The sequence below is a fragment of the Marinomonas piezotolerans genome (assembly GCF_003362755.1).
GTDB lineage: Bacteria > Pseudomonadota > Gammaproteobacteria > Pseudomonadales > Marinomonadaceae > Marinomonas > Marinomonas piezotolerans.
On the sequence record NZ_QKRA01000002.1, the window covers coordinates 115,344 to 173,014 of the forward strand.

Annotated in this window: 52 protein-coding genes (2 of these 52 cut by a window edge); 19 read left to right on the plus strand and 33 right to left on the minus strand. The window is 46.4% G+C overall.

Annotation, left to right across the window (positions count from 1 at the left end):
* The 3 genes from pstA to DN730_RS04520 all read right to left on the minus strand — a co-directional run.
* On the minus strand, positions 1 to 1,691 hold the 5' portion of the coding sequence (gene pstA / locus DN730_RS04510) for a phosphate ABC transporter permease PstA (protein WP_115466922.1). Its footprint begins 10 nt before the window's first position; the window shows 1,691 of its 1,701 coding nt (coding positions 1-1,691); it begins with the start codon at positions 1,689 to 1,691; its stop codon lies beyond the left edge, outside the window.
* 11 nt (positions 1,692 to 1,702) lie between these two features.
* A complete protein-coding gene (locus DN730_RS04515; RefSeq protein ID WP_115466923.1) occupies positions 1,703 to 3,955 on the minus strand; it encodes an ABC transporter permease subunit in 2,253 nt (750 codons plus the stop codon).
* A gap of 112 nt (positions 3,956 to 4,067) precedes the next feature.
* Positions 4,068 to 5,036 (minus strand): PstS family phosphate ABC transporter substrate-binding protein, encoded by a 969-nt coding sequence (locus tag DN730_RS04520; protein WP_115466924.1) that lies wholly within the window; start codon positions 5,034 to 5,036, stop codon positions 4,068 to 4,070.
* Between the two features lie 347 nt (positions 5,037 to 5,383).
* Between DN730_RS04520 and DN730_RS04525 the strand changes: the two genes are divergently transcribed.
* The 6 genes from DN730_RS04525 (at position 5,384) to DN730_RS04550 (ending at position 13,240) form a co-directional block, all read left to right on the plus strand.
* Entirely contained in the window at positions 5,384 to 5,848 is a 465-nt protein-coding gene (locus DN730_RS04525) for a TRAP transporter small permease subunit (protein WP_245957888.1), read from the plus strand.
* A 1-nt stretch (position 5,849) separates the two neighbouring features.
* Entirely contained in the window at positions 5,850 to 7,241 is a 1,392-nt protein-coding gene (locus DN730_RS04530; protein WP_115466926.1) for a TRAP transporter large permease, read from the plus strand.
* 14 nt (positions 7,242 to 7,255) lie between these two features.
* Positions 7,256 to 8,215 carry an NADPH:quinone reductase gene (locus DN730_RS04535; RefSeq protein ID WP_115466927.1) on the plus strand — a complete coding sequence of 320 codons (960 nt, stop codon included), beginning with the start codon at positions 7,256 to 7,258 and terminating at the stop codon, positions 8,213 to 8,215.
* 112 nt (positions 8,216 to 8,327) lie between these two features.
* Positions 8,328 to 9,101, plus strand: a complete 774-nt coding sequence (locus DN730_RS04540; protein WP_115466928.1) for an AraC family transcriptional regulator — start codon at positions 8,328 to 8,330, stop codon at positions 9,099 to 9,101.
* A 302-nt stretch (positions 9,102 to 9,403) separates the two neighbouring features.
* Positions 9,404 to 12,526: a bifunctional proline dehydrogenase/L-glutamate gamma-semialdehyde dehydrogenase PutA gene (putA, locus tag DN730_RS04545; protein WP_115466929.1), complete on the plus strand. Its 3,123-nt coding sequence runs from the start codon at positions 9,404 to 9,406 to the stop codon at positions 12,524 to 12,526.
* A gap of 24 nt (positions 12,527 to 12,550) precedes the next feature.
* Positions 12,551 to 13,240, plus strand: a complete 690-nt coding sequence (locus DN730_RS04550) for a 1-pyrroline-5-carboxylate dehydrogenase (protein ID WP_115466930.1) — start codon at positions 12,551 to 12,553, stop codon at positions 13,238 to 13,240.
* Positions 13,241 to 13,358: 118 nt separating this feature from the next.
* On the opposite strand, the gene DN730_RS04555 is transcribed toward DN730_RS04550, so the two are convergent.
* From DN730_RS04555 to DN730_RS04570, 5 genes are all read right to left on the minus strand, one after another.
* The gene (locus DN730_RS04555; RefSeq protein ID WP_115466931.1) at positions 13,359 to 14,387 is read right to left on the minus strand and encodes a GGDEF domain-containing protein; all 1,029 of its coding nucleotides are present in this window, start codon (positions 14,385 to 14,387) and stop codon (positions 13,359 to 13,361) included.
* Positions 14,388 to 14,393: 6 nt separating this feature from the next.
* On the minus strand, positions 14,394 to 14,591 hold the full coding sequence (locus DN730_RS19030) for a hypothetical protein (RefSeq protein ID WP_147290559.1): 198 nt from the start codon (positions 14,589 to 14,591) through the stop codon (positions 14,394 to 14,396).
* A 188-nt stretch (positions 14,592 to 14,779) separates the two neighbouring features.
* Entirely contained in the window at positions 14,780 to 15,898 is a 1,119-nt protein-coding gene (locus tag DN730_RS04560; protein WP_115466932.1) for a TRAP transporter substrate-binding protein, read from the minus strand.
* 273 nt (positions 15,899 to 16,171) lie between these two features.
* The gene (locus tag DN730_RS04565) at positions 16,172 to 17,224 is read right to left on the minus strand and encodes a Gfo/Idh/MocA family oxidoreductase (RefSeq protein WP_115466933.1); all 1,053 of its coding nucleotides are present in this window, start codon (positions 17,222 to 17,224) and stop codon (positions 16,172 to 16,174) included.
* Between the two features lie 28 nt (positions 17,225 to 17,252).
* A complete protein-coding gene (locus DN730_RS04570) occupies positions 17,253 to 17,732 on the minus strand; it encodes a 2TM domain-containing protein (RefSeq protein ID WP_115466934.1) in 480 nt (159 codons plus the stop codon).
* Between the two features lie 231 nt (positions 17,733 to 17,963).
* Here DN730_RS04570 and DN730_RS04575 point away from each other — a divergent pair, with 231 nt between their 5' ends.
* The gene (locus DN730_RS04575) at positions 17,964 to 18,866 is read left to right on the plus strand and encodes a DUF808 domain-containing protein (RefSeq protein ID WP_115466935.1); all 903 of its coding nucleotides are present in this window, start codon (positions 17,964 to 17,966) and stop codon (positions 18,864 to 18,866) included.
* A 500-nt stretch (positions 18,867 to 19,366) separates the two neighbouring features.
* Here the strand turns inward: DN730_RS04575 and uvrD are convergent, their stop codons facing one another.
* Positions 19,367 to 21,577, minus strand: a complete 2,211-nt coding sequence (uvrD, locus tag DN730_RS04580) for a DNA helicase II (RefSeq protein WP_115466936.1) — start codon at positions 21,575 to 21,577, stop codon at positions 19,367 to 19,369.
* A 165-nt stretch (positions 21,578 to 21,742) separates the two neighbouring features.
* Between uvrD and DN730_RS04585 the strand changes: the two genes are divergently transcribed.
* The 3 genes from DN730_RS04585 (at position 21,743) to DN730_RS04595 (ending at position 24,170) form a co-directional block, all read left to right on the plus strand.
* Positions 21,743 to 21,937, plus strand: a complete 195-nt coding sequence (locus DN730_RS04585; protein WP_115466937.1) for a PA3496 family putative envelope integrity protein — start codon at positions 21,743 to 21,745, stop codon at positions 21,935 to 21,937.
* Between the two features lie 262 nt (positions 21,938 to 22,199).
* Entirely contained in the window at positions 22,200 to 23,396 is a 1,197-nt protein-coding gene (locus DN730_RS04590; protein ID WP_115466938.1) for an amino acid aminotransferase, read from the plus strand.
* A gap of 141 nt (positions 23,397 to 23,537) precedes the next feature.
* Positions 23,538 to 24,170, plus strand: a complete 633-nt coding sequence (locus DN730_RS04595; RefSeq protein ID WP_115466939.1) for a DsbA family protein — start codon at positions 23,538 to 23,540, stop codon at positions 24,168 to 24,170.
* Positions 24,171 to 24,178: 8 nt separating this feature from the next.
* Here DN730_RS04595 and DN730_RS04600 read toward each other — a convergent pair whose 3' ends face one another.
* Positions 24,179 to 25,408 (minus strand): aminotransferase class V-fold PLP-dependent enzyme, encoded by a 1,230-nt coding sequence (locus tag DN730_RS04600; RefSeq protein WP_115466940.1) that lies wholly within the window; start codon positions 25,406 to 25,408, stop codon positions 24,179 to 24,181.
* 84 nt (positions 25,409 to 25,492) lie between these two features.
* Positions 25,493 to 27,061 carry an aminotransferase-like domain-containing protein gene (locus DN730_RS04605; RefSeq protein WP_115466941.1) on the minus strand — a complete coding sequence of 523 codons (1,569 nt, stop codon included), beginning with the start codon at positions 27,059 to 27,061 and terminating at the stop codon, positions 25,493 to 25,495.
* A gap of 179 nt (positions 27,062 to 27,240) precedes the next feature.
* Here DN730_RS04605 and DN730_RS04610 point away from each other — a divergent pair, with 179 nt between their 5' ends.
* Together DN730_RS04610 and DN730_RS04615 are read left to right on the plus strand one after the other, a co-directional pair.
* The gene (locus DN730_RS04610) at positions 27,241 to 28,458 is read left to right on the plus strand and encodes an aminotransferase class V-fold PLP-dependent enzyme (RefSeq protein ID WP_115466942.1); all 1,218 of its coding nucleotides are present in this window, start codon (positions 27,241 to 27,243) and stop codon (positions 28,456 to 28,458) included.
* Positions 28,451 to 28,843 (plus strand): SufE family protein, encoded by a 393-nt coding sequence (locus tag DN730_RS04615; protein WP_115466943.1) that lies wholly within the window; start codon positions 28,451 to 28,453, stop codon positions 28,841 to 28,843. Before DN730_RS04610 ends, DN730_RS04615 begins: the two co-directional genes overlap by 8 nt.
* Before the next feature lie 15 nt (positions 28,844 to 28,858).
* Here the strand turns inward: DN730_RS04615 and DN730_RS04620 are convergent, their stop codons facing one another.
* The 3 genes from DN730_RS04620 to tcdA all read right to left on the minus strand — a co-directional run bounded on the left by DN730_RS04620 (position 28,859) and on the right by tcdA (position 31,178).
* Positions 28,859 to 29,443, minus strand: coding sequence for a LysE family translocator (locus DN730_RS04620; protein ID WP_115466944.1), 585 nt, complete (start codon positions 29,441 to 29,443; stop codon positions 28,859 to 28,861).
* Between the two features lie 51 nt (positions 29,444 to 29,494).
* A complete protein-coding gene (locus DN730_RS04625; protein WP_115466945.1) occupies positions 29,495 to 30,319 on the minus strand; it encodes an AraC family transcriptional regulator in 825 nt (274 codons plus the stop codon).
* 73 nt (positions 30,320 to 30,392) lie between these two features.
* Entirely contained in the window at positions 30,393 to 31,178 is a 786-nt protein-coding gene (gene tcdA / locus DN730_RS04630) for a tRNA cyclic N6-threonylcarbamoyladenosine(37) synthase TcdA (protein WP_115466946.1), read from the minus strand.
* A 198-nt stretch (positions 31,179 to 31,376) separates the two neighbouring features.
* On the opposite strand from tcdA, the gene DN730_RS04635 reads away from it, so the two are divergent.
* Positions 31,377 to 32,117 carry a TrmB family transcriptional regulator gene (locus DN730_RS04635; protein WP_115466947.1) on the plus strand — a complete coding sequence of 247 codons (741 nt, stop codon included), beginning with the start codon at positions 31,377 to 31,379 and terminating at the stop codon, positions 32,115 to 32,117.
* Between the two features lie 9 nt (positions 32,118 to 32,126).
* Here the strand turns inward: DN730_RS04635 and atpC are convergent, their stop codons facing one another.
* The 14 genes from atpC to mnmG all read right to left on the minus strand — a co-directional run bounded on the left by atpC (position 32,127) and on the right by mnmG (position 44,255).
* A complete protein-coding gene (gene atpC, locus DN730_RS04640; RefSeq protein ID WP_115466948.1) occupies positions 32,127 to 32,579 on the minus strand; it encodes an ATP synthase F1 subunit epsilon in 453 nt (150 codons plus the stop codon).
* A 163-nt stretch (positions 32,580 to 32,742) separates the two neighbouring features.
* Positions 32,743 to 33,162: a F0F1 ATP synthase subunit epsilon gene (locus tag DN730_RS04645; RefSeq protein ID WP_115466949.1), complete on the minus strand. Its 420-nt coding sequence runs from the start codon at positions 33,160 to 33,162 to the stop codon at positions 32,743 to 32,745.
* Positions 33,163 to 33,222: 60 nt separating this feature from the next.
* Entirely contained in the window at positions 33,223 to 34,599 is a 1,377-nt protein-coding gene (gene atpD, locus DN730_RS04650; RefSeq protein ID WP_115466950.1) for a F0F1 ATP synthase subunit beta, read from the minus strand.
* A gap of 28 nt (positions 34,600 to 34,627) precedes the next feature.
* On the minus strand, positions 34,628 to 35,488 hold the full coding sequence (atpG, locus tag DN730_RS04655; RefSeq protein WP_115466951.1) for a F0F1 ATP synthase subunit gamma: 861 nt from the start codon (positions 35,486 to 35,488) through the stop codon (positions 34,628 to 34,630).
* 78 nt (positions 35,489 to 35,566) lie between these two features.
* The gene (gene atpA, locus DN730_RS04660; protein WP_115466952.1) at positions 35,567 to 37,111 is read right to left on the minus strand and encodes a F0F1 ATP synthase subunit alpha; all 1,545 of its coding nucleotides are present in this window, start codon (positions 37,109 to 37,111) and stop codon (positions 35,567 to 35,569) included.
* 36 nt (positions 37,112 to 37,147) lie between these two features.
* Positions 37,148 to 37,684, minus strand: a complete 537-nt coding sequence (locus tag DN730_RS04665) for a F0F1 ATP synthase subunit delta (protein ID WP_115466953.1) — start codon at positions 37,682 to 37,684, stop codon at positions 37,148 to 37,150.
* 11 nt (positions 37,685 to 37,695) lie between these two features.
* Positions 37,696 to 38,166: a F0F1 ATP synthase subunit B gene (locus tag DN730_RS04670; protein WP_115466954.1), complete on the minus strand. Its 471-nt coding sequence runs from the start codon at positions 38,164 to 38,166 to the stop codon at positions 37,696 to 37,698.
* A 60-nt stretch (positions 38,167 to 38,226) separates the two neighbouring features.
* Positions 38,227 to 38,484 (minus strand): F0F1 ATP synthase subunit C, encoded by a 258-nt coding sequence (gene atpE / locus DN730_RS04675; protein ID WP_067035513.1) that lies wholly within the window; start codon positions 38,482 to 38,484, stop codon positions 38,227 to 38,229.
* 68 nt (positions 38,485 to 38,552) lie between these two features.
* The gene (atpB, locus tag DN730_RS04680; protein ID WP_115466955.1) at positions 38,553 to 39,374 is read right to left on the minus strand and encodes a F0F1 ATP synthase subunit A; all 822 of its coding nucleotides are present in this window, start codon (positions 39,372 to 39,374) and stop codon (positions 38,553 to 38,555) included.
* A 48-nt stretch (positions 39,375 to 39,422) separates the two neighbouring features.
* Complete coding sequence (locus DN730_RS04685; protein ID WP_115466956.1) at positions 39,423 to 39,827, minus strand: ATP synthase subunit I; 405 nt, start codon at positions 39,825 to 39,827, stop codon at positions 39,423 to 39,425.
* 175 nt (positions 39,828 to 40,002) lie between these two features.
* The gene (locus DN730_RS04690; protein ID WP_115466957.1) at positions 40,003 to 40,893 is read right to left on the minus strand and encodes a ParB/RepB/Spo0J family partition protein; all 891 of its coding nucleotides are present in this window, start codon (positions 40,891 to 40,893) and stop codon (positions 40,003 to 40,005) included.
* A gap of 33 nt (positions 40,894 to 40,926) precedes the next feature.
* Entirely contained in the window at positions 40,927 to 41,697 is a 771-nt protein-coding gene (locus DN730_RS04695) for a ParA family protein (RefSeq protein WP_115466958.1), read from the minus strand.
* Between the two features lie 4 nt (positions 41,698 to 41,701).
* On the minus strand, positions 41,702 to 42,328 hold the full coding sequence (rsmG, locus tag DN730_RS04700) for a 16S rRNA (guanine(527)-N(7))-methyltransferase RsmG (RefSeq protein ID WP_115466959.1): 627 nt from the start codon (positions 42,326 to 42,328) through the stop codon (positions 41,702 to 41,704).
* Positions 42,329 to 42,365: 37 nt separating this feature from the next.
* On the minus strand, positions 42,366 to 44,255 hold the full coding sequence (gene mnmG / locus DN730_RS04705; RefSeq protein ID WP_115466960.1) for a tRNA uridine-5-carboxymethylaminomethyl(34) synthesis enzyme MnmG: 1,890 nt from the start codon (positions 44,253 to 44,255) through the stop codon (positions 42,366 to 42,368).
* Between the two features lie 777 nt (positions 44,256 to 45,032).
* Here mnmG and acuI point away from each other — a divergent pair.
* Positions 45,033 to 46,010, plus strand: a complete 978-nt coding sequence (acuI, locus tag DN730_RS04710; RefSeq protein ID WP_115466961.1) for an acrylyl-CoA reductase (NADPH) — start codon at positions 45,033 to 45,035, stop codon at positions 46,008 to 46,010.
* Positions 46,011 to 46,071: 61 nt separating this feature from the next.
* Here the strand turns inward: acuI and mnmE are convergent, their stop codons facing one another.
* The 4 genes from mnmE to rpmH form a co-directional block, all read right to left on the minus strand.
* A complete protein-coding gene (gene mnmE / locus DN730_RS04715) occupies positions 46,072 to 47,451 on the minus strand; it encodes a tRNA uridine-5-carboxymethylaminomethyl(34) synthesis GTPase MnmE (RefSeq protein ID WP_115466962.1) in 1,380 nt (459 codons plus the stop codon).
* Positions 47,452 to 47,560: 109 nt separating this feature from the next.
* Complete coding sequence (yidC, locus tag DN730_RS04720) at positions 47,561 to 49,210, minus strand: membrane protein insertase YidC (protein WP_115466963.1); 1,650 nt, start codon at positions 49,208 to 49,210, stop codon at positions 47,561 to 47,563.
* 94 nt (positions 49,211 to 49,304) lie between these two features.
* Positions 49,305 to 49,700, minus strand: a complete 396-nt coding sequence (gene rnpA / locus DN730_RS04725; protein WP_115466964.1) for a ribonuclease P protein component — start codon at positions 49,698 to 49,700, stop codon at positions 49,305 to 49,307.
* Between the two features lie 7 nt (positions 49,701 to 49,707).
* Positions 49,708 to 49,842, minus strand: a complete 135-nt coding sequence (rpmH, locus tag DN730_RS04730) for a 50S ribosomal protein L34 (RefSeq protein ID WP_115466965.1) — start codon at positions 49,840 to 49,842, stop codon at positions 49,708 to 49,710.
* Between the two features lie 528 nt (positions 49,843 to 50,370).
* On the opposite strand from rpmH, the gene dnaA reads away from it, so the two are divergent.
* Genes dnaA through gyrB form a run of 4 tightly spaced genes read left to right on the plus strand, consistent with a single transcriptional unit; the run spans position 50,371 to position 56,634 of the window.
* The gene (dnaA, locus tag DN730_RS04735; RefSeq protein WP_115466966.1) at positions 50,371 to 51,918 is read left to right on the plus strand and encodes a chromosomal replication initiator protein DnaA; all 1,548 of its coding nucleotides are present in this window, start codon (positions 50,371 to 50,373) and stop codon (positions 51,916 to 51,918) included.
* Positions 51,919 to 51,951: 33 nt separating this feature from the next.
* Entirely contained in the window at positions 51,952 to 53,049 is a 1,098-nt protein-coding gene (gene dnaN / locus DN730_RS04740) for a DNA polymerase III subunit beta (protein WP_115466967.1), read from the plus strand.
* A gap of 54 nt (positions 53,050 to 53,103) precedes the next feature.
* The gene (recF, locus tag DN730_RS04745) at positions 53,104 to 54,210 is read left to right on the plus strand and encodes a DNA replication/repair protein RecF (protein WP_115466968.1); all 1,107 of its coding nucleotides are present in this window, start codon (positions 53,104 to 53,106) and stop codon (positions 54,208 to 54,210) included.
* Entirely contained in the window at positions 54,211 to 56,634 is a 2,424-nt protein-coding gene (gene gyrB / locus DN730_RS04750) for a DNA topoisomerase (ATP-hydrolyzing) subunit B (protein WP_115466969.1), read from the plus strand.
* Between the two features lie 82 nt (positions 56,635 to 56,716).
* Here the strand turns inward: gyrB and DN730_RS04755 are convergent, their stop codons facing one another.
* Positions 56,717 to 57,568 carry an SDR family oxidoreductase gene (locus tag DN730_RS04755; RefSeq protein WP_115466970.1) on the minus strand — a complete coding sequence of 284 codons (852 nt, stop codon included), beginning with the start codon at positions 57,566 to 57,568 and terminating at the stop codon, positions 56,717 to 56,719.
* 85 nt (positions 57,569 to 57,653) lie between these two features.
* On the opposite strand from DN730_RS04755, the gene DN730_RS04760 reads away from it, so the two are divergent.
* Positions 57,654 to 57,671 carry the beginning of a winged helix-turn-helix transcriptional regulator gene (locus DN730_RS04760; RefSeq protein WP_115466971.1) on the plus strand. It continues 372 nt past the right edge of the window, so only the first 18 of its 390 coding nucleotides appear in the window; it begins with the start codon at positions 57,654 to 57,656; its stop codon lies off the right edge, out of view.

Genomic DNA, 57,671 nt, shown 5'->3' on the forward strand with positions numbered 1-57,671 from the left:
AGCGATTTGTATTTTTCACGTAGGTGGTTACGAATAGTGACGGCTGACAAATTAAGCAGCGCAATCACGATCACCAATAACAAGGCTGTGGCATAGACCAGAGGGCGCGCCGCCTCTACGTTCGGGCTTTGGAAACCAACGTCGTAGATATGGAAGCCCAAATGCATGAATTTCTGATCTAAATGAATGTATGGGTAATTGCCATCCAGTGGTAATGATGGTGCAAGTTTTACGACACCCACCAACATCAACGGCGCCACTTCCCCCGCAGCACGTGCCACGGCTAAGATCACCCCAGTCATAATCGCTGGGCTCGCCATCGGCAACACCACACGCCATAACGTCTCAGCTTTGGTCGCGCCGAGCGCTAAGCTACCTTCACGAACATTACGCGGAATGCGTGATAAGCCTTCTTCAGTTGCCACAATCACCACAGGAACAGTCAATAGAGCTAGTGTGACCGAGGCCCACATCAAACCACCTGTGCCAAATGTTGGCGATGGCAGTGCTTCTGGGAAGAACGCTTGGTCAATCCCTGAGCCCATGAAGTAAATAAAGAAGCCTAGACCAAACACACCATATACGATGGATGGTACGCCCGCTAAGTTATTCACCGCGATGCGGATCGTGCGTGTCACCACGCCTTGCTTCGCGTATTCACGTAAGTAAACCGCAGCAACAACTCCAAACGGCGTCACTAATACCGTCATTAGCAGCACCATCATCACCGTACCAAAGATTGCTGGGAACACCCCACCTTCGGTATTCGCTTCACGCGGCTCAGCACTTAGGAATTCCCACACTTTAGCGCCATAAAAACCGATTTTCTGCGGAATGCCCATGGCATTAGGTCGGTAAGCGCGTACCACTTTCGCAACTTGCAGCTCGTGAATACTGCCGTCCATAACTTGAACAACAAACGTATCACGGTTGATTTGCGCATATAGGTCAATGAGACGTTGCTGTAAACCTTGGTACAGGGCATCTTGCTCCGCACGTTTTGCATCAAGGTCTGCTTGCTTTTGAGGTGTTAGTGCATCGTTCAATTCCAAACGGCGCTGTTCAAGACGAAGACGCTCCAACTTATGGTTGATTGCACCAATCTCATCTTTTTCTACCTCATGAATCGCGTCGTAGATCTTTGTCGCACGTTCAATGCTCTTTTCGAACACCGCCCATGTCGCCAGCGCAGAAGCTGTCGGAGTAAGATCTTCGGTCGATTCGACCACCTGACCGTCTTCTTTCACCGCTTTGAGGTAGCCATACAAGTTACCCCATTCATGACGCTCCGCCGCAAACAGCATCTCCGGCTTAGTCACATCAGTGAAATACTCATCAAGAATCCAACGAAAGTCAGAACCGTAAACATCTCGGTTACCGGTTTTCATCAGTGTACGTTGCATCAAATCATGATGGTCAGCGACATTGATACCCGCTTCACGCAACTGAGCCGCAGGAACCTCGGTAGTCTCAACACGTTCAGCCACTAAGGTATAGGGCGCAGAACCAGGCAGGCTGTAAGTCCCTTGAGCGATGTCCGCAGGCCAGAAATGACCGAGGCCACGTACCGCAATCAAGGTTAACAAACCCAATACCATGATGACGGAAATCGCCACCGCACCGGCGTTTAACCATACCCATGGATCACCAGACTTGACCCACTGGGATACGGTTTGTTTCTTCATTTTCATTTCAGTACTCATTACAACGACCCGTATTTCTTACGTAGGTGCTGACGCACGGTTTCTGCGATGGTGTTCACCACAAAGGTAAAGATGAACAACACAAACGCCGCCAAGAACAAGATACGGTAATGGGAGCTGCCGACTTCGGACTCCGGCACTTCCACAGCAAGGTTTGCCGCCAAGGTGCGCATCCCTTCAAAGATATTAAAGTCCATAATCGGTGTGTTACCTGTCGCCATTAACACGATCATGGTTTCACCCACCGCACGACCCATACCGATCATGACCGCAGAGAAGATACCTGGGCTAGCCGTTGGCAACACGACACGTGTCATGGTTTGCCAATACGTTGCACCCAAGGCAAGCGAGCCCTGAGTCAATGCTTTAGGAACCGAGAAAATCGCATCTTCGGTAATCGAAAAGATCGTTGGAATGACCGCAAAGCCCATTGCGAAACCGACAACTAAAGCGTTGCGCTGGTCGAATGTAATGCCAAGATCATTCGTGATGTAGCCACGGATATTACCGTCAAAGAAGCTCAGCTCGATCACTGGGCTCATAGCCACACAGAACCAGCCCAATAAGACCACAACCGGAATCAATAACAGTGGCTGCCAGCCCTCCGGCACCATCCATCGAATCGACGCTGGCAAACGAGACCATAAGAAGGCAAACAGAAGGATACCAACTGGAAGCACCACTAAAATACTAAATGCTGCCGCAAGGTTTTCTTCTAAGAAAGGAGCAAAGAACAAACCTGCTAAGAAACCCAAGATAACCGTCGGCAGAGCTTCCATCAGCTCAATGACAGGCTTCACTTTACGACGCAACGCCGGTGCCATGAAGTAAGCGGTGTAAATCGCGCCACAAATGGCCAATGGAACCGCCATCAACATCGCGTAGAAAGCCGCTTTTATCGTACCGAATGCAAGAGGCATCAAGCTGTATTTCGGTTCGAAGTCATTATTGGCCGCCGATGACTGCCAAGTGTATGTCGGCTCTTGATACCCTTCGTACCACACTTTGCCCCAAATAGAGGACCAAGAAACCTCTGGGTGTTCGTTATCGACATCGAAGAAGTGCAAACCGCTGCCGTCTTCTAACAACAAACCATTTGCACGTGGTGAGAAGCTAATCAAACGGCCTGTTTCATCCGTTAACTTTTCGTCAATGACCTGACGGCTAGACGTCGCGTTAAAAATCGCCACAACACCGCGCTCATCTAATGTCGCAAAGCCTTTTCGACGGTGTTCCATCGCCATCGTGACAAGGCCTACTGGTTGCTGAACGTCGCGAATAAATGTCAGATGCTCGACGTTATTGTCATCACGCACGTTAAACCACTGGCTAACGCGGCCACTGCTGTCCGCCACCATGACTGACGATTTGCCCACTAAGTAGCGCATGGAGACGAGTTGCGCGTCATCCTTAACAAGGTCAATCTGGTCTTTCAACGTCACGTTGTCGATATCACGAAGATCAAATTCATTCATCGCACCAGAACGGTCTGCGACGTACAAGTAGCGCTGATCACCCGAAATCAGTAGTGCGTAAGTATCGTCAACAAAAGGAATCGACGCTTTCGTTTCGGATAACTCAACTTCTTCAGTAATGAAGTTCACGTCTTTGTCCAAACGCACCACTTGCGCAGATGAATCTCCGACTACTGCGACCGTCATTCGGCTGTCGCTGTTGCGCACACTCATCATACGAATTGGAAAGTCTGCAGCCTGCACACCTTCATCGCCATACGGATAGACAATGCTGGGCGTAATTAAGCGCGTCCCATCAGGGTACGTGATCTTGTATTCTTGCTTAACCACCAAGGTGCGGCCGTCTGCATAACCAAATGCCATCAAATCACTGGTATCAGACTCCACCGCGAACGCTGTTGGATTACCTAATGGATTCTGGACCTTTTTAATAACGCTGCCATCTGCCACGTTAAAAAAGATCATGTCACCATTCTCAGCGACGCGAAAGCCTACTTCCATTTGCTCTTCTGTCGTCAGATATAAACTTTTACCAGACTCTTCAGAGGGCAATGTGTAGGCTTCTTTTGGCTCTATGCTCGCACCTGAAAATAGAGGTGCCACCTCATAAAGCAGGTAGAAACATATCAGCAAGACTGCAAGGATAACGCTGCTGCCACCGATAGCTATGCCTACCGTTGCGCTGCGATCCTTCAGAGCTCGAACTTTACGATGACGCTTTAACGCCGGCGTATTAAAGTCCAACTCAGGTATTTTTTGATCCGCTTGTGTACTCATCGAATTCAACTTTTTGTGACAATTTTGTGACAGATGCCAAGCTAACAAAAGCAGGAGAGACCTTCGCCTCTCCTGCTTCGTGCATCCCGCAAACTTTCCCTGTAACCCAGTATTACTGGATACCTAGGTCTTTCATGTACTTCGCAGAAACTTTCGCTGGAAGCGGTACGTAACCGTCTTTCACGACAACTTCTTGACCCATTTTAGAAAGGACCATTTTCACAAACTCACGCTCTAGTGGAGCAAGTGGTTTGTTAGGTGCTTTGTTTACGTAAACGTATAGGAAACGAGATAGTGGGTATTTGCCAGTCGCAGCGTTCTCTGGAGTCGCGTCGATTAGCTGACCACCTTCTTTCTTAGAAAGAGGTAATGCGCGGACAGAAGACGTTTTGTAACCGATACCAGAGTAACCAATACCGTTAAGTGACGTAGAAACAGACTGTACAACAGACGCAGAACCAGGCTGCTCGTTTACAGAGTTTTTGTAGTCGCCTTTGTATAGAGCGTTAGATTTGAAGTAACCGTAAGTACCAGATACTGAGTTACGGCCGAACAATTGAATGTCACGGTTTGCCCAAGCACCTGTTAGACCTGCCGCACCCCATTTAGTGATGTCTTCGCTGTGACCACCTTTACGAGTAGAAGAGAAGATCGCATCGATTTCAGGAAGAGATAGACCTTTGATTGGGTTATCTTTGTGTACGAATACTGCTAGAGCGTCGATAGCAACTGGCACTGCAGTTGGCTTGTAGCCGTATTTTTTCTCAAACGCTGCTACTTCTTTGTCTTTCATCATGCGAGACATTGGACCGAAGTTAGACGTACCTTCTGTTAGCGCTGGTGGCGCAGTAGAAGAGCCAGCTGCTTGGATCTGGATGTTCACGTTAGGGTAAAGACGTTTGAAGTCTTCTGCCCAAAGTGTCATAAGGTTCGCTAGAGTGTCAGAACCCACGCTTGAAATGTTACCAGAAACGCCACTTGCTTTAGAGTAAGCTGGTAGTTTTGGATCAACATCTGCCATTGCGTTAACAGATACGCCTGCTAGGGTAGAAACCGCTAGTGTTGCAACTAGTTTTTTCATCACTTCAACCTCAATGGTTAACTTTAAAATTTAAGAATCGGAACACGTTTTGTTCTGCGATGTTTAAGACTATAAAGCGGCTTTGTGACACTAATGTTAAAGAACGAAATATTTATAGTTTTTCGGTAGCGCCCAGTTTTTGGCCTAATTAAGAGAAACAAAGAACCGTTAGGCAATCAGGTTCGTTGTAATAACTAGGCAAAATATTCCCAATAGCTTTGAGATCCAATAGACTGACGCAGCGGAAATGTCCGCCAACGATAACAATACAGTCAGTGGGTAAAATAATAATGTTCAACAAAATCATCTGTGGCGCCGAGAGCATATCCACTGTGGTGGGGAAATGCGTGGCTTGGTTCACCTTACTTATGATGCTGCTAACATGCTACATCGTCGTTGCGCGTTACGGCTTTGGCGTCGGCTCCATTGCATTGCAGGAATCCGTTCTCTATCTGCATGCCATGGTCTTTATGCTGGGGGCCGCGTATACCTTTAAAGATGACGAGCACGTACGCGTAGACGTCTTCTACCGCGAATTTTCAGCGCGCAAGAAAGCTTGGGTGAACATTGTGGGTGGATTGATTTTCTTGCTGCCATTTAGTGGCTACACCGCCTATATGAGTTACGACTATGTTGCGGCGTCATGGCGTGTGATGGAAACCTCCCAAGAACCAGGTGGGCTGCCCTTCATTTATCTACTTAAAACTCTCATACCACTCATGATGGCGATGCTAATCATTCAGGGCATCGCCGACATTTTGAAAAACCTAGGCGTTGTCCTTCAAACTAACACGTCAAAGGAGGCACTCTAAGGTGGCTGAATTTTTACCTTTATGGCTGTTTGCAGGGGTCTGTGTCTTTTTGCTGTTTGGCTATCCTGTTGCGTTTTCTCTTGGCGGTACCGCACTTCTTTTTGCTGCGGGCGGCGCCATGTTCGGCACATTCGATGCAGTCTTCTTAGAAGCATTACCAAACCGCCTATTCGGTATTGTCCGAAACGAAACGTTAATTGCTGTGCCCTTGTTTGTACTGATGGGCGTACTACTGGAAAAGTCTAAGCTGGCTGAGCGGTTATTGGACTCCATGGCCATGCTGTTCGGTACTTTGCGCGGTGGTTTGGGCATTTCAGTCATTTTAGTCGGTATGTTAATGGCCGCCAGTACGGGAATTGTTGGCGCGACCGTGGTGACGATGGGCATGATCTCGTTGCCCACTATGCTACGCCGAGGTTATGACCCAGCGCTCGCCACGGGCACGATTTGTGCGACGGGCACACTGGGTCAGATCATTCCACCATCGATCGCTCTTGTTTTGCTGGGTGATGTGATGTCAAACGCCTTTCAAAAAGCACAATTGCAGATGGGCGTGTTTTCACCTAAAACCGTGTCAGTTGGCGACTTATTCGTTGGTGCTCTGATTCCTGGCCTAATTTTAGTCGCCCTTTACATTTTATACGTCGTTATTGTGGCGTGGCTTCAACCAGAGAAAGCGCCCGCCATCCCGAAAGAAGAGTTACGCCGAGGCGTGGACGACACTTATTTATTTGTCGATGTGGTAAAAGGCTTAGTGCCTCCTTTAGCACTTATCCTTGCCGTGCTCGGTTCTATTCTCGGTGGTTTTGCTACACCAACAGAAGCAGCAGGCGTCGGGGCTTTCGGTGCGGCCATCTTAGCGGCGTTGTCGGGTAAACTAAACTTACAAACACTCAAAGACAGCGTATTCGCGACGACAAAGGTCACGGGTATGGTGTTTATGATTCTAATCGGCGCGTCGCTGTTCTCACTGGTTTTCCGAGGCTTCGGTGGGGAAGAGCTAATCCACGAATTCTTTAATCAGCTTCCTGGTGGCGTCGTCAGCGCAGTCATTATCGTCATGCTGGTAATGTTCTTACTGGGCTTCATCTTAGACTTTATTGAAATTACCTTTGTGGTCGTGCCGATTGTGGCGCCCGTATTACTGGCCATGGGTCTCGACCCAATCTGGTTAGGTATTATGATGGCGATCAACCTACAAACGTCATTTTTAACACCACCGTTTGGCTTTGCGCTGTTTTATTTACGTGGTGTAGCCCCCCTTGAGGTGAAGACACAGCAAATCTACAAAGGGGTAATCCCATTTATTTTGATTCAACTGTTCGTACTTCTGTTGTTAGCCATTTGGCCTAGCTTGGCTACTTGGTTACCAGAAGCGGTGTACGCCAACTAATTGGAGAAGATGTTATGAAAGCGATGCAAATAAACGATTATGGCCCTGCTAGTGACCTTACCTTAGTCGACGTGGCCAAACCGACTATTAATGACGATCAAATTTTAGTTCAAATTGGTGCATCAGGGGTTAACCCGGTCGATACTTACATTCGTTCAGGCGTTAACAATTACACTGCGTCGTTTCCCCACACCCCGGGTAACGATGGTGCGGGAACAGTAGTAGAAGTGGGTCGCAATGTTGCCGGATTTCAGGTGGGTCAACGGGTTTACTTCTCGCGCAACTTAACAGGATCTGCCGCGGAATACGCCGTGGCGTTACCCACGCATACATTCCCTTTAGCTGACGCATTAAGCTTTGCAGAGGGTGCGTGTTTAGGAGTGCCCTACACCACCGCACACCGCGCTCTATTCGGTCGAGCACATGCTCAAGCTGGTGATCGAGTTTTAATTCATGGCGCAACAGGCGCTGTTGGGATTGCTGCGGTACAATTAGCGCTATCAGCGGGTATGGATGTGGTGGCCTCTGCGGGAACCCAAGAAGGAGCCGATTTACTACGCGCTCAAGGTGTAGAAACCGTCATCATGCATACAGAGGAAGGTTACTTAAAACCCTTTCAATCTTTGGATACGGGCTTTGACGTGATCATAGAAATGTTGGCGAATCACAATTTGGATCAAGATCTGAAAGCCTTGGCATTTGGTGGTTGCGTGGCCATCATCGGTAATCGCGGTACAGTCGAGATCAACCCGCGAGACTTGATGGCACGCGATGCCGCGGTCATGGGCGTAGCGCTCGCCAACTGCAAGCCAGCGGAGTTACAGCGTATTGCTAAAGCGATGTTGCCCCTATTTGAAAAAGGTGTCTTAAAGCCGGTCATTCGTCGTGAGTACAGCTTAACTGAGCTCCCTCAAGCTCACGAAGATGTCATGAAAAGTGGCGCTCAGGGTAACTTAGTCGTCAGCGTTCAATAACAGCAATGCCTCAGAGCGCCAAGATTGGCGCTCTCTCTTCGCCCCCCCTACTCAACACCCCGAAAGACCGCTATACTCCTTACGTTACACTGAACAAAAAGTAGGCAATCTTTTGACTCCCTCTCAATCTGACGTATTCAGTCTGCCAGACGTTGCAGACACCCATGACCACGACTACCATCAGCTTGTCGTCGTACTCGATGGGAATACTGACTTCGACATCGAAGGTAAAGGTGGCCAGAAAATGCAATCTGGTGCAGGCTGCATTGTGCCTTCTGCCAACGGACACCAATTTGTTGGTCTCGGTGAAAACCGTATTATGGTCGTCAATTTACCCACACCTCCTTTAAAAGCCATCACCGACGAAGAGTACGAGATTGTTTCACGATTGTTCGACCAAGCCGCCTACTTTCAGCTCAATCCACGCTTACAAGTGCTTGCATCAGCACTGTCTGGCGAGCTACAGCAGTACCCTGATGATCCAATCTTAGCAAGAGCCTGTGGTAATACCCTGTTAAGTGCCATCCGCCATCAAATAGCCAATAATAAAGACGTACGTTTACGTGGTAATCAACTCGATATCGAAAAGCTTGACCAATTTATCGAGCTTAACTTATCGCGCCGAGTGCACATTAATCAGCTGGCAAACTTTTGCTTTTTAAGTGTTAGTCAATTCCATGAGCGCTTTAAAGAGCGTACAGGGATGACGCCACACCAATACTTGATACGTAAACGCCTCGAACGCGCTCAGTTGCTATTGCGAGAAGGTCACCCGCCTATTCAAGTCGCAGAAATGTGTGGTTTTTCAAGCCAAAGTGCCATGACCAATGCATTTTCACAAACTTTAGGCATTACGCCTTTAAAGTATCAAAAGCAGTTTCGTTAACCGCGATACCTATTAAACCTGAGTTACCCGTTGCAAGTAGTTAGCAGCTTTTATACCCAGCTTTGCAAACGTTAGAGACCATTTGTAAACGTCTAGAAAATTAATCGGATTTTCTTATAAAAAAAACCGATGATTTAGAAAGACCGTTTCCCCCTCCTGTCACTATAGTGCTCCCATGATGTGGAAATGCACGCCTTGAGTTTTGACAAGTCTTTGCAACACTTAAGGTCACATTTTCGAAAACTATTCAAACGGTTTAATACGGAAGCAGTGTCTTTCGGTTGTCGTGGGAGAATCCGACTATGTTTAACGCACTAGAGGTTTTAGAACCAACCATTCTTGAGCGTCCTCTGAATGAATTATGGCAACGCATTTCGCCACTTTACAGTGTGAATGAGGAACAGTGGTTGTCTGAACTACTGAAGCTTGCAGAACCAACAGACGCACAACTTAAAGCGAGTACGGATGCCGCGACAACACTGATCCAAGAAGTACGTAAAGACGATACATCCATGTCGATGATTGACTCTCTACTGCTGGAATACAGCCTAGATACCAAAGAAGGTATTTTGCTAATGTGCTTGGCCGAAGCACTGATGCGTGTTCCCGATAAAGAAACAGCAGATGCGTTTATCAAAGACCGCTTGAGCGTTGCCGATTGGGCATCACACGCGAAAAACTCCGATTCGTTTTTCGTGAACGCGTCCACTTGGGGACTTTTGCTAACTGGTAAAATCGTCACTATGGACGAAACCAAAGATGGCAAACCAGCCAACCTTGTGAACCGTATGGTCAATCGAGTCTCTGAGCCTGTGATTCGCAAAGCGATGAACCAAGCCATGAAAATCATGGGGCATCAATTTGTCCTTGGACGCTCCATCAGCGAAGCACTTTCACGCGGTAAGAGCTACCGTGACAAAGGCTACACTTACTCATTCGATATGCTTGGTGAAGCCGCTCTAACCGCTTCCGACGCCGACAAATACTTAAAATCCTATGAGCAAGCCATTGAATCTGTTGGCAAAGACACCTACAGCAAAGGCCACCGTCCGACCATCTCGATCAAATTGTCTGCTCTGCACCCACGTTACGAAGTGGGCTGTGAAGAACGTGTGATGACAGAGCTGTTCGAAAGCGTAAAAGGTCTTATCGCAAAAGCGCGTGAGCTGAATGTCGGTATCACCATTGACGCCGAAGAAGCCGATCGCTTGGAGTTGTCACTACACTTATTCGAAAAACTGTTCCGTGATGACGTCACCAAAGGCTGGGGCTTATTTGGTCTTGTTGTACAAGCGTACTCCAAACGCTGTCTACCCGTATTAAACTGGCTTGCTGCGTTAGCAAAGGATGTCGGGGATCGCATCCCGCTACGTCTCGTAAAAGGCGCATACTGGGATTCTGAGATTAAACTGTGTCAGCAACGCGGCTTAAGCGGCTACCCTGTGTACACACGCAAAGAAGCCACTGACGTGTCTTACCTTGCGTGCGCGCAATTCCTTTTGAGCTCACACACACGTGAATGGATTTTCCCACAGTTCGCAAGCCACAACGCCCACACAATCGCGACCATAGCGACCATTGCGGAAAACCTTGGCGCAACCACGAACGAATACGAATTCCAACGCTTGCACGGTATGGGCGATGCCCTGTACAACCGCCTAATCAAAGACAAAGACGTCTGTGTACGTATTTACGCACCTGTCGGTAGCCATAAGGATCTACTTCCTTACCTCGTTCGCCGATTGCTTGAAAATGGTGCCAACAGTTCCTTCGTACACCGTTTGGTCGATGCCAGCCACCCAGTGGAAGAGCTAACGCATCACCCAGTGACGACTCTAAAGAGCCGTAAAACGCTCGGCAATCCATTTATTAATTTACCGAAAGACATGTTTGCTGACCGTAAGAACTCTTATGGACCAAACATTGAAATCGAATCCGAGTGGAAACCGTTCAAAGCGTCGGTAGATGCCTTCATGGGCCAAGACACCCAGTGGACAGCATATCCTATCGTCGGTGGTAAAAATCTAGAAACAGATAGCATTCGTGACGTAAACAGCCCATATGATCACAGCCTAGCAGTGGGTAAAGTTCACTGGGGGACAAAAGACATCGTCGATCAAGCGATCGAAATCGCTGATGCAGCCTACCCAACTTGGTCTAACACACCCGCCACAGAACGCGCCGCTTGTCTTGAGCGTATGGCGGAGTTGATGGAAGAGAACTACGCGGAATTAGTCGCTATTTGTCACCGAGAAGCGGGTAAAACCATTCAAGACAGCATTGATGAAGTCCGTGAAGCGGTGGATTTCTGTAACTATTACGCACAGCAAGTTCGTCAAAACTTTGCTGCGCCTATTACCTACAAAAACTACCTTGGCAAAGAGCAAAGCGTGCAGCTAACTGGGCGCGGTGTCTTTGCTTGTATTAGTCCTTGGAACTTCCCTCTAGCAATCTTTACTGGTCAAGTTGTGGCGGCATTAGCGGCAGGTAACACCGTCGTCTGTAAGGCAGCCGAGCAAACGTCTTTGATCGCTTACCGTGCAGTACAAATGCTGCATCAAGCAGGCGTTCCTGGCGAAGCCCTCCATTTCTTACCAGGTAATGGTTCTACCATCGGTGCGCCAATGACCCAGAATAAGCGCATTGCAGGTCTTGCTTTCACTGGCTCAACAGGGACAGCACAATTGATCAACCGCACCCTCGCAAGTCGTGGCGTCGCACCTGTACCTGTGATTGCTGAAACAGGTGGCCAAAACGCCATGCTGATTGACTCAACTTCTCTACCAGAGCAAGTCGTCCGTGATGCAGTTCGCTCTGCTTTTGCATCAGCGGGTCAACGCTGTTCAGCATTACGTGTTCTGTTCGTTCAAGCGGACATTGCCGATCGTGTCATTCCAATGATTGCTGGCGCAATGAAGGAACAGACCGTTGGTCTACCCTACCTTCACTCAACCGATGTGGGCCCAGTCATCGATGAAAAAGCCCAAACCATGTTGTTAGAGCACATCGAAGTGATGAAGAAAGAAGGCAAACTCATTGCTCAATCGGCTCTACCTGAGTGGGCAGACAAAGGTACGTTTGTCGCGCCAACGGCATTTGAGATTAGCAGCATTGACCAACTCAAAGATGAAAAATTCGGTCCTATCATGCACGTGGTTCGTTACAAAGCGAAAGACCTAGATAAAGTCATCGACACCATCAACAACTCTGGTTTCGGCCTCACGATGGGGGTTCATAGCCGTAACGAAACAACGTGTGCTCGTATCGCGCAACGTGCTCGTGTCGGTAACCTTTACATTAACCGCGACCAAGTTGGTGCGGTGGTTGGCGTTCAACCTTTTGGGGGGCAAGGCTTATCGGGCACAGGTCCAAAAGCGGGTGGTCCACACTACCTACCACGTTTTGCCAAAGAGCAGCTCGTTTAACCGGTAGTCACAGGAGACAAGATAATGACAATCGTAAAACCTATTCAAATTCAAGCGGCTAATAATGCGTTAGAAGCTTGGAACAGTCTTGGTGTACAAGGTCGTGCTGAACTACTGGAAAATGCCGTGAGCAAATTTTCTGGCGCTCAAGCAAGCATGGCACAATGGCAACTCGATAATGCACGTCACGAAATTGGTGAAGCCGTCGTATTACCTGGGCCCACAGGTGAAAGCAACGTTCTCTCTACCCATGGTCGAGGTGCTTTTTTAATCACTGCGCAAGATAGCTTCACGAGCGATAGCGCTCTTGTAGCATTGGTGGGGCAGACCTTTGCTGCCTTGGTTGCAGGCAACCCAGTGATCACAGTAGGCCAAGAAGGCCAAACAATCATGGATAAAATTGCCCCATTCGTAGCGGAAGGAGTCATTCAGAATGTGGCTACATCTGCGGAAGAATCCATCGTTGCCGCCGAAGACTTAGCAGGCATTGCAACCCTTTGCGACGCGGATCATGCACAAGCCTTGTACTTGAAGCTGGCAAATAAATCAGGATTGTTGTGCCAGTTGGTAGAAGAAAATGATGTGGATGCTCTCCCTGTCATTGGAGCGCCCCATTACATTTTGCGCTTTGTGACCGAGCAGACTGTCAGCAATAACACGACCGCGATTGGTGGTAATGCTACCTTACTGGAGCTTGGTAGTAAGGAAGAGTAGTCACTATTGTTCCGTGTGGGTCGGACGTATGCCATCTGACCCACTTGTTTTAGAGCCTATGTACCTCGCATTAGGCTCAGCTTTACGCCCTCTCCTCCCTAACAGAGGGCTTTTTTAATTACGCTTCGCGCGCTAAACATACCTTGTTACGCCCCTGACTTTTGGCTTGATACAACGCTTGATCGACGCGCTTTAATATACCATCAAGTGCGCAGCCAACTTTGATCTCGATTACCCCTATAGACATCGTCATGCTCAAGTGAGCACCTTTAAGAATCAGCGATTGAGTAGGCAAGTAATTTCGAATGTACTCGGCGTACTGCTGTGCTTGTTTCTCATCCGTTTGTTCCATCAAAATATAAAACTCTTCGCCACCGATGCGAAATAAATGGGCATATTCAGGTAATACAGCTAACAATTTTTGAACCACAAACTGCAACGCTTGATCTCCACCGTCGTGACCGTGGACATCATTGATATTTTTAAAGTGGTCTAAATCCAAAATAAGTAAGCTGACAGGCGAGTCGCTCTTCTGGGAGTTTTGGCGCGCAAGGCGAACCAACTTATCGAATTCACGTCGGTTACTAACACCCGTCAAAGGATCCGTCAGGCTAGCCCGCTCCAATTGACGCATCAGTTGGTTACGCTCTGTGATGTTTAGCATGACACCCACCTGACCGCCTTTATGACCGTTTCTCTTATAAAAAACAGCTTTATTAAACTCTATTTCGAACGTTTCACCAGTTTCTGATTTTACCTGTGTTTCATATACCTGCTTATTACCTTGAGCCAGTAACTTGCAGTCAGCTTGGTAATAAATGTCGGCCAACTCTTTCGGCGCTACATCATAAACCGAATGCCCAATAACCTTATCAGCGGGTAAACCAAGAAAAGTATTAAACGCCTTGTTGCAACCACGATAAATATGCAGCTCATCTTTAAAAAAGATTGGCACTGGAATCGCATCAATCACGGTCTGCAACATGTGTTCAGATTCTTTGTCAGATAACTTTGCAACATCACGCTGAGCAAACTGCGCAACTAACCACGCTGCGATAGTCTCGGTTGCGGTGATCGGTAGACTCTGCTGAGCACCCAGCTCAGTCCATTTAATAGAGTCTTGTAAGCTCCAACTTTCAACCAACATCAAGGTTTAGCGGCTTCCAATGTAAGGTGTTTCCGCCTCCAACAAATCCTCAGCGGCCATTAGTACAATCGAGCCTACAGGACAATCTTGCAGATGAGATACCGGAGCCCACTCGGTAGGCCAATGCGCATCCTTCATTAAGTGCGCCAACGACTCCTTCCATGAAGAACAGGCATCCGAGTAATACACGGTAAATACAGCCATTGTAATTCAGTCTTAACTAATATGAGTTTGTGTAAATTTTAGTCAGTGCGATAGCATACATCAACGAAAACACACCACAATGACTATTTAAATCAGCACTTTATTATCACAGTACCTTCTAAACATAAAAAAACCCACGTAGGTTTTACCTTACGTGGGTTTTTAACCATCTAGTTAGAGGCTAACTGTTATTCGCCATCACGCGCGTTGATGTAAGCGCGCTCAGACACTTCATGCCATGCTGATACTTTGTTTAAGAATGCTTTAAACGATTCATAAACTTTTTTACTCATCTCATCGTTCGCTGCCACTTCTTCCAACGTCTCTTGTGAGGCCTGTTTCAAGGCTTTCAATACGTCGTCAGGGAAGGGTCGCAAATCAACATTATGCTCATTCACAAGTGTTTGCAGCGCATCGTTATTCAGCGCTGTGAATTCATCTAGCATATCTTGGGTCGCTTCACGCGCCGCAGAACGAACGATTGCTTGCAGATCCTTTGGCAGCGCTTCAAACGCAGTTTTGTTGACCAACAGCTCCATCGCAGAACCTGGCTCATGCCAGCCTGGGTAATAGTAGTACTTCGCCGCTTTGTATAGACCAAATGCTAGGTCGTTGTATGGCCCTACCCATTCTGTCGCATCAATCGTACCGGTCTGTAATGCAGTGAAGATCTCACCACCAGGTAGGTTAATGGGTGATCCACCCAATTTGCCCAGTACTTCCCCACCTAAACCAGGGATACGCATTTTCAGACCTTTAAAGTCATCTAAAGCGTTAATTTCTTTATTAAACCAGCCGCCCATCTGTACACCAGTATTACCTGCTGTAAGCGGTTTTAGGTTGAATGGTTCGTACACTTCTTCCCACAAGGCCATACCACCACCGTGGTAAATCCATGAGTTAATTTCTTGTGCCGTCATACCAAAAGGTACCGCAGTGAAAAACTGAGCGGCGGGCGCTTTACCTTTCCAATAATACGCCGCACCGTGTCCCATTTGTGCCGTACCTCGGGATACCGCATCAAACACTTCCAACGGCGGAACCAGTTCACCCGCTGCGTACACTTTCACTTTTAAGCGTCCACCGGACATTTCGGTAATGTTGCTAGCAAGATGTTCAGCACCCGTGCCCAATCCAGGAAAGTTCTTTGGCCAAGTAGTTACCATTTTCCATTCGATCGTCTCTGGTTTTGCCGCTTCAGCCATCGCTGCGTTATTCTGTTCTTCTTTATCTCCCCCGCAAGCAACTAAAGATGCCGCGGTGACGCCTGCAAGCATCCACTTGCTCCACGATTTCGCATTTATCATTATTTTATCCCTCAAAAGACCTTTCACATTATTGTTTTTATCACTTCATTACTGAGATCACACTAAGCGTTTCTTGTCTCCACATCGCTGTAGACCGTCATTACCCAGCGGGTAAACACGATACTAAGCCGTGACTGTGTCGATCTCAACACTCCTACCACTAATCGCTACAAAAAAGCCCCGAGGCTTAATGGCAACGGGGCTAATCATGGTTTCACACTGTATCACGAGCGGTCTCAAACCATCCGTTCCCGTGAGTAGTAATTCAATGAATTAAAATGGTGATCGGTACTGCCAACGTTGACGCGCACCACTGTCTGCAGACTCCATCGCTAGCGCCATTGCATAAACCAGTTCACAGGCTTGACGTAACGACACCGGAGCAGGGCCATTATTAAGCACAGCATCCGTTAGTTGTTGGTAATAGTTCAGATACTGACCAGCCGCAATGTGCTCTTCACTAGCGTGAATATCATCCTGGGTGGCTGCCGAATAAACAACACTTCTCTGGCGCTTAGCGGCATAGTTTTCCTGATCCGGTTGTTCACCCGCTCGTAACGCATCTTCCTGAGCATCTAAGCCAAAACACTGCCAAGCGCCATCGGTAAAGCGCGCGTTAAAGCGACGCATCTCGCCAGCTTCAAAAAGAGTGGCGCCAAGCCGCACTCGTGTCTTGCCATAGCCAAGCTCTAACTCAAACCAATCATGAGCCTGACTGCCTTCTCGCAAACTATCCACACTCGCATGAATCCAATCCGGCGTTCCCATGAGAACCAGCATCTGATCCATAAGATGTGGACCTAGATCCCAAAAAATCCCAGAGCCGATACCAGGCTGCTCTCTCCAGCGGTTTTGCGCCACAGGACGAAACCTGTCAAAGCGGCTGTCTAAGTGCTTCAATTTACCCAATTCACCCGACTCAACAAGTGATTTAAGACGTAAAAAGTCGCCATCAAAACGCCGATTTTGATACACCGTGAAGACTTTGCCCTGCTGCTGCGCTAAGCGACACAACGCTTCAATTTGATCTAACTGTGTCACAGATGGCTTCTCAAGCACCACATGCTTGCCAGATTCCAATGCTAATTTTGCTTGTGGGTAGTGCAATGCATTGGGCGTGGTGATCACTACTAAATCAATATCATCAGCGGTTAACAACGCATCTGCATCAGCCGTAACATCTACATCAGGCCAATGTGCCAACACGGTATCACGCTGAGAAGAGCATACTCGAGATAACGTCATGCCAGCTTGCTTAGCAATAAATGGTGCATGAAACACCCGACCAGACAAACCATAACCCACTAGGCCAACCCGAATTGTCATGCCTCACTCCATCAAAATTAATAAGTATTTATAACTTTCTTCCCAAGTACTTTTCAACCTGACGCTTCTCCCAGCTAGGACCGAACAGTTTAATGAGCTCAAAGGTCGTCAATCCGTGGAACATCAGACCTAAGCCCCAACCTAATAGTGGCCAGAACGCCCAAATATAATCAGGATTAGTCATCAAATTTATCGTAAATAATACAGGTATCACTACCGCGTATTGTATCAGATGCTTATAAAACCCCTTGATCCGTTTAACGCGAGCAAATGCTAAGCGCTCTTCAATATCGACTTTATGCGTTTGATTGTCACTTGTTGTCATGTCGGATTCCCCTTGCAAGTTTGACACTGTTGTTTCAAATACAGCAGCCAACGCTTTTAGAGATTCCAAACCCGCTTTTTGCCCACTTTCGATTCGCTGAATCGTACGGACACTCAGCCCACTCAATTGTGAAAGCTGGTCCTGAGACCAACCTCGCTGTAACCTAAGCTTTTTGATTCTCATCCCTAAATCCTTGTCACTGTTTGAGCTATGAAACTAACAGCTGCGCGTCAAAATGCTCACGAAAGATACCTGACACTTTACTGACAGTCCTTATTTTTCAATATGTTAGCGGGAAATTTTTGTATCTTGGTTAGACTAAAAATAACTTTTTATAAACACATTCGTCTTTACCATAGCACTATACAATTAAGTCTGCTGTACGTCCGAATAGATTAATAGAGGGAATTAAAGATGGCAGGCACTAACTTACTCGCGCTGCTTGATGACATCGCCACATTATTAGACGACATCGCGTTAATGTCCAAAGTCGCTGCTAAAAAAACTGGCGCGGTACTCGGCGACGATTTAGCACTTAATGCACAACAAGTATCTGGGGTCAGCGCAGATCGCGAGTTACCTGTGGTGTGGGCGGTCGCAAAAGGCTCCTTTCTCAACAAACTGATTCTGGTGCCCCTCGCGTTATTGATCTCTGCGTATGCACCTTGGCTGATAACGCCTTTACTCATGATCGGTGGTTTGTACCTTTGCTTTGAAGGCTTTGAGAAAATTCTACACAGCTTAACTCATAAAAAAGAGCACAGTTCACAGCTAAACTTACCAGAGGGTACAGATTTAGTGACCTACGAACAGACTAAAATCAAAGGCGCCATACGTACCGATTTTATCCTTTCCGCTGAAATCGTTGTGATTGCATTGGGAACAGTTCAGACCGCTGCATTCATAAGCCAAGTATTAGTCGTCTCCTTAATTGCCATCGTTATGACCGCAGGGGTTTACGCCCTCGTCGCAGGAATTGTAAAACTCGATGACCTAGGGCTTTATCTTAGTAAAAAGCACCAAAGCGGTTTACTCAACACAATGGGCATGGGGCTAGTGACCTTCGCACCCAAGCTCATGAAAACACTGTCTATTGTTGGCACCATCGCGATGTTCCTAGTCGGTGGTGGCATCATCGCCCACGCCTTACCGCATATTGAAGCACCATTGGAATCCCTACCTCCCGCACTCGAAGCGGTTGTTTCAGGCTTAGTGCCCATGCTGATTAACTTTGGGATTGGTTTATTGGCTGGCGCCTTGGTATATCTAGCGTGGGAATATATGGTAGGGCCTTTGGTGTCGAAGGCTCGCTCTTAGGATCTGCTCGTTTTGCAGATGGTCTGACTCTTGTATTCAATTTGCTTACGCCTGTCTCGTCTCGTTCCTCGACACCGACGCAAATTACAGGGACGTTTGAATACCGCGATGGCATGGATGCCAAGAAGCGGTAGAGGCGCAAATCAAACACAAGACCCACCCTAATTAGATTCGAACTTTTTTCTAAACAAAGCTTCTGATGTAAAAGATCTACCTCTTTTATAATTTAAAGTATCAATTTTCCTTGTCGGTCGTACTCTCCATGAAAAAATGGAGCTACTGAGATTGACGCATGTTGACTGCAAAGAATTCCAAGCTTTTCTGTAACTTCGACTGACGTTGTCATTACCTAACTCCTTTTATTAAGCACTTCCCGTTTGCCTGATTTGCGCTGACGTGTCGCAGCTGAGGAACGAAGCAAGACAATGCGCAAGCAAATCAGGTAACGGGAAGAGGCCACCCACTACCGTGAGTGAGTGACTAACTAGCAAAATCCAACGCTACAAGACTTCCAACTTAGCAAACGACAACACCAACCACTTGGTGCCAGCGTCATCAAAATTGACCTGCACACGAGCCTGAGGCCCCTGACCTTCGTAGTTAATCACTAACCCTTCGCCAAAAATCGAATGCTTCACACGATCGCCCATGGAGATATTGGTCTCGGGGACTTGATGACCTTGTAGAATTTTCTGATTCTGCTTTTGTACCGACGATGAGTAGTCAGGTCGCTGTAACGATACCGGTCGGGCTACTTGAGAGCGTAACCTTACTTCCTCCAAGCATTCTTCTGGTATTTCACGAATAAAGCGTGATGGGCTATTAAACGACTCAGAACCATACAGACGACGAGATTCTGCATAAGTAATGTACAGTTTTTGCATTGCACGGGTGATACCGACATAACAAAGACGACGCTCTTCTTCGAGCCGCCCGGGTTCTTCAAAGGACATACGACTGGGGAATAGGTTTTCTTCAACGCCGGTTAAAAATACCAATGGAAACTCTAAGCCTTTTGCCGAATGCAAGGTCATAAGTTGCACGGAATCTTGGTACTCATCCGCTTGCGCTTCCCCTGCATCCAAAACGGCTTGGTCTAAAAACGCCATCATCGGCGAGCTGAATTCTTCATCCGTATCGAGCCAATTAAAGCCACTGGCGGCATTAACTAGCTCTTTTAAGTTTTCGACCCGAGCCTCGCCTTTCTCCCCTTTCTCCTTCTCATGATAAGGAATCAAACCCGCCTCAGCGATAATTTGATCAAAGATATCCCCTAACCCAAGATCGGGGTTCTGCAGTGTTGCTGCCATGCCTTGAATAAGCTGCATGAAACCTTTAATTGCATTGGAAGCACGCGCTGGCAACAAACTATGGGTCACAATTTGCTCTGCCGCTTGCCACATAGAGCAGCCTTGATCCCGCGCCATCTCTCGAATCGTACCGATACTGCGCTCACCAATGCCTCGCGTCGGAACATTGATCACACGCTCGATCGCCCCATCGTCGTTCGGATCAATGGCTAAACGAGCGTAAGCTAATGCATTTTTAATCTCTAAACGGTCATAGAATCTGTGTCCACCATAAATTCGATAAGCAATCTGTTCCCTTACAAGGCATTCCTCAATCACCCGCGACTGGGCATTTGAACGGTAAAGAATCGCCATGTCTTTCAGTGCAGAACCATCGTCTCGCCATTTTTTTATGATGTCGATAATGAATCGAGCTTCGTCTTGTTCATTAAATCCTGCATAGACAGAAATTGGCTCGCCTTCTCCGCTATCGGTCCACAGCTCTTTACCTAAGCGATCATCGTTGTTGCTGATCAGGCCATTGGCAGCTTTTAGAATATGCCCTGTAGATCGATAGTTTTGTTCAAGACGGATCGTCGTTACATCTTTGAAATGTTTAGGAAAATTCTGAATGTTCTCAATCTTTGCGCCACGCCAACCGTAAATAGACTGATCGTCATCACCGACCGCAGTGATGGTGCCGCTCTCCCCTACCATCAAGCGTAACCATGCATACTGAATGGTATTGGTATCTTGAAACTCGTCTACCAAGACATGCATAAAACGCTGTTGGTAGTGTTTCAATAAGGCGGGAGTTGTCAGCATTAGCTCATGGGCCCGCAGTAATAGTTCACCAAAATCCAGTAAGCCATTCTTTTCGCAGGCTTCTTCATAGTGGTAATACATCTCTCGCATACCGCGAGAAAATGGATCATGGCTGTCTGGCACATGTGCTGCGCGCCGACCTTCGTCTTTCTGAGCGTTAATGAACCAACAAACTTGTTTTGGCGGCCAACGGGTTTCATCAATACTGAGCTCACGCATTATACGCTTCACCAAACGCTGCTGGTCGTCACTGTCCATGATCTGAAAGTTCTCTTTCAAACCGGCATCACGCCAGTGAGCACGCAGTAAACGATGTGCCAGACCATGAAACGTTCCGACCCACATACCTTGGGGTGGCACACCGACCAGCTCTTCGATACGCCCTTGCATTTCACGTGCGGCTTTGTTGGTAAAAGTGACTGCCATAAGACTGTAGGGTGACAATTCATAAGCATGCATCAGCCACGCAATACGGTGCACTAATACTCGTGTTTTGCCTGACCCAGCACCTGCCAGCACAAGGCTGTTTTGTAACGGTGCAGCCACGGCTTCTCGTTGCTTATCGTTTAATGCATCGAGAATAAAAGAAACGTCCATTCGAGCCCGCCAATAAAAAATTCATTAAAAATAGGTTGATTTTTGATCAGTTTGCGTTTTCTATACAACTGAAGTCTTGATGTCAGTCTATTTTGACTTTTTTCACCTGTCGATGACAGTGATCTGTGCATTTCTGTCGTCGAAATGGACCGAGAGGAAAAAAAGATGAGTACGCCAGTGGAAATTATTGCTGAAGTCAAAACCGAATTACTACATGCTTCCATCAGTTTGGAAAAGGAAGAAAACGAACGAAATCAAAAGGAAGACAGCGCGCGCATGCTAAAAGCTCGTCGTGCTATTGAGTCTTACATTGAAGAAAAACGCCTGAATCAAGCGATTTCTGACGGCTGGGACGACTAACTCCTACGCTGTCTAAAAGCTACTTTGAATTCGCTTCAAACTAGCACATTTCATTCTTACGGCATCATGCGCGCGTAAGCAGGGTGCCCTTCCCCTCATTTATCTGTATTTTTTTGTCCTATGCACCATTAGAACCTGCTTTTAAGCAAGGGTTATCGTTGTTTTTGTAGCGATGATTGCTAGCTTGGAGTACCATTAGCGCAGGTTTTTAAACGTCCATCTTATAATAAAAAAAGCACTTAAACCCTTATGGGGAGTCTACATGTTTGAACATATCCAAGTTGCTCCAGCCGATCCAATTCTCGGCTTAAATGACGCTTACCGTAATGATCCACACCCACACAAAATCAATTTAGGTGTTGGCGTATTTAAGGACGAAAACGGTGCAACACCGATTCTAAAATCTGTTAAACAAGCTGAAGAGCGTTTAGTAGAGAACGAGAAAACCAAAAGTTACCTGAGTATTGAAGGCACAGAGGCCTACCGCCAAGCCGTTCAAACACTATTATTTGGCGCTGATCATGAAGTCATCGCAAAGCAGCGAGCACATACCGCCCAATCACCTGGTGGTACTGGCGCACTCCGTATCGCCGCAGAATTCATTAAAAAACACCTGCCGGAAGCCACCATTTGGGTCAGTAATCCGACTTGGGCAAACCATCAATCCATCTTTCAATCCGTTGGTTTAGAAGTCGGTAGCTACGCCTACTATGACTCTACGGCTAAGTCATTGGACTTTGAAGCAATGCTGGCTAGCCTGTCACAAGTTCCCTCTGGCGACGTTGTATTATTCCACGGCTGTTGTCATAACCCGACGGGGATTGATCCTACAAACGAGCAATGGGCACAGTTAGCGAAACTTTGCAGCAAGCAAGGCTTCTTGCCATTGTTTGATTTTGCTTATCAAGGGTTCGGATCAGGCTTGGAAGAAGATGCGACAGGCTTGCGTGTGTTTTTGAACCAAGTCCAAGAAATGTTGATCGCTAACTCTTTTTCAAAAAATTTCGGCCTGTATAACGAGCGTGTCGGTGCATTGACTGTGGTCTGTGAGTCAGCAGAGCAAGCGGATGCGGCATTTTCGCAAGTTAAACGCTGTATTCGTGCCAACTACTCGAACCCACCATCCCACGGTTCCGCGATTGTAACTGAGATTCTTACAGATCAACATTTGCGCAGCCTATGGGAAATGGAACTTAAGGCAATGCGTACCCGTATCCACGAAATGCGCAGCCTGTTCGTTAATACACTGAGAGCCAAAGGTGTTACACAAGACTTCTCCTTTATTTCTAAGCAGCAAGGAATGTTCTCATTTTCAGGCTTAACACCCGATCAAGTTGCGCAGCTACGTACTGAATTCGGTATCTATATTGTAGGTTCAGGCCGTATCAGCGTAGCAGGTATGACAAAAGACAATATGGAACCACTGTGTGATGCCATTGCCAAAGTCTTAGCAGACTAACCACATATTGGTTGTCCTAAAGGGCCAGTTGAGGGATACCTCACTGGCCCTTTTTGTTGTATCAATGGCACTGTGTATTTCACGCAAACGTGATAGCCTAATTAACTATTTTTCAAAAAATACGCTATTCAGGAGTAATGTATGAGCGCCACATTGATCTATTGTTATGACCCAATGTGCAGCTGGTGCTGGGGATTTCGGCCAACTTGGACAGCGCTACAAAAGGCACTCGCGAAACACATTGATCGTGAAGACTTGGTTATTCAGCCGATGCTCGGTGGCTTAGCGAAGGACTCAGATGAGCCCATGTCAGAAGAAATGAAAGGCAGACTGGAAAGTACTTGGCACCGTATTCAAACTGAGCTTGGGACTGACTTTAATTTCGATTTCTGGCGCGATTGTACGCCAAGAAGATCTACCTACCCTGCTTGTCGTGCCTGCTTGGTAGCTCGTGATCGTAATTTAGAAATGGAAATGAATTATGCCATTCAAAAGGCCTATTACGCAGAGGCCCGCAACCCGTCCGATATTACGACATTGGCCGATTGTGCAGAGCACATAGGGTTAAATCGCGACGGTTTCTTAAAATCTATGGCATACACCAAAGAACAAGCTTTGCTGGAAAGAGAAGTCGATAATGCGCGGCATCTAGCGCTCAATTCTTTTCCTTCTTTAGCCCTTTTAATTGGGGAAGAGCTTACTCACATCCCGATCAATTACCATGATCACAAGCCCATGCTTAAGATAATCGAACACCACATAAAAGAGCGTTAACACATTTTTTATAACGCTTTTTCCAATGCATTAATGAGCCGATTAATATCCTCCTGACTGGTGTAATGTACGAACGACAAACGCAGCACACCAGTATCAGGGTTAACCCCAAGCGCCTCTAATAAGCGAACTGCGTAGAAATGCCCCGCACCACATATGATACCTTGCTTGACTAATTTAGCTGCCAGCTCTTGGGGCGTCTGATCTGTTGGTAATACAGAAATAGTTGCCGCGCGTCGGTTTGCATTGGCAGGGCCAACCAAGGTTAACTTTGGGTGTTCTGATACGTATTCCAGCAATGCTGGTAATAAGTTCAAATCGGCATCATGCAAAAGCTGACGTACACGTGTCGCACGCTCTTGCACTGAGGACGTCTTTTCAAAATGATGATCGTGAAGCCGATCGAAATAATCAATAACTCCCCTACTGGCGGCGACTTGCGCATGATCGGGGCCCGCAGGAACAAACCATTTATGGCGTAAATCACCATTAAAATAATGCGCCTGATTACCCAACAATTCAGCCATCGCATCGCGAATAACCATGACGCCCAAGTGTGTACCGTAGGTTTTATATAAGGAAAACAAATAGATATCTGCACCGAGTTCAGTCACATCGGGGAAGCCATGTGCGGCGAAGGAAACCCCATCAACCACCGTCCAGACATTGGCCTGCTTCGCCTTGGCACAAATTTCGGCTACGGGGTTGATATGAGCGACAACGTTCGAACAGTGAGTAAACGCGAGTAATTTGGTTTTTTCGGTCATCAAGTCATCAAGTGCGGCTGGATCAAGTTCCCCTGTGACCGAGTCGACTCGCCACTCCTTAATCACAATGCCGTGTTGCTTCAAACGCCGCCAGACACCAATATTCGCTTCGTGATCTTGGTTGGTAACAATGATTTCATCGCCTAGTACTAACAAATTGGCAAACGCTTGTGCCAGTACATAGGTATTCTGTGAGGTAGAAGGGCCCAAATGAACTTCGTCCACTGATACATTCAGGTAGTCAGCCAACCGTTGATGCGATTCATCCATTTGCTTACCCGCTTCTTGTGAAACCGGATGCAGGTGGTAGGGCTGAATCTTGCTTTGATGATAGTAGCGATTGAGGTGTACGATCACAGGTAGACACGCATAAGAGCCACCCGCATTATCGAAAAATGCTTGATTTTCTAGCGTTGGCTCATCAAACGCAGGGAATTGCGATCGAACAAATTGCAAATCCAATGCCGACATACTGTCTACTCCTTCATCACATCAACGGTCTGTGCTTACAGTATAGAAAAGCAGCACCGATTGTCATTTATTAAGCCAGAGAGACTAACCGAAATCATGGTTAATTAAATCTAACATCGGGTTGTAGACCGTCTCTTGAGAGGCTTTTTCTTGTTGGGTTGAGGGTTCATCGTTTGAACTTTCGACCAGTTCAGCACTCGCTAGGTTACCAGCAGCTTTCTCGGATAGCGCATCATTCGCTTCCAAAACCTCTACGCTCACATCAGATAAATCATTCGTATCTAAATCGTCTAAGGATGGGGCATTAACCGTTTTCTTAGATCCTCCAACAAATTCACGTAGCAAGCTCGCTAAAGCCTCTAATTGATCATACGTGACATTGATGGCGAGCCATTTATCAGCATCTAGTTGAGCCGAGAGCAAATGACCCGGCACGACACCATGGCGGTGCTTCGCTAACAGCTGTGTCGTTTGAGGCTCGGTTAGAGCAACATCAAACTGTACCCATAAAGCAAGCCCGCCTTTGCTCTGTGCGAAGCTTATTGCATTGTCTAATGCTTTCTCGATGATACTTTTCGCGCGCTCAGCAAGTGCCCAGATTTGTCGTGATCGACGCACTAAAGAATTCTTCTGAGTCGGCTGTAGGGCGTCGAGCAAAGCCTGTTGCTGCGGATCACTCAAAGCGATGTCTGCGCTTAACAGAGCTCCTTCTAAAGTCTTGTACTGGCCAATGAGGCACCATGCTGCATTACGATCCACGCCTTTGGATTCCACTCCGCCAATGTAGACCACTAAATTTTGCTCGTCCAAAGACTTGTAGGTCATCAACGTCGACGCTTTATAGCTTAATTGTGATGTCATATCCCATTCAATAGCGGGAATATTGACCTGCTTTAGAATCGCCATCCAGCGGCGTAAACTCAGATTAGATATTTCAATTCCTGTTGGGAATGAGAACTGACTTGGTAACACCACCAATGCAATCTGGTCGTCTCGTAAACACCGCACAACTTCATCTAAATCGACACCATGTTCGCCTGATGCGAGCGTTAATACACGCCGCCCTAAGCTCATGAGGGTGGCTGTTAGGCGGGGGTCACAAGGTGTCATCACTAAAACGTTGTCGCCAGACTGCGTAAGAGTCTGAATCGCTTGAGTAAAAAGCGCTAAAGGTGAGCGACTGAGCCAAATATGAGATGGATGAACCGATATGGCAACTTTGCGTAAGTGCTCACTTACCGCTTCTCTAACTGAGATATGACCTTTTCCTACAATTGGTAAATCAGGTTCTCCGGTTCGCTGACTCGGATTCAAAAATACGTCACTTTGATCGACCAATGCCGCACGATGTGACAAAGCAGCCCAAGCAACTTTTTGACCTGTCTCGGCAAACTCGCAGACGGCATCGCCAGCCAGCACATGAGCGGCGCGCGAGGTCACTTTGTGGCAAACAAAATATCCAGACTTAGGACGAGACTCTATCCACCCTTCTTCTACCAAAAGCTCGTAACCATGGATGACGGTATTCAGACTTAGCTCTAACTGCTTTGCTAATTTGCGTAATGATGGCATTTTATCGCCAGGCGCCAGCTCACCTTGACTCATCTGAGCCAAAAACCAATCAACAACACCTTTGTAAAGAAAGTCAGCCACGGCTACTGTACCTTTATTTTATTAATTTCAATATTCTGTTAGAAACCATAGCGAATCAGACTTAAATAACAAGCTCATTATTCTCTGAATATCGCATTATTGCAGCAGCTAACTCGATTTATAGGTACAATTTAGCTCATAAATCTAAATTTAAAACCTAACATACCAGTGTGGGGCGTATGACTTTTGATGCAGTAAAAATTCGGCAAGAGTTCCCAATTTTAGCGACCATCGCCAATGAACATCCATTGGTGTATCTCGACAACGCTGCAACAACGCAAAAGCCACAAGCGGTCTTAGACGCGCTTATGACCTACTACACTACCAGTAATGCCAACGTACACCGTGGAGCCCATTACCTCAGTGATCGCGCTACAGCCCAGTTTGAACATGCCCGCGAGAGGGTCATGCGCTTCATTCATGCCCCCGAAAACAGCCATGTCATTTGGACAAAAGGCACCACCGAGGCCATCAACCAAGTGGCCCATGGTCTAGAATGGAGTATTTCATCCGATGATGAAATTTTAATCACCAGCCTTGAACACCACGCAAACCTCGTCCCATGGCAACAACTAGCGTTTCGCACAGGAGCGCGTTTACGCGTATTACCCTTAACATCAACAGGAAAATGGGAGCCGGAATACGCCCATTACTTTAACCAGCACACACGCATATTTGCCTGTACCCAAATATCGAATGCTATTGGCGTAAAAACGCCACTCGAAGAGATGCTGGCAGCAGCCAAAGCCGTAGGAGCATTTACACTCGTTGATGGCGCGCAAGCGGTCGCTCACTATGACGTTAATGTGACCGAGCTGGATTGCGACTTCTATGTCTTCTCGGGTCATAAAATGTACGGCCCAACAGGTATCGGTGTACTCTATGGTAAAGCACACGCTTTAGAAGTACTCACTCCCGTCCAAACTGGCGGAGAGATGGTCCGTCATGTGACCTACAACAGCACTGAATTCAACGTTTTGCCTTACCGCTTAGAGGCAGGTACCCCCCATATTGAAGGTGTCATAGGCCTCGCTGCAGCGTGTGATTACTTCGCCGCGCAAGACCGTCAGGCAATGCTGGAATGGGAGCAAAAACTGGCTCGTTACGTCTACGATGAATTGAAATTTAACACCGCCATTGAAATCTACTCCCCAGCAAGCGACACGACCGTGGTATCTCTCAGCGTACCGGGTATTCATACCATGGATTTAAATGGCTATTTAGACAGCCAAGGGGTAGCCGTGCGCGCGGGCAGCCACTGTGCACACCCTCTAATGGCCCAGCTTGGTGTCAGCAGCACCCTACGAGCATCCTTTGCTTGCTACAATACCCTATCGGAAGCGCGCCGCTTCTGTGATGTTTTACTGGAAGCCATTGAGATCTTAGGTGATGACTGATTTAAACCGCGATGCCATTAAGGCACAGCTGCAAGCTTGCACCAGCAAAGAAGCAACGTTCAAAGAGTTAGTAAGTCTTTGCAAACAGCTAGAGCGCCTAAGCGATGCAGAGAAAACCGAGGATAATAAGATCAAAGGCTGTGAAAGCGCCGTATGGTTGATTGAGCACCAAGAAAACGGTGTCTGCAACTTCCAAGCCGACAGTGATGCTAAGCTCATGCGCGGTGTGCTAGTAGTCATCTTAAGTATTGTAAACGGCCACAGCAAAGCCGAGCTACAGCAACGAGACTTAATCGCTGAGCTAAGCGAGTTTTACCTTTCGAGCTATCTTACTAGCTCGCGCACGAACGGTGTGCTGGGGATATTGCAGCACATACAGTCCTAAGCCGCTTGCCGACGACTAGACAATAAAGCCACTGATACCCAAGGTAATAAACATGACGCCCGTCGCGCGATTGATGGCGACCAAGTGGTGTTGTAGTAAGTGCGATACCTTATCGATCGCCGAAGCAATGACGATATGAATCAGAAACGTGATCAGTACCAACTCGAGCGTTAATAAGGTCGCGTAGCGCACGAAATGTCCACTGTCGGGAATGAACATCGGAAACAACGCCCCGAAAAATACTAACGTTTTCGGGTTCAGTAAGGAGATCAACACACCGTTTTTAAAACTGTACCCATGGGCAGCCAGCGTCATTTTACTGTTAGCCTGGTATAAGGCTTTCGCGCCTAAATAGGCGATGTAACCGCTGCACAACCACGTCATGATTTGAAACGCCCACTCACTTGAGTGAATCACCGCCAGCAACCAAGTATTGGCTAATAACGACGCCAACAAGAGTCCGGTAGCAATGCCAAAAATCACCGGTAAGGTGCGACGCAGGTTGTGATTAATACTGTTACTGACCACAGCCAAACCACCAGGTCCTGGGGAAGCGGCAGACGCTAAACAAACGGCTAAAAAGGCTAACTGACTTTCCATAACGCTCTCATTGAATGATTAAGGTCGCTAGGTTAACTCCGTCACATAGCCCTATCTTGTAAAAAATTGCTGTTGATAAGCGCTTGGACTAATTCCCATGGTACTAACGAAGGCTTTGCTAAAGTGGCTTTGATCATGAAAACCGCAGTTAAGCGCCACGTCCACAGCGCTAATACCGCGTTTAAGTTGGGCCCTAGCATGATTTAAACGCTGCTGAATCTGATACTGATGTGGCGTTAGTTGATAGAGGCGTTTGAACTCTTTGATCAGATGAAACTTGCTGATACCCGCAAGCTCTGCCGCATAATCAAGGGAGACTTTTTGGTCATAACGATCAGCTAACCAATCTCGTACTAACTCAACATTAGATTGTGCTTTCGTGAATCTAGGCTCAGATCCTTGATAAAAGGATTGCCGCAATAGGTTAACCAGCAACGTTTCCCAATGCACTTCAATATCCAACGCTTCAGCACCGTGTGCAAGCTTATGCAGTAAGGTTTGCATCTGCTGGCTTAAACACGCATCCGTGATCACACTTTGACGAAAATAAGGTGTCTGTTCCACGCCAAACAACGATTGGTTTAGCGCTCTTATACGCTCTTCGGACGGGTATAACGCTCGATAGCGCCAACCCTCGCCTCTTCCTTTCGAGCCCGTGTGCAATTCGTCCGGTGCTACGATAGAAAGTTCTCCGGGTAACGCATTATGGCTTTCTCCACGGTGACTGAAATGCATCACACCAGCATCCACCACAGAGATAACGAAGCCCGCATGAGCATGCTTACCAAATACCGTCTCGGTAAACTGCGCTTCAATCATTTCTAAGCCGCCTAGGGTCTGACTGGTATAAACGTTGCAGAATTCGTTGGCGTTCATCCGATCTCCTAGATAGCGTGACGTTAGCCTCACATTACCAGCTTTATTAGAAAATACTCTTGTAAAAAATTGCTTAGGCTTGATTGGCCTTTTGCGCCAGTTTCTCTAACACACGCCCTACCGCGACAAAACCAAAGGTAGCCGTGACGACGGTGCTGGCACCGAAGCCGGTATCGCAATTCATCTTGGTTTCTGTATCCCCTTTTTGACGCTGTTCACAGACTGTACCATCAAGTTGCGGATATTTAAGTTGCTCTAAAGAATAGACGCACTCAATATCAAAGCGGCGTTTGGTATTTCGAGAGAAATTATAGTGACGACGTAGGAAGTTACGCAATTTGGCCGCGAGCGGATCTTGCTCGGTACGTGAGAGATCAGCAATCTGTATCTGTGTCGGATCCATCTGACCGCCTGCGCCTCCCACGGTAATCAATTTACGTTTATTGCGCTTACACCAAGCGACTAGAGCAGCTTTTGGCTTGAGACTATCGATGGCATCAATCACGTAATCAAACGGTGTCTCTAGCAACTCAGCAACGTTTTCAGGCGTGATAAAGTCCTCGACACAGTTAACTTGGCAGCTTGGGTTAATCAACTTGATACGCTCAGCCATGGCATCGACCTTGGCTTTGCCGATGTTTCCATCTAGGGCATGAATTTGGCGATTGGTGTTGGTCACACACACATCGTCCATATCAATCAACGTGATCTGACCAATGCCTGAGCGAGCTAACGCTTCGGCACACCATGAGCCAACACCGCCAATGCCAATTACGCATACATGGGCCTGTTGGAAAAAGTCATAGGCTACTTGTCCGTAAAGACGACGAATGCCGCCAAAACGTTGATCATCACTCACTTTTGTTAACTCCTTGCAGAATCTCACCGATAGGGCAGAATAACGGCTTAGCCTAGCGGCGTCTAAATCATGACAAGCACAACGCCATTCGCAGGCAGGGACGTCCGTATGTCAATACTGTCATGTTTAGACGCGCGTCACTAAGGCCTCTATTCAACCACGCCTTTGGCGGCTGCTATTAACGATTAATTAGGGTTTATGCTGCATCAAGTCTTAGAACAACTCGGTCTCACTGAACGTGAAACCACGCTGTATCAAACGCTGCTCAAATTGGGGCCAGCATCGATTCGTGATATCGCCGAGCAATCTGGTGTGAACCGTGGCTCCGCTTATGAATCACTCAAACAACTGCAAAATAAAGGAGTTGTCAGCTACTTTCCGAAAGGCAAGCGCCGCTTCTTTATGGCGGAGAACCCAGATATTTTGCTAAACCTCGCCGAGGAGCGTAAGCAAAATATTGAAAAGACCATCGATTCTCTCAAACATACGATCATTCCAAGCTTGATACAGTCCCAGCCGACTTTTCATCACACCGACGTGCGTTACTACGAAGGAGATGATGGTATCGAATGGGTATTGCGCGATATTTTAAACGTGGTGTCTCAGCAAGACCATAAAGAATACTGTGTATTTTCGTCAAAACCTATTCGGCCATACTTATACCGGCCTTTTCCAACTTACACAAAACATCGTGTAAAACTCGGCATTAATGTAAAAGTCATTGCATTAGGTGAAGGGGGGGAAGATGCGGAGCTATCAGAGCGAAAGTGGATTAAAACCGATGGTGCCGTCGATGCTAGCTACATCGCTATTTATCCACCGAAGTGTGCCATTATCTCACTTGCTCGAGACAATTTTCCTTCGGCTGTTGTATTAGAATCTAACGATATTGCTAAAGCTCAACAGATTATTTTTGATACTCTGTGGCGTTTACTTTAAAGCATTTCTTTAAGCTGATTTACGAGATTTCTTCCCAAAGATATGTATTTGCTCACGGTTCTCAGAGACTGCTCGCAAACGGGCGCTAGTTTCCGTTAACTCTTCTAACGTTTGCTGATGACCAAGTACTCTCTTTTTTGGCTCGCGATAGGTCTCAGTTCGCAACGTGGTTGCGCGGGCGTTATGCTTCTCTAACTGAAGTTCGCGCTCGACAAAATCCGCAACCACAATCACTCGATGGGGCTGAACTTCAATAAAACCTCCAGATATGTAGATAACCTCCTCACGCCCATCTACATGCACCACTCTAGAAAGACCCGGTTTTAAAAGGGTTAATAATGGCGCATGACCAGGGTGGATCTCTAAATCGCCGTGGCTAGCCGATATGACAATGTGACGTACCTTGTTAGAAAAGAGCTTACTATCAAGGCTTACGATGTCAAAATAAATGGTTTGGTTCATAAAAACTCCCTTTAAATTCGGTAATAGTGATATTGCGATGCAGAAATCGATCCAACTTCACTATTAATTTCGAACTTGATGTAATGAACCGTGTAAACCGTTAAATAATAGCCATAAAAAAAGCAGCCAAAGGCTGCTTTTTATGATCAGAACAACGTCTAGCTTATTTGCTTTGACGATATTGTTGGATAGTACGTAGACGAGCTACGGCTTCCGCCAATTCAGCCGTTGCGCGGCTAAGGTCCAAATCAGAATGTTGCTGATCCAACAGATCTTGAGCATGTTTCTTCGCTTCAAGTGCTGCCGCTTCATCAAGGTCGTTCGCACGAACAGCGGTATCTGCTAAGACAGTTACACGATGAGGTTGAACTTCTAAGAAGCCACCAGAGACAAAGATAATCTCTTCTTCACCGTTTTGCTTAATCACACGAACAGGGCCTGGTTGCAACGTAGTCAACAAAGGCGCGTGACCTGGGTAAACACCTAGATCGCCATAACTACCTGCAGCCACAAGAGTCTCAACAGAACCTGAGAAGATCTCTTGTTCAGCGCTTACGATATCGCATTGTACCGTGATAGCCATAAGTTGCCTCTTTTCAGTCAGGCGTTGTCAGTGAGCTTTCACTCACTGACACTGCGTGGATTAAAGTTTCTTAGCTTTCTCTACAGCTTCTTCGATGCTACCGATCATGTAGAACGCTTGCTCTGGAAGCTCGTCGAATTCGCCGTTTAGGATGCCTTGGAAGCCACGAATTGTGTCTTTCAAAGAAACGTATTTACCTGGAGAACCAGTGAATACTTCCGCTACGAAGAAAGGTTGAGACAAGTAACGCTGGATCTTACGAGCGCGGTTTACTGTCTGCTTATCTTCTTCAGAAAGCTCGTCCATACCCAAGATTGCAATGATGTCTTTCAACTCTTTGTAACGTTGAAGAACCATCTGTACGCCACGCGCTACGTCATAGTGCTCTTGACCAATTACTAGAGGGTCAAGCTGACGTGAAGTAGAGTCTAGTGGGTCGATCGCTGGGTAGATACCCAAAGAAGCGATGTCACGTGACAATACAACGGTTGCGTCCAAGTGAGAGAACGTTGTCGCTGGAGATGGGTCAGTCAAGTCATCGGCAGGTACGTATACCGCTTGTACAGACGTGATAGAGCCAGTCTTAGTAGACGTGATACGTTCTTGAAGTACACCCATCTCTTCTGCAAGAGTTGGCTGGTAACCTACTGCAGACGGCATACGACCTAGCAACGCTGATACTTCTGTACCCGCTAGTGTGTAACGGTAGATGTTATCAACGAAGAATAGTACATCACGACCTTCATCACGGAATTTTTCCGCCATTGTAAGACCAGTCAATGCTACACGTAGACGGTTACCTGGTGGCTCGTTCATCTGACCATATACTAGAGATACTTTATCGATTACGTTCGAATCAGTCATCTCATGGTAGAAGTCGTTACCCTCACGAGTACGCTCACCAACACCTGCGAATACAGAGTAACCGCTGTGCTCGATCGCGATGTTACGGATAAGCTCCATCATGTTTACGGTTTTACCTACACCGGCACCACCAAACAGACCAACTTTACCACCTTTCGCGAAAGGACAAACAAGGTCGATTACCTTGATACCTGTTTCAAGCAATTCACTGCTTGAAGATTGCTCAGCGTATGAAGGAGCTGAACGGTGGATAGACCAACGCTCTTCTTCACCGATGGCACCTTTTTCATCAATTGGGTTACCTAGAACATCCATAATACGGCCAAGCGTCTTAGTACCAACTGGTACAGATACTGGGTGGCCTGTATTTTGAACTTCTAGTCCGCGTTTCATACCTTCGGTAGAACCCATGGCGATAGTACGTACAATACCGTCACCTAGTTGCTGTTGAACTTCCAACACCAACTCTTTTCCCTCAATAGTGAGGGCGTCGTATACTTTTGGCACGCTATCACGTGGGAATTCCACGTCAATAACCGCACCGATAATTTGTACGATTTGTCCGCTACTCATGTTCGGATCCTCTTAATACCTTAAAAACCTAAACCGCTGCCGCGCCGCCAACAATCTCAGAAATTTCCTGAGTAATGGCTGCCTGACGTGCCTTGTTGTATACCAACTGCAATTCATTAATGATTTCGCCCGCGTTGTCCGTTGCGTTTTTCATAGCCAGCATTCGAGCGGCTTGTTCACACGCAATGTTTTCAACAACGGCTTGGTACACTTGAGATTCAATGTAACGAACCAATAGATCGTTTAAGATCTCAACTGCATCAGGCTCGTACAAGTAGTCCCAGTGGTGCTTCAGTTTCGCATTTTCTTCTGCTTGTAGCGGCAAAAGTTGCTCGACACATGGTTTCTGAGTCATGGTGTTAACAAATGTGTTAGACACCAAAACTAGACGGTCGATGCGACCCTCATCAAACGCATCCAACATAACCTTCACACTACCAACCAAGCTTGATGCTTCTGGAGCATCGCCTAGGCCAGTTACCGCTGCAGCTACATTGCCACCGTAGTTTTTGAAAAAAGACACAGCTTTCGAGCCAACAGCACAGATTTCAACTTCAACCCCTGCTTCAACATATTGCTTCATGTCTTTCATAGCAGCTTTAAACGCATTCACGTTCAAGCCACCACACAAACCACGGTCACTGGATACGATGACGTAACCAACTCGCTTGACTTCACGCTCGGTTAGGTAACGGTGCTTATACTCAGGATTCGCATTTGCTAAGTGACCAATCACCTGACGAATGCGTTCTGCATACGGACGAGAAGAGGCCATACGATCCTGAGCCTTACGCGTTTTACTCGCCGCTACTTTTTCCATAGCACGGGTAATTTTTCGCGTATTGTTAATGCTCCCAATCTGAGCGCGTATCTCTTTTCCGACTGCCATATTAGACCTGCCCTTGTGAGAATGTTAATTCACAAACTGCAGAGATGATTGGTGGTTAGCGAGCTAACCACCAAGTCATTACCAAGTTTGCGTCGCTTTAAACTTCTCAATCGCAGACTTAAATGTGTCAGCGATTTCGTCGTTATACTTACCAGTTTTGTTGATGTCAGCCATCAAGTCAGCGTGTTCGCTGTTCATGTAGCCCAACAATGCATTTTCAAAGCTGGCAATTTTGCTTGTTTCAACATCCGCAAGGTAGCCTTCGTTGGCAGCGTAAAGGATTACGCCCATGTCACCAACCGACATTGGACTGAATTGTGGTTGCTTCATCAATTCAGTTACTTGCTTACCGTGCTCAAGTTGCTTACGAGTCGCATCATCAAGGTCAGAAGCGAACTGGGCGAAAGCCGCCAATTCACGGTACTGAGCAAGGGCTAGACGAATACCGCCGCCAAGCTTCTTGATGATTTTCGTTTGCGCTGCACCACCTACACGAGATACCGAGATACCAGCGTTCATTGCAGGACGGATACCCGCGTTGAATGAGCTCGTTTCTAGGAAGATCTGACCGTCAGTGATGGAGATAACGTTCGTTGGTACGAACGCTGATACGTCACCACCTTGAGTCTCGATGATTGGTAGCGCAGTCAAAGAACCTGTTTGACCTTTCACTTCACCGTTGGTGAATTTTTCTACGTAATCTACGCTTACACGAGATGCACGCTCAAGTAGACGAGAGTGCAAGTAGAATACATCACCAGGGTAAGCTTCACGACCTGGTGGACGACGAAGTAGCAATGAGATTTGACGGTAAGCCCAAGCTTGTTTCGTCAAGTCATCAAATACGATCAACGCATCTTCACCGCGGTCACGGAAGTATTCGCCCATAGAACAACCAGAGTATGGTGCTAGGAACTGCATCGCCGCTGGGTCAGATGCACCCGCTGCAACGATAGTCGTGTATTCCAATGCGCCATGTTCTTCTAGCTTACGTACTACGTTCGCAATAGTAGATTGTTTTTGACCGATCGCAACGTAGACACACTTAATGCCAGAATCTTTCTGAGCAATGATAGTGTCGATTGCAAGAGCAGTCTTACCGATTTGACGGTCACCGATGATCAACTCACGCTGACCACGACCGATTGGCACCATGGAGTCAATCGCTTTGTAACCAGTTTGCACTGGCTGATCAACACCTTGACGAGCGATAACGCCCGGAGCAACTTTTTCAACTGCATCCGTTAGTTTCGCATCGACAGCGCCTTTGCCGTCAATAGGATTACCAAGCGCGTCTACAACGCGGCCTAGTAGTTCAGGACCAACTGGTACTTCAAGAATACGACCAGTACATTTTGCTTTTTGACCTTCTACAAGGTCTTGGTAGTCACCTAGTACTACGGCACCGACAGAGTCACGCTCTAGGTTCAATGCCATACCAAAGACACCACCAGGGAATTCAATCATTTCCCCGTACATTACGTCAGCTAGACCGTGGATCAATACGATACCGTCTGCAACGCTGACAATTGTGCCCTCATTCTGGGCATCTGAAGCTACATCAAGTGTTTCGATACGCTTCTTAATGATCTCGCTGATCTCAGATGGATTCAGTTGCTGCATGCTAAATTCCTCAACCCTGGTTTCGCGAATGAAACCTTAGGAGTTTATCGCTTCGGCCAGTTTCGCCAGTTTTCCGCGTACTGAACCGTCGATGATTAAATCACCAGTACGGATTACCACGCCACCAATAAGGCTTGCGTCTGTTTCACTGGTTAAATTGATCTTACGATCTAATTTTGTACCCAATGAAGCGGCCAGTGTTTGCTCTTGTTCAGCTGATAAGTCAAAAGCAGATGTCACCACGACATTAACCGCTTTTTCGTAGTTCAGCTTGAACTGCTCAAATAACTCAGAGATTGCTGGAATAAGCGTTAGACGCTTATTCTGTGCAAGGCTTAGCAAATACGCTTTGCCTTGCTCAGTAATCACTTCATTGCACACTTCCGCTAGAGCTGTTGCCTTCTCTTGCGCACTAAAAGCTGGATTTTGAAGCGCTTTTTTAAGCTTGGATTCAGTTGTAGCAGAAGCCAATATGCTTAGCATATTGGCCCACTCAGCAACTTGGCCATGCTCACGAGCGACTTCAAAAGCGGCTTTGGCGTATGGTCGCGCGACTGTTTTTAATTCAGCCATAGGACCCTCGCTTATAGCTCTTTGGCGAGTTGTTCAACGATCTCGCTGTGTGCTTTTTCGTCAACACTGGCGCCCAAAATCTTCTCCGCACCGGCAAGAGCTAGAGTAGAAACTTGACTACGTAGTGCTTCTTTAGCACGTACGACATCTTGCTCGATCTCTGCTTGCGCTGCATCGCGTAGGCGTTTGCCGTCTGCTAGCGCTTGCTCTTTCGCTTCGTCAATGATTTGGTTAGCACGTTTGTTGGCTTGTTCAATAATCTCGGCCGCTTGTTCCTTGCTTTCGCGTAATTGTTGAGTAGCTTTTTCTTGAGCTAGCTCTAGATCACGTTCAGCACGGTTAGCTGCATCCAAACCGTCTGCAATTTTCTTGCTACGCTCTTCGAGCGCAGCAATGATTGGTGGCCACACAAACTTCATGCAGAACCACACAAAAATAGCAAACGAGATAGCTTGGCCTATCAGTGTGAGATTAATATTCACGCAAATATCCTCGCTCTAGTCGTTCAAAAAATAGATCACTTACTTTGTATAAGCGATGTATTAGCCAGCAACCTGAGCAACGAATGGGTTCGCAAAAGTGAAGAACAAAGCGATACCAACACCGATCATTGTTACAGCATCAAGAAGACCCGCTACGATGAACATTTTTACTTGCAGCATTGGAACCATTTCTGGTTGACGCGCAGCGCCTTCCAAGAATTTACCACCAAGTAGACCAAAACCAATCGCAGTACCTAGGGCACCAAGACCGATAAGAAGGGCTACAGCTACAGCGGTTAGACCAACTACAGTTTCCATTTTAACTCCTAATTTTCACAGTTTTTAAGATTTCAAGGTTTACAAAATCGTTATAAATCAACGCGTTCTTAGTGATCTTCGTGCGCCATACTCAAGTATACGATTGTCAGCATCATAAAGATAAATGCTTGCAACACGATGACTAGAATGTGGAAGATCGCCCAAGGCACAGACAACGCCCATTGAATGCCCCAAGGCAAGATCGCGATCAAGATGAAGATCAATTCACCAGCATACAAGTTACCGAAAAGTCGTAATGCTAGAGAAACTGGTTTGGCCAACAGACCTACACCTTCTAGTAGTAAATTGAATGGAATCATCCACTTACCGAAAGGTTGTAACGTCAATTCACCAACAAATCCGCTCACGCCTTTCACTTTGATGCTGTAGTAGACAATCAAAATGAAGACAGAAATAGACATACCAAGGGTCGCGTTTAAGTCCGTCGTAGGAACCACACGGAAATAAGGAACACCTAATAACGTGGCTAGGTGCGGTAAAAAGTCTACCGGAACCAAGTCCATCAAGTTCATTAGGAATACCCAAACGAAGATAGTTAACGCTAGCGGCGCAATTACTTTGTTTTTACCATGAAATGTTTCTTTGACACTCTGGTCAACGAACTCCACCATCATTTCAACAAAGTTCTGTAGGCCAGAAGGTGTATCAACTGAAACTTTTTTAGCTGCTTTACGAAACAACCAAAGGAACAGAATACCTAAGCCGATCGAGAACAACATAGTGTCCAGGTGAATCGCCCAGAACCCCATTGCCGCAGCTTCTTCAGCACCGTGAGCAATGCCCCACGTACCATCAGGATGTTGACCGTAGGTCAGATTCTGAAGGTGGTGCTGTATGTAGCTTGACGCTGTGAGATTTTCACTTGCCATATTTACATCCACACTCTTTCAATGATTAAAACCGTTCCCATCTGACGCTCAATGTTTAAGCAGCAGAGGGCTGAGCCAATGACTCAAAATTGCAATTCCGAAGCCAGCAAAAAGTGCTCCAGCAGACAGTGGTTTGATAAATATGAATACAGCCATTAATAACAATGCTGTAAGAACCAGCTTACCTGCTTCGCCTCGATAAAATGACCTCACTACGTCTTTCGCAGCTCGCGTCCCAGCATGACCAAATACTCGCCATGCCATATATAAACTTGGTAAAACGCTGGCCAATGCCCCAGCCAAAAAAGAGTACGCGTGTAGACCATCAAAGATCACAAAAATTCCCACGCTTAGGAAAAAAGCCAGTACTAACTGCAAACCGACAAATCGAAACACAGCCCGCTTTTTCGCGGCCAATAAAGCACTCGCGCTCAGCGGCTTATTATGTGTCATCGAACTTCCCCTAACTTGATGCACCAATACATGACATTAAATACGCATATAATGTGATCAAATTTAAAATCCGAGGCATTATATGGGTTATATTGAGGCGGTTCAATACAAACACCGCATAGATAACGCACTATTCGTACAATGATTATAAAAAGACAGCCTTAATACTGTGCATTTATTGGTTCAGATCAAATAATTCAGCCATCATCATCTCTAGATGTGCTTGATCCCGATATTCGATAACCAATTTCCCCTTCCCTTTCGCACTGGGTTGAATTTTTACATTTGACTGAATTTTTTCAGCAATTCTTGAGGCATGGGCGCTGTAATCAGGAAGTTGAGGAGCACTTCCGGTTTCACGTGGTGGATTTTGATAGGCTTTAACTAACTTTTCAGTATCACGCACAGACAATGATTGAGTAATCACAGTCGACGCGGCTTGCGTCTGTAATTCAGCATCCAAACCAAGTAATGCTCGAGCATGACCCATTTCTATATCGCCATGCTCCAGTAGACGCCGAACCTCTGGGGTTAAATTCAATAACCGTAACGTATTTGCGACACCTGAGCGTGATTTCCCAACGGTATCAGCGACTTGCTGCTGCGTTAAGCTAAACTCATCCACTAAGCGCTGCAAAGCCATAGCTTCTTCCACGGGATTGAGGTCTTCTCGCTGAATATTCTCAATGAGAGCCAGTACGATAGCATCAGCGTCTTCTACGTGACGAATGATAACCGGTACTTTATCTAACCCTGCAATTCGAGCGGCGCGCCAGCGACGCTCACCTGCGATTATTTCATAACGTTGATCACCAATCGGCCGAACAACAATGGGTTGCATGATGCCTTGATTTCGAATCGAATTAGCCAATTCATCTAATTGGTTCGGGTTCATATCACGACGAGGCTGAAATTTCCCCTTACTTAACCAATCAACAGGAAGATACGTCAGCCCTTGAATGGGTTCGTTAGCCTCAACACTGCCTTCATCGTCTTGCGCAGGAGCCGATTTGGGAGCCAACAAGGCATCTAGGCCACGTCCCAAACCACGTTTTTTCATCGTCATAGTCTATAAACCTTTTTTACGAGCAAAGCTCAATTAAGCAGCAGCACGCTTACGAATAAACTCTCCGGCCAACGCTAGGTAAGCGACGGCCCCACGAGACTGCTTTTCATAATGCAATACCGGTAACCCATAACTTGGCGCTTCGGCTAAGCGAATATTACGCGGAATAACCGTATCAAATACTTTTTCACCAAAATGCTCGACCAGTTGAGTCGAGACGTCATGAGTTAAGCTCGGGCGAGGGTCGTACATAGTACGAAGTATTCCTTCGATAGCAAGCGATGGATTAAGAGCCGTCGTAATAGTTTCGATGGTCTGCAGTAATGCAGATAACCCTTCTAACGCATAGTATTCGCATTGCACCGGAATGAGAACGCCTTGTGCTGCTGCCAATGCGTTGACAGTAAGCATGTTTAATGAAGGAGGGCAATCAAGCAATACATAGTCAAATTCGCTTTCGACTTCATAGAGCCCCGCCCGCAAACGTGTTTCTTTGCTGGGCAAATCCAGTAACGCCACTTCAGCGCCTGTTAAATCCCCATTCGCAGGCAGAACTGTATAACCCGCTGCTTCACTAAAAACCATGACATCTTTAACACTGTGAGTGCCAACCAATACATCAAATACTGACGTTTGCAGCTCATCTTTATGTAACCCACTCCCTGTGGTCGCATTGCCTTGTGGGTCTAAGTCAATCAAAAGCACCCGTCGCTTCATCGCACTCAATGAGGCTGCGAGGTTAACACATGTAGTCGTTTTACCGACGCCACCTTTTTGATTAGTCACTGCGATGATTCGCGCCATGTTTTTATCCTTTGCGGGTCATGATTACCATATGACGTTCAGCGTCTATGGTGGGAACACTCAGTGGTTGAATCGTTTGAACAGTAACCGTATCAGGCAACTGCAATAACTCATCTTCAGGGTACACCCCTTTCATCGCTAAAAAATTACCATTTGCTGACGGCAATGGTAAACACCAGTTGATCATGTCTTCTAATGATGCAAACGCTCGCGATGTCACATGATCGTACTCCCCTTGACGAGCATGCTTTTCGACACGTTCATTGGCAACGGAGACATTCGACAATCCCATTTCCATCTTAACTTGGGTTAGAAAACGTGTTTTTTTGCCATTGCTATCTAACAGCGTGAAGTTTTTATCTGGTAAACAGATAGCAAGAACCATTCCGGGAAGTCCTGGGCCGGTGCCGACATCAATGATATTTTGGCCAGTTATGAATGGTAAGGTGGCAAGACTGTCCAGCAAATGCAATGACACCATTTTATCAGCGTCGCGAATAGCCGTCAGATTATACGCCTTATTCCATTTTTGCAGCATGTCTAAATACTGTACAAGCTGTTCGATGGTGTGATTAGAAAGTGAGACGCCCATTTTATCGGCGCCCCACTTGAGGGTTTCAAAATAACTCACGATGGTTCCTAGAAAAGCAATCTAATGGTCGCTGATTCTAGGCACTTTTACGGCTTATCGCACGTTTTTTCAAATGCACTAACAGTAAAGATACTGCAGCAGGCGTTACCCCTTGTATACGGGATGCGGCTGCAAGCGACTCAGGACGAGCTTCTTGAAGTTTTTGTTTCACCTCATTAGATAGACCATCAATGGCCGTATAGTCCAAATCAGCCGGCAAAACAGTATTCTCTTGGCGACGCATTCGTTCAATATCGTCAGCTTGACGCGCAATATAGCCCGCATACTTTACCGAGATCTGTACTTGCTCCGACACTTGCTCAGCAACCGGCGTCTCAGGCGCATTTTTCAAGTGTGCCACATCTGAATACTCAACACCTGGACGCTTTAATAGATCCAACAAACTGTATTCGTGACTGATTGGTGTCTCTAGCTTAGGATTAATGGCTTCAGCTTCTGGAGTGTTGGGCACAATCCAAGACGTCTTCATACGCTGAGTTTCTTTCTCAATCGCTTCACGCTTCTCACAAAATGCCGCCCAACGCTCGTCCGAGACTAAGCCAACTTCTCGACCTTTTTCTGTCAATCGAATATCGGCATTGTCTTCACGTAAGATCAAACGATATTCAGCACGACTGGTAAACATGCGATAAGGCTCTTTGGTACCCATAGTAATCAGGTCATCAACTAACACACCTAGATACGCTTCATCACGACGAGGCGTCCAACTGTCTTTACCCTGTGCTTGAAGTGCCGCATTCATACCGGCTAAAAGCCCTTGAGCACCGGCTTCTTCATACCCAGTGGTGCCATTAATCTGACCTGCGAAGAACAACCCTTCCATATGCTTTGTTTCAAGAGAGTATTTTAGATCTTGAGGATTAAAATAGTCATACTCTATGGCATACCCTGGACGAGTAATATGGGCATTTTCCATACCTTTCATGGATCGAATCAAATCCAGCTGTACATCAAATGGTAATGATGTTGATACGCCATTTGGGTACAACTCATGTGTGGTTAACCCTTCAGGTTCAATAAATACCTGATGAGAATCTTTATCCGCAAAACGTACTATTTTATCTTCAATGGATGGACAGTAACGTGGCCCTACACCTTCTATCACACCAGAATACATTGGCGATCGGTCCATTCCAGCACGGATAATGTCATGCGTACGTTCGTTGGTATGCGTGATAAAACAATTGATTTGCTGCGGGTGTAAGCTTCGATTCCCCATGTAAGACATAACAGGTGTAATGTCATCACCAGGCTGTGCTTGCATTAAGGAAAAATCCACTGACCGAGCATCGATTCTTGGAGGGGTACCCGTTTTGAGTCGATCTATTCGAAATGGCAATGCCCGTAATTTTTCGGCTAAGCCAAGCGATGCAGGATCACCTGCTCGACCACCAGAGTAATTTTGCATGCCAACATGGATGATACCGCCAAGGAACGTACCAGTTGTCAGTACCACTGTTTTAGCGCGGAATTGAATACCACTTTGTGTGATAACACCGCGTGCGGCACCTTGTTCTACAATTAAATCTTCGCAAGACTGTTGAAAAAGCCAAAGATTTGGCTGGTTTTCCAACATTTCTCTGATTGCAGCTTTATATAATATGCGATCAGCTTGTGCTCGGGTCGCTCGAACAGCTGGTCCCTTTCGGCTATTCAGAGTTCGAAATTGAATACCTGCCTTGTCTGTTGCAAGCGCCATTGCCCCATCCAAAGCGTCAATTTCTTTTACTAAGTGGGACTTCCCAATACCACCAATAGCTGGGTTACAAGACATTTGTCCCAGCGTTTCGATATTGTGAGTCAATAAAAGGGTTTTTACACCCATGCGTGCTGCAGCAAGAGCGGCTTCGGTACCAGCATGGCCACCGCCAACCACAATCACATCAAAGCGAGTTGGGAAATCCACACAGACCTCGATAAATGAATAAAAAACGAACAGTTCATGAATTAGGGCGCCTAGTATATCGACTAAATCTCAAATTGAAAGAGAGACTCCGTCGCTTTCCCCGGTCATCATTAATAAGAATAGAATAGTATTATATGTCTTTCTTAATCTTAAGTTATTTATATAGTAAGTCTAAATCTGTTAGTAATTTACAAAAAAACCTATATATCAATGCTTTATGTCGATAACAACATGTTAGGTACCAACGCATATCCCTGTGTTGTGGATAATCATACCCTGTGTATAAATAGGTGAGTTATACATGATGGAAATTTGAAGTAAGAGTTGTTAAAACCTGTGCAAAACTTCTTATTCACTTATTACCGTTCTTTTCCACAGGTGGTTTTTGGATTTTAAATGTTAATAACTAATTGATTTAAATAAAAAATATCGCTTTTTTTGGGTATCCATACAGGTCTTTTTGAAAAAAATAATCCACAGATGATTTTCTTATATTTTTTTGCGATATTTTTCACTGTTTGTAATTCGGTTTGTGCATAACGCGTATTGATCCGATAATGTTTCATAAGGTGGATAACCCATAGAAACAGCGTTTCACGTAATTGTGGATAGATTTTTCGTTGATACTTGCTACTTTTTACAGTGCTAGAGGAAGAGAATGTAAGTACTTAGGTTACTTATTTTTTACGCGCAATACGGTTGCTGAATGATGGCAGACATGACACGTTCAACTACTAATAACCGCTATGTGTAGGAATGGACTAACGAGGAAAAACCATGGTGAAAGCAGTACTGATTAGTAAAGATGAACAGGGTTATCAGGCTAATGTAACCCAGATAGATCCGAAGCAGTTACCAGAAGGAGATGTGCAAGTTGCTGTGATAGCAAGCACATTAAATTATAAAGATGCGCTAGCTATCACAGGCCGATCACCAGTCGTGAGACAATTTCCTATGGTGCCTGGGATCGATTTAGTGGGCGAAGTGCTGACGTCGCAAAGTGACCGCTTTAAAGTCGGTGATCACGTTTTACTGAATGGGTTTGGTGTGGGTGAAACGCATTGGGGTGGATTGGCAGAGCAAGCGAGCTTAAACAGCGATTGGCTGATTTCACTTCCGAGTGCTTTCAATGCTCAACAGGCCATGGCCATTGGTACGGCCGGTTACACAGCAATGTTAAGTGTTATGGCGTTGGAAAAGCATGGTATCACTCCTTCTCATGGGCCTATTTTAGTTACAGGAGCAAATGGTGGTGTTGGGAGTTATGCTATCCGCATTTTAAGTAAACTGGGCTTTGATGTGGTTGCCAGCACTGGACGTCTGCATGAGTCAGATTATTTAAAGCAGCTTGGAGCGAGTGATGTGATAGACCGCTCTGAATTATCCAATTCAGGTAAACCGCTGCAAAAAGAACGTTGGGCGGGTGTGGTAGATTGCGTTGGTAGTCATACTTTGGCAAACGCTTGTGCCAGCGTGAAATATGGTGGTGCAGTGACCGCTTGTGGTTTGGCACAAGGTATGGATTTCCCTGCTTCTGTCGCTCCTTTTATTTTGCGCGGTATTACACTATATGGGATTGACAGTGTAATGCGTCCCATCATTGATCGTGAGAAGGCATGGGACCGCCTTGGAGAGCTACTGGATGATCAAGATTTAGAGCAAATTAGCGCTAATATTGGGTTAGAAGAAGTGGTGGAGTATGCTCATAAACTCTTAGACGGAAGTATTCGTGGCCGAGTGATAGTCTCCATTTGATAAGAATCAGACACATTAACTACGATAAACGCCCACTTTATATTTGTGGGCGTTGTCAGCGTTATTTACCGATACAGAATGAACCAAAGATACGTCCTAGTAAATCATCGCTAGTAAAGGCGCCCGTAATTTCACTCAACGCTTCCTGAGCTTCCTTCAAGTCCTCTGCTAGTAATTCTCCTGCCCCATAGTCATGCAGTTGTTCAAAGCCAGCATCGAGGTAACGATTGGCTTTATGCAGTGCTTCAAGGTGGCGGCGGCGTGCAATGAATCCACCCTCTGTTGTGCTATCAAATCCCATGACATTTTTAAGATGAGTTGTGAGAGCGTCAATGCCGTCATTCGTTTTTGCTGATAATGAAATGACTGGTAAACCGTTAATGTCTTCATACCCTGTGGCTTCTCTCGTCAGGTCAACTTTGTTGCGTACGAGCGTCAAATGTTCACGAGAAGCAAGTTGGCTCATAAATTCGGGCCAAATGTCATTCGGATCATTGGAGTCGACCGATTGGCTATCAACCATGAGTAGAATCCGATCAGCTTTATGGATTTCTTCCCAAGCGCGTTGAATACCAATGCGCTCTACTTCATCTGGGCTGTCTCTAAGGCCCGCAGTATCGATAATGTGCAGAGGCATGCCATCTAGATGGATGTGCTCTCTCAGGACGTCTCGGGTGGTCCCTTCAATCGCTGTGACGATAGCTGAGTCCTTTCCTGATAGCGCATTAAGTAAACTGGATTTGCCAGCGTTAGGTCGTCCTGCGATCACGACGCTCATCCCTTCGCGTAACAACGCACCTTGATTGGCTTCTTTCATGACGCTGTTGAGTTTGTCGCGTATGTCTTTCAGTTGTGCCGCCACTTTACCATCACCAATGAAGTCAATTTCTTCTTCAGGAAAGTCGATAGCCGCTTCTACATAAATGCGTAAATGGATCAGTGCTTCAACTAATTCATCGACGCGTTTTGAGAACGCCCCTTGCAAAGATCTTAGCGCACATTTTGCCGCTTGCTCAGACGACGAATCAATTAAGTCAGCGATTGCTTCCGCTTGAGTTAAGTCCATTTTGTCATTCAAAAATGCTCGCTCAGAGAACTCACCAGGGCGAGCCAAACGTGCGCCTAGCGCAACACATCGACTTAGTAGCATGTCCATTATTACAGGGCCTCCATGTCCCTGTAGCTCAAACACATCTTCTCCTGTGAATGAATTAGGGCCTGGAAAATAGAGCGCAATGCCAACGTCGAGTTGCTCACCATTTTGATCATTAAATGGGACATAGTGAGCATGGCGTGGTGTTGGATCAAAGCCAATGATCTGTTTAGCAATGGCTAAGCTTTTGCGTCCAGATAAACGGATAATACCGACACCGCCTCGGCCTGGCGCAGTCGCTTGGGCAACAATGGTGTCTTGATCGATGAGTTGCTGAAAATCGGACATAACGGCTCGTCTTAAGTGCAAATTTAATTAAGTTTAGTGTAAGGCGTAAACGACAAAAAGGCTTCCCTAAGGAAGCCTTTTTAAAAGCATCAAATGTCGATGAAGCGAATTAGTTGCCGCCTTTTTCGATGCTCTTGGTAATAACGTACTGCTGAACAATAGACAATGTGTTGTTGACTACCCAGTACAGTACAAGACCGGCTGGGAACCACAAGAAGAAGAACGTAAATGCGATAGGCATGATCTTCATGATGCGAGCTTGCATCGGATCTGGTGGCGTAGGGTTCAACATTTGCTGACCCAGCATACTTAGACCCATTAGGATCGGTAGTACAAAGTATGGGTCCATTGCTGACAAGTCATTAATCCAAAGCATAAATGGCGCATGACGCAATTCTACTGATTCCATTAGTACCCAATATAGGGATAGGAATACTGGCATCTGCACTAGTATTGGAAGACAACCACTTAATGGATTGATCTTCTCTTTTTTGTACAGCGCCATCATGGCTTGCGACATGGCTTGGCGATCGTCGCCATGCTGTTCGCGTAGACGAGCTAGCTCAGGACCAAACTTACGCATTTTTGCCATCGAGCGGTAGCTCGTAGCCGATAATTTGAAGAAGATCGCTTTCACACAAACAACAATCAAGATGATTGCGACACCCCAGTTGATAACAACTGACTGAATCGCTGTGAGTAGCCAGAACAATGGTTTTGCGAGCCACCACAACCAACCGTAGTCCACGGTTAAATCTAGGTTTTCAGCGGTGCTTTCTAACTGGTCTTGCAGCTTAGGACCCACATAGAATGTTGAGCTGAGTGTACCTTGTTGCCCCGGAGCAATTTCAACTGCTTGACCAGTAAAACCGATTAAGTTGAAGCCATTATTAGTGCGGGCTTGCAGTGTTACTTTTTGGCCTTGCTCAGGAATCCAAGCGGATACGAAATAGTGCTGAAGCAATGCTACCCAGCCTTTCGTTGTCGATACTTTTACTGGCTCTTCTTCCATATCTGAGAACGAAATTTTGCTGTATTTCGTTTGCTCATCGGAAATCGCACCACCTAAATAAGGTTGTAACCCCATATTGGTGGCAGTACTCGGATCTTCGCTGCTATCTCGCTTGATCTGTGCAAAAAGATTACCTTTCCAAGTTTCAGCAGACGTATTGTCAACCGTGATTAGTTGGCGAATATCGTAACGGCCTTGGGTAAAACGAAACGTTTTTGTGTACTTCACGCCGTCTGCATCGGTGTAATACAGGTTTACATCCAATGTCTTATCACCGGCCTCTAGTGCATAGGACGTTTGTTCCGTTTGATAAACTGGACGACCTTCTGGATTCGCATCCGGTCCATCGCGACCCACTAAACCACTTTGGGTAACATAGATACGCTCATTGCCATTGTCCAAAATGACGAATGGTTCTTTGCCTTCATTCGTTTTGGTGTATTGCAATAAAGATGCTTCGACTAAGTCACCACCGACAGGGTTAATGGCAACATTCAAAGTATCCGTTTTGACGTGGATTAGCTGACCTGGAGCCACTTTATCGACTTGGTCAGGAATCTCTGCGTTGGCGGTTGTGCCTTGCGCGCCGATTGCATTTGGCAGGTCTGAGTCGGCCGCAACGGTTTCGTTGGGTGTTGCTACCGTTTTGTTGGTTGCAGCAGTGCCATAGTCTTGGTTCCACTGTAAGAACAGTAGGTAGCCACTGACAAACAGCGCTCCCCATAAAAAGTAACGTCTGAAATCCATGGTATTCAACTAGTTTGTTTGGTTGGACAATGGGGTGTCACCACCCTTTTGAAAATCACGCCGTATTAAACCAGCCTTTAGCCGATTTTTCAGCCTATTTCTTTGATGAGTTGTGTTGTTTTTGCTCAGAATGTGGTTTTTGAGCTTTCTTCGCCAATTGCTTCCACGCTTTTTCTAATCGTTTGTGCAAATCAGCGTTATCTACTTCGCGAATACCGTTACGAGCTAAGAAGATAATTTCAAGGCCATTGAGCAATTCTTGATGATGACGAAAGGAGTCTCGAACAACACGTTTGATTCGGTTACGACCTACCGCACGTTTGTCGGTTTTTTTCGATACGATCAAACCTAACTTTGCAGGGTGAGCCTGTTTTCTTGCTAATAGGAGGAATTCACCTGCGAAGACTTTCGAAGATGTGTCATTGAAAACGGATTGATAATCCCCGGCATTCAGAAGTCTGACCTGCCGGGGAAAACAATAGCTTGCCATCAACGTATTAAGCAGACAGTTGCTTACGACCGCGAGCGCGGCGAGCCGCTAAAACTTTGCGTCCGTTTTTAGTTGCAGAGCGAGCACGGAAACCGTGTGCACGTTTACGCTTAAGTACGCTAGGTTGGAAAGTTCTTTTCATTTCAATATCTCACTGAATCAGTGTTCTGAGTGTGAGGGTTAGCGTCCGCCAAGCCTCTTATTCTGATCAAAATCAGGGCGCGGATTTTAGTGTGTTTACGGCTACAATTCAATCGTTTGGAACGTCTTTTCTTGTAAAATGTTAACCACAAAATGCTCCCCATAGTTACACACAGTTTTTTAGCTCTATTGTGCGTAACCAATTTAGATAATCTATTTAAATATCCACAAGGCACATTATAAAGTTAGAAAAGCTGTTTATTAACAGTAGTTTACTCTAATATTATCCTGTGCATATCTAGACAGGATGAATCTTGTTAATATGTGAATAAGTTGCCTGTTTATGCACATGCATAAAAATATATTAACGGGTGTGTATAACTTTATTTGTTATTAACAAATCTAAAAACACAGAGACTTCGCGATAGAATGTAACTTTTTGTGGATAACTATAATATGTCACGATAGAATCCCCTTCTTGTTCAGCATTTACCATTTTTAAGAATTCCATCTTAGGAGAACGTCTATCGTGTCTTTGCAGTACTGGGAGCGTTGTCTTGCAAGATTGCAGGATGAGTTTTCCACATCGCAATTCAATACTTGGATTCGTCCACTTAAAGCTGAAATAGAAGCCAGTGGTGATCTTTGTTTGTATGCACCTAATCGTTTTGTCTTGGATTGGGTGACAAATAAATATCAAGCGCGTATCAAAGAACTGTTATCTGAGTTTGCCGGCGATGAGCCAGCGCCCAACTTAGTGTTTGAAGTTCGCCAAGCTGGATTTACGAAGCCGACACCTCCGCCTCCCGCTCCGGCACCACAAGCGCCAGAACCTTCCTCTAATCTAATGTCATCAGAACCAAGCTTAGAAAGAGGTTACTCCCCTGGCTTTAGTTTAATGGACGACGAAACGAGAGACGGACCAGAAATCGAATTTGAAGCGCCGCTAAGCTTATCTGATAGCCCTGCGCGCGTGGAGCCGGAACCTTATGAACAAGGTCAGTTACCGCTCAATCCGCCGAATCGAAAAGTACAAGTAGAAGGCGGCATCAATCATGGTGCCAATCTTAATAATTCATTTACGTTTGAAAACTTTGTCGAAGGTAAGTCGAACCAATTGGCTCACGCGGCCGCCCAGCAAGTCGCCGAGAATCCAGGTGGTGCTTATAATCCACTCTTTATTTACGGTGGCGTCGGGTTAGGTAAAACTCACTTAATGCAAGCCGTGGGTACTGAGCTGATGCGCCATAACCCAAATGCAAAAGTCGTGTATCTGCATTCGGAGCGTTTTGTTGCGGATATGGTTAAGGCGCTGCAGCTAAACGCGATCAATGACTTTAAACGTTATTACCGATCTGTCGATGCACTGCTCATTGACGACATTCAATTCTTTGCCGGTAAAGATCGAACACAAGAAGAGTTTTTTCATACGTTTAACGCTTTATTAGAAGGCGGCCAACAAATGATTTTAACGTGTGACCGTTATCCGAAAGAGATTCAAGGATTGGAAGACCGCTTAAAATCTCGGTTTGGCTGGGGCTTGACGGTAGCGATCGAACCGCCGGAGTTAGAGACGCGAGTCGCCATCTTGATGCGTAAAGCAGAAGAAAGTGGTGTGAAATTATCTTATGATTCGGCATTCTTTATCGCGCAAAAGATTCGATCTAATGTCCGAGAGTTAGAAGGTGCATTAAAACGAGTCATCGCCAACTCACACTTTACTGGGCGAGCGATTACGCCTGATTTCGTGCGAGAGTCATTAAAAGACCTTTTGGCCTTGCAGGACAAGTTGGTGAACATTGATAATATCCAGCGAATTGTAGCGGAATATTACAAGATCAAGATTAGCGATTTGCTGTCCAAGCGTCGGAGTCGCTCTGTTGCGCGTCCCCGTCAAGTGGCGATGTCGCTGGCGAAAGAGCTGACAAACCATAGTTTGCCAGAAATTGGCGAAGCGTTTGGTGGTCGTGATCATACGACCGCATTGCATGCCATTCGTAAAATTAAAGAGTTACAAGATACGGATTCAGATATCCGTGAAGATTACAAACAATTGATGCGCATTCTGACCACCTAATTGGTCTAAGACTTTGAATTAACGAGGAAAAGAATGAAATTTTCAGTCGTCCGCGAAACACTGCTAAAACCACTACAACTGGTGGCGGGTGTAGTAGAGCGTAAACAAACGATGCCAGTTTTGGCGAACGTTTTGGTAGAAGTAAAGGACCAAACTCTGACGCTGACCGGGTCAGACCTCGAAGTCGAATTAGTCGGCCAAGTGCCACTGGATGAATGCCAAGAAGGTCGCATCACGATTCCCGCACGTAAGCTGATGGACATTTGTAAGAGCCTTCCAGACAGCGCTGTGATTGAGTTCTCTCTTGATGAGCAAAAAGCGTTGATTCGTTCGGGTCGTTCGCGTTTCACCTTATCGACCTTACCCGCGGAAGAGTTTCCGAATATCCAAGATATGCAGGGTGATCTGGTGGTGAACATCCCACAAGTGAGCGTTCGTAAACTTATCGACCGCACTGGTTTTGCGATGGCGAACCAAGACGTCCGTTATTACTTGAATGGTATGCTATTTGAAGTGGCTGACGGCCAACTTCGTGTTGTGGCAACTGATGGACACCGACTCGCTACGGCCGTAGAGGATGCTCAAGTTTCAGGTGATTTAACGCAAGTGATCGTGCCACGTAAAGGTGTGTTGGAGCTCAACCGTTTATTAACGGATACAGATGAGACTGTTGAGCTAACAATTGGTACAAATCATATCCGCGCAAAAGTAGCGGATTACACGTTCACATCCAAATTGGTGGAAGGTAAATTCCCTGATTATCATCGAGTGATCCCACGTAATAATGAAAAGCTTGTCACGGCTGATCGTTTAGAGCTGCGTCAAGTGTTTCTACGCGCGTCGATTCTATCAAATGAAAAATACCGTGGTGTACGTCTCATCCTAGCGAATGGCATGTTGCAAGTGTTCGCCAACAACCCAGAGCAAGAAGAAGCGGAAGAGTCTGTTCTCGTTCAATACCAAGGCGATAACCTAGAAGTTGGCTTTAATGTTGGCTATTTGTTAGATGTTTTAGGCGTGATTGATTCACCAGAAGTGTGCATCTCATTGAATGATGCAAACAGCAGCGCATTGATTGAAGAAGGTCAAGGTCACGCTTCGCAGTACGTTGTGATGCCGATGCGTTTGTAATAGACACCCGATGGGCGTGCAGTGCACGCCCTCATCATCTCTAGGCCCCGATTTATGCCGCTGGCCCGTCTTGATATTTCTCACCTGCGTAATTTAACTGCTGTTCGTTTTGACCCCTCACCTCATGTAAACATCATTGTGGGCGAAAACGGCAGTGGTAAAACCTCCATCTTAGAGGCCATTCATCTTCTGTCGTTTGGACGCTCATTCCGCAGCCACAAACACAAAACCTATATTCAGTATGAACAGCCTGAGTGTGTCGTCTTTGCACAACTCGAGCAGGACCAACAGCCGCGGATACCTGTGGGGATTAAGCGAAGTCGTGATGGCGCGATTGAGGTTCGTATTCAAGGGCGCGCTGCCCAGTCCGTCGTGGAGTTGGCCGAGCGTCTCCCCGTGCAATTGATTAACCCCGATGCGTTCCGTCTACTAGAAGGCTCCCCTAAGATTCGTCGGCAGTTTGTCGACTGGGGCGTGTTTCATTTCGATGATCGATTTATTAATGCCTGGCGAGACTGGCAAAAAGCGTTAAAACAGCGGAATAGCTTACTCAGACGTGGTAAAATATCGGCCAATTTACTAGCTGCGTTCGATCAAGAGCTGATTCGATTGGGTGAATATGTGAATACCGCGCGCAAAGCATATGTTGCCGCCCTCACGCCTCATTTTGAATCCGTTTTACAGCAGTTAGCCGCAGGTCTCAGTGTGCAGCTTAACTTTTTTCAAGGTTGGGATGCGCAAAAAACGCTGAGCGAAGCGATTGAGCACAGCTATCAGCGAGATATTGATGTTGGGTATACCAATACGGGACCGCAACGGGCGGATCTTCGTGTTAAGACGCCTTCGGGGGATGCTTTAGATACTCTGTCTCGAGGCCAGCAAAAGCTGGTGGTATCGGCGCTTAAGATCGCGCAGGGCCAATTGTTAATTGAGCGTGGTCGTCAGTTAGTATTCTTGGTGGATGACTTACCCGCCGAGCTGGATGCTAACCATCGACGTCGGTTGTGTCAGTTGTTGGAATCACTGAACAGCCAAATATTTATAACCAGCGTTGGACCAGATAGCATGGATTTTACTTGGTCTGATCAGACAGACGTTCGTCATTTCTCGATGAATCAAGGCGAATTGTCCCAAGCGAGCAAAGGTTTGCAGGAGAGTTAAATGAGTGAAAATAATTACGATTCGTCCAGTATCAAAGTGCTCAAAGGGCTAGACGCTGTACGTAAGCGTCCCGGTATGTATATCGGTGATACAGATGATGGAACAGGTCTGCACCACATGGTGTTTGAGGTGGTGGACAACTCCATCGACGAAGCGTTAGCGGGTCACTGTGACACGATTAAAGTAATCATTCACCCAGATGAATCCATTTCCGTATCTGATAATGGTCGTGGTATTCCGGTTGAGATGCACGAGGAAGAAGGTGTATCAGCAGCCGAAGTCATCATGACGGTCTTGCATGCGGGTGGTAAATTTGACGATAACTCTTACAAAGTTTCTGGTGGATTGCACGGTGTGGGTGTATCCGTTGTAAATGCTCTGTCGGAAACTGTTACCTTGACGATTCGCAAAAATGGCAAAGTCTACGAGCAAAACTACGCTCATGGCGTACCACAATCCCCATTAGCGATTGTCGGTGAGTCAGATGGCGCCGGTACCACGGTACATTTTAAACCGTCGGCAGATACTTTCTCGAACATCTTATTTGTCTACGACATTTTAGCGAAGCGTCTTCGCGAGCTGTCATTCCTTAACTCTGGCGTGGCGATCAATCTAAAAGATGAGCGTACAGGTAAAGAAGAGTTTTTTAATTACGAAGGTGGCTTACGTTCCTTTGTAGAACACTTAAATACCAACAAAACACCAATCAATGATATTTTCCATTTCATTTGCCAACGTGATGACCTTGAAGATGGCATTGCTGTCGAAGTCGCGCTGCAATGGAACGAAGGCTTCCAAGAGAATATCTACTGTTACACGAACAATATCCCTCAGCGTGACGGCGGTACCCACCTAGCTGGTTTCCGTGGCGCGTTGACACGTACATTGAACAACTTCATTGAGTCTGAAGGCCTAGCGAAGAAGCAAAAAGTGGCTACGTCTGGGGATGACTGCCGTGAAGGTTTAACGGCAATTGTGTCTGTTAAAGTGCCTGATCCGAAGTTCTCTTCTCAAACGAAAGATAAATTAGTGTCGTCAGAAGTGAAAACGGCCGTTGAGCAAGAGATGAGTAAGCGATTCGCTGAATATCTTTTAGAGAAGCCTGCGGAAGCGAAAATTATTGTTAATAAAATGCTGGATGCCGCGCGTGCTCGTGAAGCCGCACGTCGTGCCCGTGATATGACTCGCCGTAAAGGTGCGTTAGATATTGCTGGCTTACCAGGTAAATTAGCAGATTGCCAAGAGAAAGACCCAGCACTTTCTGAAATCTACCTAGTGGAGGGTGACTCGGCAGGTGGTTCTGCCAAGCAAGGCCGAGATCGTCGTACCCAAGCAATCTTGCCGTTGAAAGGTAAGATCTTAAACGTAGAGAAAGCACGCTTTGATAAGATGTTGTCGTCTGTCGAAGTTGGCACGCTGATCACGGCATTGGGTTGTGGTATCGGTCGTGACGAATTTAATGCTGACAAATTGCGGTACCACAGCATCGTTATCATGACCGATGCTGACGTGGACGGCTCGCATATTCGTACCCTTTTACTGACCTTCTTCTTCCGTCAAATGCCAGAAATCATCGAGCGTGGCCATATTTTCATCGCTCAGCCACCGCTGTTTAAAATCAAACGTGGTAAACAAGAGCAATACATCAAAGATGAGCCAGCGCTTGAGCAGCATTTGATTGAAGTCGCTCTAGATGGCGCTAAATTCTTTATCAATTCAGATGCGCCTGGTGTTCAAGGTGAAGGTCTAGCGAAATTGGTTCGTGACTACATTCGCATTGAAGAAGACATAGATCGATTGGCTCGCGTGTATCCAAAAGATGTTATGAATAAACTTCTGTACTGCAAACAGCTTAAGACTGAGCAGCTTAATGATGAAGCCGCTGTGACAGCATGGGTTGAAGCTTTGAGCGGTCAAATGCCGTTAGACGTACGCACTGGTTTCCGTTTTGATTTTGGTGTTGAGAAAGATGCGGAGCGTAATCAATACTTACCTGTTGTAGACATTATGTCTCATGGTGTGAGTACACGTTATCGCTTTGAGTCAGCTTTCTTCACGTCGCCAGAATACCTGCGTATCGTGGCGATGTCTGAAACGGTAGATGAGCTATTTGATGACAGTTCATACATTCAGCGTGGTGAGCGCAAAGAGACCGTCACAACGATTGATGGTATGAAAGCTTGGTTGATGAAAGAAGCGTCGCGTGGTCTGACAATCCAGCGTTATAAAGGTTTGGGTGAGATGAACCCTGAGCAGCTTTGGGAAACCACGATGGACCCTGATGCTCGTCGCATGCTTCGTGTCACCATTGATGACGCCGTGGCAGCGGACCAAATGTTTACGACTCTAATGGGTGATGAAGTGGAACCGCGTCGTAACTTTATTCAAGACAATGCGCTAACGGTTGCAAACTTAGACGTTTAAAGTAAAGCAAGTTATCGAAGCAAAAGGGCCTAATAGTTAGGCCCTTTTTTTGTGCTAGCACGCACCCGAAGTTGTCAGTATGTTACAGCGCAACTTTAATGCTGTCCTGAATGGGCGTTGTTGGGCGACCAATCAGTGTGGATAGCGTGTGGCTGTCGTCAAATAAAGCACCTTTTGCCGCACCGGTATCTGAATCGGCCAAGATCTTGGCAAAGCCCTCAGGTAGGCCCACACTTACTAGCACTTTTGCATATTCGGCTTCGGGCAGGTCTTGGTATACCACCTCCTTACCGCTTATCTTAGCAACATGTGCTGCGTACTCTGTAAGCGTGAACGCTTGATCTCCCGCTAACTCATATACCTTGCCTGCTTGGCCTTCAGAAGTGATAACAATCGCTGCTGCATCGGCGTAATCTGCTCGAGTGGCTGTAGAGTATTGACCGTCGCCAGCACTGCCTAAGACCGCGCCGTGCTCGACCGCCATCGACGCGCCCATGGTGTAATTCTCAGAGTACCAGCCGTTGCGTAATAGAACATGAGGTACACCCGATGCTTTTAATGCCGCTTCGGTTGCTCGGTGCTCTTCTGCCAAGGCTAAAGGAGAAGTGTCTGCGTGTAAGATACTGGTGTAAGCAAGTAACTCTACATTCGCTTCTTTAGCGGCATCGATGACGTTTTGATGTTGCGCAGCACGTTGACCTACTTCGCTTGAAGAAACCAATACGACTCGCTTGACGCCAGCCATGGCCGACGTGAGCGATGCTGGGTCTGTGTAATCAGCTTGACGCACTACGACACCTAGATCTGCCAAATGAGTCGCTTTTTCAGGATTACGAACCGCTGCGACGATATTTTCAGCTTTGACACCGCTGGCGAGTATGCTTGCCACGATCAGTTGACCAAGTTGACCTGTTGCACCTGTTACAAGAATCATTATGAACTCCTTTTAATTGGTAAGTGTGTGAGACCTAGGTTAAGCTATATGCTTACTTAAAGTAAGTACGCACAAAAAGGTAAGTATGAAAAAACAAGGCTCG

Coding starts and splice junctions, on each gene's coding strand:
- DN730_RS04515 (WP_115466923.1), bottom strand. CDS start 3,955: ATGAGTACACAAGCGGATCAAAAAATACCTGAGTTGGACTTTAATACG.
- DN730_RS04520 (WP_115466924.1), bottom strand. CDS start 5,036: ATGAAAAAACTAGTTGCAACACTAGCGGTTTCTACCCTAGCAGGCGTA.
- DN730_RS04535 (WP_115466927.1), top strand. CDS start 7,256: ATGAAAGCGATGCAAATAAACGATTATGGCCCTGCTAGTGACCTTACC.
- putA (WP_115466929.1), top strand. CDS start 9,404: ATGTTTAACGCACTAGAGGTTTTAGAACCAACCATTCTTGAGCGTCCT.
- DN730_RS04550 (WP_115466930.1), top strand. CDS start 12,551: ATGACAATCGTAAAACCTATTCAAATTCAAGCGGCTAATAATGCGTTA.
- DN730_RS04555 (WP_115466931.1), bottom strand. CDS start 14,387: ATGTTGGTTGAAAGTTGGAGCTTACAAGACTCTATTAAATGGACTGAG.
- DN730_RS19030 (WP_147290559.1), bottom strand. CDS start 14,591: ATGGCTGTATTTACCGTGTATTACTCGGATGCCTGTTCTTCATGGAAG.
- DN730_RS04560 (WP_115466932.1), bottom strand. CDS start 15,898: ATGATAAATGCGAAATCGTGGAGCAAGTGGATGCTTGCAGGCGTCACC.
- DN730_RS04565 (WP_115466933.1), bottom strand. CDS start 17,224: ATGACAATTCGGGTTGGCCTAGTGGGTTATGGTTTGTCTGGTCGGGTG.
- DN730_RS04570 (WP_115466934.1), bottom strand. CDS start 17,732: ATGAGAATCAAAAAGCTTAGGTTACAGCGAGGTTGGTCTCAGGACCAG.
- DN730_RS04575 (WP_115466935.1), top strand. CDS start 17,964: ATGGCAGGCACTAACTTACTCGCGCTGCTTGATGACATCGCCACATTA.
- uvrD (WP_115466936.1), bottom strand. CDS start 21,577: ATGGACGTTTCTTTTATTCTCGATGCATTAAACGATAAGCAACGAGAA.
- DN730_RS04585 (WP_115466937.1), top strand. CDS start 21,743: ATGAGTACGCCAGTGGAAATTATTGCTGAAGTCAAAACCGAATTACTA.
- DN730_RS04590 (WP_115466938.1), top strand. CDS start 22,200: ATGTTTGAACATATCCAAGTTGCTCCAGCCGATCCAATTCTCGGCTTA.
- DN730_RS04595 (WP_115466939.1), top strand. CDS start 23,538: ATGAGCGCCACATTGATCTATTGTTATGACCCAATGTGCAGCTGGTGC.
- DN730_RS04600 (WP_115466940.1), bottom strand. CDS start 25,408: ATGTCGGCATTGGATTTGCAATTTGTTCGATCGCAATTCCCTGCGTTT.
- DN730_RS04610 (WP_115466942.1), top strand. CDS start 27,241: ATGACTTTTGATGCAGTAAAAATTCGGCAAGAGTTCCCAATTTTAGCG.
- DN730_RS04615 (WP_115466943.1), top strand. CDS start 28,451: ATGACTGATTTAAACCGCGATGCCATTAAGGCACAGCTGCAAGCTTGC.
- DN730_RS04620 (WP_115466944.1), bottom strand. CDS start 29,443: ATGGAAAGTCAGTTAGCCTTTTTAGCCGTTTGTTTAGCGTCTGCCGCT.
- DN730_RS04625 (WP_115466945.1), bottom strand. CDS start 30,319: ATGAACGCCAACGAATTCTGCAACGTTTATACCAGTCAGACCCTAGGC.
- DN730_RS04635 (WP_115466947.1), top strand. CDS start 31,377: ATGCTGCATCAAGTCTTAGAACAACTCGGTCTCACTGAACGTGAAACC.
- atpC (WP_115466948.1), bottom strand. CDS start 32,579: ATGAACCAAACCATTTATTTTGACATCGTAAGCCTTGATAGTAAGCTC.
- DN730_RS04645 (WP_115466949.1), bottom strand. CDS start 33,162: ATGGCTATCACGGTACAATGCGATATCGTAAGCGCTGAACAAGAGATC.
- atpD (WP_115466950.1), bottom strand. CDS start 34,599: ATGAGTAGCGGACAAATCGTACAAATTATCGGTGCGGTTATTGACGTG.
- atpG (WP_115466951.1), bottom strand. CDS start 35,488: ATGGCAGTCGGAAAAGAGATACGCGCTCAGATTGGGAGCATTAACAAT.
- atpA (WP_115466952.1), bottom strand. CDS start 37,111: ATGCAGCAACTGAATCCATCTGAGATCAGCGAGATCATTAAGAAGCGT.
- DN730_RS04665 (WP_115466953.1), bottom strand. CDS start 37,684: ATGGCTGAATTAAAAACAGTCGCGCGACCATACGCCAAAGCCGCTTTT.
- atpE (WP_067035513.1), bottom strand. CDS start 38,484: ATGGAAACTGTAGTTGGTCTAACCGCTGTAGCTGTAGCCCTTCTTATC.
- atpB (WP_115466955.1), bottom strand. CDS start 39,374: ATGGCAAGTGAAAATCTCACAGCGTCAAGCTACATACAGCACCACCTT.
- DN730_RS04685 (WP_115466956.1), bottom strand. CDS start 39,827: ATGACACATAATAAGCCGCTGAGCGCGAGTGCTTTATTGGCCGCGAAA.
- DN730_RS04690 (WP_115466957.1), bottom strand. CDS start 40,893: ATGACGATGAAAAAACGTGGTTTGGGACGTGGCCTAGATGCCTTGTTG.
- DN730_RS04695 (WP_115466958.1), bottom strand. CDS start 41,697: ATGGCGCGAATCATCGCAGTGACTAATCAAAAAGGTGGCGTCGGTAAA.
- acuI (WP_115466961.1), top strand. CDS start 45,033: ATGGTGAAAGCAGTACTGATTAGTAAAGATGAACAGGGTTATCAGGCT.
- mnmE (WP_115466962.1), bottom strand. CDS start 47,451: ATGTCCGATTTTCAGCAACTCATCGATCAAGACACCATTGTTGCCCAA.
- yidC (WP_115466963.1), bottom strand. CDS start 49,210: ATGGATTTCAGACGTTACTTTTTATGGGGAGCGCTGTTTGTCAGTGGC.
- rnpA (WP_115466964.1), bottom strand. CDS start 49,700: ATGGCAAGCTATTGTTTTCCCCGGCAGGTCAGACTTCTGAATGCCGGG.
- rpmH (WP_115466965.1), bottom strand. CDS start 49,842: ATGAAAAGAACTTTCCAACCTAGCGTACTTAAGCGTAAACGTGCACAC.
- dnaN (WP_115466967.1), top strand. CDS start 51,952: ATGAAATTTTCAGTCGTCCGCGAAACACTGCTAAAACCACTACAACTG.
- recF (WP_115466968.1), top strand. CDS start 53,104: ATGCCGCTGGCCCGTCTTGATATTTCTCACCTGCGTAATTTAACTGCT.
- gyrB (WP_115466969.1), top strand. CDS start 54,211: ATGAGTGAAAATAATTACGATTCGTCCAGTATCAAAGTGCTCAAAGGG.
- DN730_RS04755 (WP_115466970.1), bottom strand. CDS start 57,568: ATGATTCTTGTAACAGGTGCAACAGGTCAACTTGGTCAACTGATCGTG.